Source organism: Sphingopyxis sp. OPL5 (assembly GCF_003797775.2).
GTDB lineage: Bacteria > Pseudomonadota > Alphaproteobacteria > Sphingomonadales > Sphingomonadaceae > Sphingopyxis.
Genome location: NZ_CP060725.1, coordinates 3,080,406 through 3,135,395, shown reverse-complemented (window position 1 = coordinate 3,135,395; position 54,990 = coordinate 3,080,406). Strand labels below are relative to the sequence as shown.

Below are 54,990 nucleotides of genomic sequence, written 5' to 3'. Positions count from 1 at the left end.
TCCGCCGCATGCTGTGGCGGATGCGCGCCCAGACCGAGGCGGCGCGCGCGCTGACCTATTATGCCGCCGCGCAGATCGATTTCGGCAAATTGGGCGACGAGGGCGCCGCGATGCGCGCCGAAATCCTGATCCCGCTGGTCAAGGCGCATGCCACCGACATCGGCTGCGAGGTCGCCAGCCTCGGCATCCAGGTCCATGGCGGCATGGGTTTCATCGAGGAAACCGGCGCCGCGCAGCATTATCGCGACGCCCGCATCGCCCCGATCTACGAAGGCACCAACGGCATTCAGGCTGCGGATCTGGTCGGACGCAAGCTCGGCATGGCGGGCGGCGACCTCGTCCGCGGACTGATCGACGACATCGCCCGTGGCGCGGCCGATTTCCCCGAATTGCAGCAACTCGTCGACGCGTGCCGCGCAGTCACCGACTGGATGGTCACCGCCCCCACCGGCGACCGGCTCGCGGGCAGCTATCCCTATCTCACCATGCTGTCGACCGCGACCTGCGGCTGGCTGATGGCGCTGCAGCACAAGGCGGCGAAAACCGCGCTCGAAGAGGGCCAGGGCGACGCCGCCTTCCTCGCAGCGAAAATCGCCTCGACGCGTTTCTACCTGCAACAGATCGTCCCCGCCGCCGTCGGCCTCGCCCCGTCGGCTCTCGCCGGCGACGCGGCGCTTCCTGCGCTGGGATAACACGCCCAAACCAGCCACCCTTCCCATGATTAACGCGATGATAACCATCGCGGCCTAGGCACATGGGGTAGTCGCTGGGAGACGTGCGCGCGTGCCGATTGGTGTCAACAGGATGATCGTCAGCTGGCGCACCCTCGGGCTCGCGCTGCTGCTCAGCATCGCGGTCGGCGTGTCGGGCATCGGCGAACTTCCCGACCGATTGATCGCGATGGTGACCAGCCGGGTCGGCGACCGCCCGGTTTCGGGCGATATCGTCATCGTCGCGCTCGACGATCGCACGCTGGGCCAGACCCCCGGCGGCAGTTTTTCGATGACCCAATATGGCGAGGTGATCAGCGCGATCGACAAGGCCGGCGCGAAGCGCATGTTCCTCGATTTCTATTTCGACCGCCGCGAATCGGACCCCGACTTCTCGCGGCTGACCGCCGCGGTGCGCAAGATGGGCGACCGCGCCGTACTCGCGGTCGCGACCAAGTCGATGCCCGGCACCGACCGCAGCCGCTCCATCTTTCCCAATCCGGCGTTCGGCGACAAGGCGCAGCTCGCCAGCATCGCGTGGGATTTCGAATATTGGCAGGTGTGGAACGTGCCGATCACCTATGTCGCCGACGGCCGCAAGCTGCCCAGCTTCGCGTCGCTGCTCGGCGGCAAAAGCTCGGCCGAACCGAAAAGCTTCCGCCTCGATTTTTCGTACAACACCAGCAGCATCCCGCAATATGGCGCCGCCGACCTGCTCGCCGGCCGCGTCGGTGCGGCGCAGCTCCGCGGCAAGGACGTCATTTTCGCGCCGACCGCCTCGACCTTTCAGGACGCCCATTATCTCCCCGGCCACGACCTTGTCCCCGGTGCCTATATCCATCTGATCGCGGGCGAGACGCTGAAGCGCGGCAATCCGGTCGACATCGGCTGGGCGCCGCCGCTGGCGTTCGTCGCCTTGCTCCTGCTCGCCGCGCTGCTGCCGCGCTTTCAACGCTGGTACGCCCCGGTCGCGCTCGCCGCGGTGGGGATCGCGATCGTCGGCAAGGTCCTGCTCACGACGCTGCTCATCACCACCTCGATCGGCGCCTCGCTGTTCCTGATCGCGGCGGTCAGCGCCAATGTCAGCCGCAAGCGCCGCCGCTTCTCCGCCCAGCGCGAAAACCCGGTGTCGGGCCTGCCCAATTTCGAAGCGCTGCGCACGCAGCCCGCCTTCGGCAGCGCGACGGTGATCGCCGCCAAGCTCGTCAATTTCGAGGATCTCGCCGCCTTCCTCCCCGGCGAGGGCAGCCAGCAGCTCGTCGATCAGGTCGCACGCCGCCTGACGCTCGCGTGCCACGGCACCCAGCTCCATCACGACCTCGACGGCACCTTCGCCTGGCTCGTCCCCTATTATCAGCACAGCCAGATCGAGGGACATCTCGCCGGCCTCGCCGCGCTGTTCAACGCCCCGCTGACGATCGGCGAGCTGCGCGTCGACGTCGCGATCGCCTTCGGGGTCAACGACGAGTTCGAGGGATCGAACGCCCAGCGCCTCGCCGCCGCGCTCGTCGCCGCCGAACGCGCGATCCGCACCCGCGCGCTGTGGACCAAATATTCGCCGCGCCAGAAGGAAGACGCCGGCTGGCAGCTCAGCTTCCACTCGCAGCTCGAGGACGCACTCACCGGCGGCGACATTTGGGTCGCCTTTCAGCCGCAATATGAGATCCGCACCCGCGAGCTTGTCGGGGTCGAGGCGCTCGCGCGCTGGACCCACCCGACGCGCGGGCCGATCCCGCCCGACGAATTCATCGTCCAGGCCGAAAAGAGCCAGGACATTTATCGCCTCACCCTGTTCGTGATGGACCAGGCGATCCGCTCGGCGGCGCAACTGCGCGACCGCGGGCTCCGGATCAACATGTCGGTCAATCTCTCGGCCACCCTCCTCGACCACGCCGACCTTGTCGGCACGATCCGCGTCATGCTGACCGCGCATCATTTGCCGCCCGAAATGCTGACGATCGAGATTACCGAAACCGCGCAGATCGAAAACAGCCGCCAGGCGCGCCAGACCCTTGCGCAACTGCGCCGCGCGGGCATCCGTCTGTCGATCGACGACTATGGCACCGGCCAGTCGAACCTCGAATATCTGACCGAAATCGAAGCCGACGAAATCAAGATCGACAAGCGCTTCGTGATGACGATGCGCGATTCGCAGCGCAACTTCGAAGTGGTTAAGTCCACGATCGACCTCGCGCACCGCCTCGGCGCCGTCGCGGTCGCCGAAGGCATCGAGGATGCCCCCACCATGGCGCTGCTCGAAGAGCTCGGCTGCGACGTTGGCCAGGGCTATCACCTTGGCAAGCCGCAACTATTTACCGAACTCACGACCTCGCTCGCGACCACCCCGCACAGCCGCTCCGCCTAATCGTTACCAAAATGGTACCAAAACTAGTTAAGACTCGATTTACCACGTCTCTTAGGGTATACGCTCTGTTAACTGCTCTGCTTGGGCAGTGCACGCGATGCATCTAGGAGACAGCACATGGGTTGGTTCTGGCGGTTCATGGGCGGCGGCGGCACCGGTAGCGGTGGTGGCCAAGCCTAATCCGAACGAAATAGAGAAAGGGCCTCGGCATCGCCGGGGCCTTTTTTCGTTTGGGGTGGTGGAAATCGACCGGGCGGGCGGAACGAGGCCTGGCAACGCTCGACCGATTGCGGTCCCGCCTCTTCTTCAAGCGACGGGCTGCGGACATCGGCCACCATCGTCACCCCGGGCTTGACCCGGGGCCTGCCTTGCCTTTTCCCGCGAGGATGACGCGGCGATCCTGCGCGACGAGCGGATCAAGCGAGGACTGCGATCCTCGAATATGACCTGGCGCAAGCTCGCCGAGGATTTCGGGTTCGAGCCTTTGCCGCTCTGAAGAAGAACGGCGGGTCCCGGATCAAGTCCGGGATGACGAGGTTACAACCGTCCGCGTCTTTCCCAATACAATCCTCCCTTCCCTCACCCCTTGATGAACAGCCGGTCGGCAAGCCGCCGCACAACGAGCGCCATCGGGACGAGCAAAGGGAACGCCATCAACAGCACGATCAGCACGATATAGGCGAAGTAGAAGGCGGTGGAGAGCGGCGGACGCCAGGCGTTCACCGCCGCGTCCTGCACCAGCAGCAGCAATATCCCCGCCAGCACCACCGGCGCGGCCGGCAGGTCGGGCATGGTTTGGGTCCCCGCAACGACCACGATCACCGCCGCGATCAGCAGGCCCGCCCGCACCGCACCGAGCATCGTCGCGGGCAGGGCCTCCCATGTCGCCACCAGCCGTTCGCGCAGCAACTGCGCCGCCGCCACGACCAGCAGCCCCGGGGCGATCGCCTGCACCCATCCGGGTGCATGGACCATCGCAAAGGCGCCGAACAGCCCCGCCGCCATGATCGGATAGCGCCCATTGTACAGGCCCCACAGCGCCGGATCGCGCTCTTCTTCGGACGGCAGAACCGCCCCGCTGAGCGGCAACAGCGCGACATTCGCCAGCGCGAGGGCGATGCCGATCGCCCAATGCGGCGGCAGCAGAGCGGCGAGCGCGAATACCACCAGCATCAGCGCGAGCGCGCCGGCCTGCCGCGCCGCCAGCGGGCCGCCATAGCGCGACGGGCGCGTAGGGCGGATGCGCCGCAATCCCCAGCGATACGCGGCAAACCCGATCAGCCCGGCCAGGAAAAAACCCCAGAAGGCGGCATTGCCGGCGGCGGCATCGAGGTCGATCCAGCTCGCCGCGATCGCCGCGATGGCGCCGAGCACCACAAGCCCGAACAACGATCCCAGCGAAATGCCGGGGTTGCGCATCCGCTCCCACGCCGCGACGATGTCGGCATCGAACCGGTATTCGCCCTCGGGATGCCGCCGTCGCAGCTCGTCGAGGAAAGCGGTGATCCGCCGCTTCGGGAAAAAGTCGCGCCACCAGCGGCCGCTCGGCGCCTGTTCGATATCGTCGATCACCTGCTTCGCATGGCCGGCGATGACGCCCTCGCCGATCTGCTGGAACCAATGCTCGGCCGCGGCGCGCTGCCCGACTTCACGGATCGCCCAGTCGGTCCCGACCCGCTGCGAACGCCGCACCCAGCCATAATGCCAGCTCGCCAGCCGCAAGAGATAAGAGGCGTCGGCGCCATGGTCGAGCGCGAGATGGGCGAGGCGATGCTCGGCATCCTCCGCCGCATCGACCGTCTCCAGCGCGGGTTCGGCCCACAGCGCACGCATCTCGCGGTCGAGGGTCCGCTCGCGCGCCTCGCCGCCCGCCACCAGTGCCGCCTCGATCGCCGCGAAGCGCGCCGCGACGGGATCCACCGCGGGCGCCGTCCACGGATTGATCCGTTCGGGCGACCGGATCGATAGCGCCGCCTCATCCACCGGATCGCCGGACAGCATCGTCCAGCCGCTCTCCGCCAGCCTGTCCTCCGACATCGCCGGGTCGTCCGGCGCATCCTCGGGTCCGTCGTCGCCTGCGTCTTCGATCGCGCCGTCGTCGATCCAGCGCGCTTGTCGCAGCGCGTCTTCCAGACGTCCGCGCAGCGCGATGAATTTCGCCGGTTCGGCCTCGACGTCGATCTCTTTCAGCTTCCCGGCATAGGCGCGCTTGATCGCCCGCTCGTCGCTCGTCGGATCGATCCCCAGGCTGCTCCACGGCGGCCGGCGGCGGCTCACAGGAACTGCTCTCCGTCCATGCCGTCGACCGCCTTGTCGAGTTCGGTCCGTGCCGCCTCGATCTCGCGCGGTTCCTGCCGCGCCAGCACCGCTTCGAATTGCGCGATCCATTCGCCGACCAGTTGCCGCTCATAGCCCAGCCGGTTTTCGAACAGCTGGTTGGCACGCGCCAGCGTCGCGGCGTTCGCGGCTTCCTCGCGCGGATGGATCTTCAGCGCCTCCAGCGCCTTGCGGCGCTTGGCGAAATCGGCCTCGCTCTCGCGATCCTCCTCGTCGCGGATGACGAGCTGGCGCCGCGTTCCAGTGCCCGGCACTTCGACGTCGATCTCGAGCAGCCCCGACACGTCATAGGTGAAGCGCACCGCGATGCCGATCTGTCCGCCATGCCCCTGCGGCAACGGCACGTCGAGTTGCCCCAGCTTGACGTTCTGCGCGACGAAGCGCGATTCGCCCTGATAGATACCAAAGGTCACGCTCTGCTGGTGCGCCTCCATCGGCGAATAGACCTCGCTGCGGCTCGCCGGGATCACCGTGTTGCGTTCGATGATCGGCGAGAACAGCCCGGTGGTCACCTTGCCGCCCGCATCGCGGTGCCCCGTATCGACCCCCAGCGTGAAAGGGCAGACGTCGGTCAGGCGGATCTCCTTGAGCGCCGCGTCGCGGCTCTTCAGCCCCGCCTGCACCGCCGCGCCCAGCGCGATCGCATGGTCGGGGTTGATCTGCGCATTGGGAAAGCGCCCGAACATCCGCGTCACCGCGCGGCGGACCAGCGGCATCCGCGTCGCGCCGCCGACCATCACGATCTCCGACAGGCCCTCGGCGCGGACATTGCCGTCGCGCAGCGCGCGCAGCACCGGGTCGCGCAATCGGTCGATCAACGGCTGCGCCCGCGCCTCGAACGCCTCGCCGGTAATCTCGCATTCGAACGCCTCGCCCCTCCACACGATCTGGAACGGCGCGCGGTCGGCGTCGCTCAGCGCGCGGCGGGTGCGTTCGGCGGCGGCACGCATCACCTCGTCGAGCATCGCGCTGTCGCCCGGCTTCGCCTTCAGCCCCTCGCCCAGCGCATCGCGCGCCAGCGCGACGATCGCCGCGTTGAAATCCTCGCCGCCCAGCCGGTTGTCGCCCGCCGAGGCGCGCACCTCGATCACCCCGTCGAAAATCTCGACCAGCGAGACGTCGAAGGTGCCGCCGCCAAGGTCGAAGACCAGAAACGGGCGCTCCTCCTCGAGCTCATGGATGCCATAGGCCAGCGCCGCCGCGGTCGGCTCGTTGATCAGCCGCTCGACCTTCAGCCCGGCGAGTTCGCCCGCGCGCCGCGTCGCCTTGCGCTGGCGGTCGTTGAAATAAGCGGGAACGGTGATGATCGCGCCGGTGACCGGTTCGCCCAGAAACGCCTCGGCATCGGCCTTGAGTGCGCCGAGCACCATCGCCGACAGCTCTTCGGGGCGGTAGCGGCGCTTGCCCAATCGCGCTTCCTCGGTCGTGCCCATCCGCCGCTTGAAGATCGTCGCGGTCGCCTCGGGATGCGTCGCCTGCCGCTCACGCGCCGCGAGGCCGACGAGCAGCGCGCCGTCGTCGCCGACGCTGACCGCAGAGGGGGTGAGCAGGTCGCCGAGCGCGTTGGGAATCAGTTCGGGCCCGCCGTCGCGCCACACCGCGACCGCGCTGTTCGTCGTCCCCAGATCGATCCCCACCAGCATAAGTGCCTGTCCCCCAACGCGCTTCCAGGGCACACCGCCTAAAGGCTGCGTGCCGCGATGAAAAGCCGCTCCCCCATATCTTGTGTCACCCGAAATAATTTTTGCCGGTGCGGCACTTTTGTCACGCCCGCGCCGGACCCGCGGAAAGCCGCGGCCCGACTCCGCGAAGCGTGCTTTGCCATCGACGAAACGAATCAAAATGGCGACGAGTCGAGTCCCTAATCTGTCATTTACTCTCTTGCGTCTCAGCGCCGACGTGGCACTATGGATGGTGGGTAGACCACGGGGGCACCCCAAGAAATAGTGTTTGGCTGGAAATGGCGGTTTTCCGTCGCTCATGAGACATGGGCACGGGAAAGAGCGTTTTGCGCCCAAAAATATGTGCCCCCGAGGACGGTTTAGATGCTAGGCTGGGGTTTCGTCCCGAGTCGAACAAGACAGGAACAGGCGCGCGATGCGCGCCGGTGTAATCGAGGGCGTGATACATGGATTTTCGGGAAACGGACCGGGTGGAGACGAGCGACGTGGCGACGATGGAATTGACGAAAAACGACACGCAGGCGGCCCCCGAATCAAAGGGCGATTCGCCCGCAACGGCAAAGCTCAACGACAGCGGCGAGGCGAAAGTCCACGCGCGCCGGTTCGAGGTCGTCACCGACCGCAGCCGCGACGCGCTGCTCACCGACTTCGGCAAGGAAACGCTCGAAGACCGCTATCTGCTTCCCGGCGAATCCTATCAGGATCTCTTCGCGCGCGTCGCGTCGGCCTATGCCGACGATCAGGACCACGCCCAGCGCCTCTACGACTATATCTCGAAGCTGTGGTTCATGCCCGCGACCCCCGTTCTCTCGAACGGCGGCACCGGCCGCGGCCTGCCGATCAGCTGCTATCTGAACTCGGTCCCCGACAGCCTCGAAGGCATTGTCGAGACGTGGAACGAAAATGTCTGGCTCGCCAGCCGCGGCGGCGGCATCGGCACCTATTGGGGCAGCGTGCGCGGCATCGGCGAACCGGTCGGCCTCAACGGCAAGACCAGCGGCATCATTCCCTTCGTCCGCGTGATGGACTCACTCACCCTCGCCATCTCGCAGGGCAGCCTGCGCCGCGGCTCGGCCGCCTGCTACCTCGACATCTCGCACCCCGAGATTGAGGAGTTCCTCGAAATCCGCAAACCCTCGGGCGACTTCAACCGCAAGGCGCTCAACCTCCACCACGGCGTGCTGATCACCGACGAGTTCATGGAGGCCGTCCGCGACGGCACCGAATTCAACCTGCGCAGCCCCAAGGACCAGAGCGTCCGCGGCGCCGTCGACGCGCGCAGCCTGTTCCAGAAGCTCGTCGAAACGCGCCTCGCGACCGGCGAACCCTACATCATCTTCATCGACCAGGTGAACCGCATGATGCCCAAGCATCACCGCGATCTCGGGCTCAAGGTCACCACCTCGAACCTGTGCAGCGAAATCACGCTGCCGACCGGCCGCGACCATCTCGGCAACGATCGCACCGCGGTCTGCTGCCTCTCGTCGCTCAACCTCGAAACCTGGGACGAGTGGAACGGCGACAAGATGTTCATCGAGGATGTCATGCGCATGCTCGACAACGTCCTGCAGGATTATATCGACCGCGCCCCGCCCGAAATGGCGCGCGCCAAATATAGCGCCAGCCGCGAACGTTCGGTCGGCCTCGGCGTCATGGGCTTCCACAGCTTCCTCCAGGCGCGCGGCCTGCCCTTCGAGGGCGCGATGGCGAAATCGTCGAACCTGCGCGTTTTCAAGCATATCCGCGCGCAGGTCGATCAGGCGTCGATGCTGCTCGCCAACGAGCGCGGCCCCTGCCCCGACGCCGCCGATCAGGGCGTGATGGAGCGCTTCAGCTGCAAGATGGCGATCGCGCCGACCGCGTCGATTTCGATCATCTGCGGCGGCACCAGCGCGTGCATCGAGCCGATCCCCGCGAACATCTACACCCACAAGACGCTGTCGGGCAGCTTCTCGATCCGCAACCCGCACCTCGAAAGCCTGCTCGTCGACAAGGCGAAGAACAGCGACAATGTGTGGAACTCGATCCTCGAAAAGGGCGGCAGCGTCCAGCACCTCGACTTCCTGACCCAGGACGAGAAGGACTGCTACAAGACCAGCTTCGAGATCGACCAGCGCTGGCTGCTCGAACTCGCCGCCGACCGCACCCCCTATATCGACCAGGCCGCGTCGCTGAACCTGTTCATCCCGGCCGACGTCGAGAAATGGGACCTGCTCATGCTCCACTATCGCGCGTGGGAACTCGGCATCAAATCGCTCTATTATCTCCGCTCGAAATCGGTGCAGCGCGCCGGCTTCGCGGGCGGGGTCGAGGCCGACAACACCGCCGAAGCGCCGGTGTATCAGCTGGAGAGCACCGATTATGACGAGTGCCTGGCCTGTCAGTAAAGCATAAAACCCCTCTCCCCTTGTCGGAGAGGGAGGGGCCCGTCGCCGCGTGAGCGGCGATGGGAGGGTGAGGGGGCGAGGCAAGCGTGCCGACCTCCCTTGGTGGACAACCGAAAGAGCGCGTAAGCTCCGCCGCGAAGCCACCGACGCAGAGAAGCGCATGTGGCGCGCCTTGCGGGAGGCTTTCCCTCTCGCAAAGTTCCGCCGCCAGCAAGCTCTCGGGCCCTATTTCGCCGATTTCGCATCGCACGCCGAACGGCTGGTGATCGAAATCGACGGGGGACAGCATGACGAAGCCCTCGCCTATGACGAAGCACGAACCCGCTTCATCACCGGCGAAGGCTACAAGGTGATCCGGTTTTGGAATGACGATGTGATGACGAATATCGAGGGAGTGCTGGCACAAATCGACGCCGCCCTGGCCCCCTCACCCTCCCAAGGCTGACGCCTTGGGCCCCTCCCTCTCCCACAAGGGGAGAGGGAATGAAGTTCGAACGCAAGGATAGACTGATGCCCCTTCTAGAAGCCCGCAAGACCTACAAGCCCTTCGAATATCCGTGGGCGTTCGATTTCTGGAAGCGCCAGCAGCAGATCCACTGGGTTCCCGAGGAAGTGCCGCTGGGCGAGGATTGCCGCGACTGGGCGCAGAAGATCAGCGACCATGAACGCAACCTGCTCACCCAGATCTTCCGCTTCTTCACCCAGGCCGATATCGAGGTGCAGGATTGCTACCACGACAAATATGGCCGCGTGTTCAAGCCGACCGAGATCAAGATGATGCTGACCGCGTTCAGCAACATGGAAACCGTGCACATCGCGGCGTACAGCCACCTGCTCGACACCATCGGCATGCCCGAGAGCGAATATGGCATGTTCCTCGAATATGACGAGATGCGCGCCAAGCATGATTATATGCAGCAGTTCGGGGTCGAGAATGACGAGGATATCGCGCGCACCCTCGCGATGTTCGGCGGCTTTACCGAGGGCCTGCAGCTCTTCGCCAGCTTCGCGATGCTGATGAACTTCCCGCGCTTCAACAAGATGAAGGGCATGGGCCAGATCGTCAGCTGGTCGATCCGCGACGAAAGCCTCCACTGCGAAGGCATCATCAAGCTGTTCCACACCTTCACCAAGGAACGCGGCTGCCTGACCAAGGCGGTGCGCGAAGACATCATCGACACCTGCCAGAAAACCGTGCGGCTCGAGGATGCGTTCATCGACCTGGCCTTCGAACAGGGCCAGGTCCCCGGCATGACGCCCAAGGAGATCAAGCGCTACATCCGCTACATCGCCGACTGGCGCCTGGGGCAGCTCGGCTTCCAGCCGATCTACATGATCGACGAACACCCCCTCCCCTGGCTCGCCCCGCTGCTCAACGGCGTCGAGCACGCCAACTTCTTCGAGACGCGCGCGACCGAGTACAGCAAGGGCGCGACCCGCGGCGAATGGAACAGCGTGTGGTCGAGCTTCGACAACCGCAAAAAGGCCAAGACCAGCGACGACGCCCCCGCGGTGAACGACGCCGGCGACGAGGGCGAAGACATGTTCGCCAAGGCCGGGATCGCCGCGGAGTGATAACCAAACCCCTCCCCTTCAGGGGAGGGGCAGCAAAGCTTGCCAGCTTGCTGGCTAGTCGCAGCGGGGTGGGCCAGGAACCTCAGGGCACAGGCCCCCGCCCAATAAACAGAACAAGGCAAAGACAATGACCGACAAGAAACCCAAGCTCCTCATCCTCAGCCAGCCGCAGCGCGCGACGCTCGAAGGCCTGTCGAACCGCCGCCCCCAACTCCCCACCGACCCGATCCGCGAAGAACTCGTCACGCTGGGACTGGTGGTCGCACAGGGCACCAAATGGGCGCTGACCCCGCAGGGCAAGAAGGTGCTGGCGGCGAGCTCGAACCGGCGGAATTCGGGCGGGTTTTCGGTTTAATGGTGGCATTCGAAGGCCGTTATCTAGACAGCGCAAGACTTTACGGAACAGAGCATCCATGACGCCGTACCATGCTATTGCCAGCGCCGCCGGAGTCGTCGCGCTGGCGCTCGCTGTGACCGCGCCCGCGTCAGCAACACCGGCCGCTACGCCCAAGGTCGAACGCGTAACCGACCGTTACGGCACGGTAAGGGACGTCCAAGTCCTGTCCCCATCGCCTGACGAGCCCGCTATACGCCCGCTTACTATCGCTGAACGCTACGCGCTGTGGTCCGGCGCCGGAAGGGAAAGCGTAGGCTCGACGCGCGTATCGATGCTCTGCCCGGTCTTGCCCAACGGGGCCGTCAGCTTCGATTGCACCGCCGAAGGTTTTGACGCCGATAGTCCCACGGCGGCGATCGCCAAAGATTTGCTCTATTACGCGCATCCATCCTTCACGCCGTTCGGAGCGATCGAAGCCAGTGTCGAAAACGGCCCCTGGCGCAGCGTCCGCTTCGACGTGGATATCGACCCCGCAACGCGCCCTGCGCTCGATCTCGACAACGGCGAGTTCGTCGATAGCGCCCTGCTCGGGCCGTTGTTCAGGATCACGGCGGGCGACTATCCAGCGCGCGCGATGCGCTATAATGCACAAGGGACGCTCTCCGTCGAATGCCAAGTGCAGACCGACTATTCGTTGATTTGCCGGACCACTAGCGCGAACCCGCCAGAATTCGCTGGCTATTTCTCTCGCTGGGCTGAGCACCGGAGCCGCGAAGTGCGCATGCCCGCAACGCTGCCTGACGGACGTCCAACCGTCGGCCTACGCACACGTTTCCCCGTACGGTTCCAAAATTGATCAAGCCTAGTTCACCGTAACCCCACCCGGCACCCCGCGCATGCCGGCTGCCGCGAACATCACCCCGCCGCGCACCGCCTCGGGCGTGTCCTCCAGCAGCGCGAGCTTCACCAACTCGCGCGTCACCTCGCTGTCGTCGTCGACCACCAGCCGCAGCGATTCCACCCCGACCCCGTCCTTCGCCAACACCACGTCGCGGACCAGCGCCAGCGGCCAGCGCGCGCTGCCGCCGCGGTACAGCGTCACGCCGTCGTGGCGGACATAGGCGTTCCGCCACCGCCACAGCCGCCGGAAATAGACGAAGCCCAATAGAGCAACCGCCATCAGCGCGGTCATCACGACATCGCCGAACACTATGTGCCGCACGACCTCGCCGACCGTGTCGCCGCGCGCCTGCATGGCGACCAGCGCGGCGAGCGCCAGCGCGCACAGCAATTGCCCCGCCGCCAGCGGTTTCGGCCGCAGCCGCGCGATCACGATCGTCATCCGGTCCCCAGTTCTCATCGCGGGCCTAGATAGGCACGCCCACGCGGCAGCGCCAGACGGCGGTCGCACGAACCCGACAAAGGACGGCGTGACGAAATAGGATCGGTCGCTGCCATTCGCGGCTTTCCTAATTTGTTCCGCCATGCTTCACCCGGTGCGATGACGCACGCGCCCGCCCGCCCTCTCGCCGCCCCATGGTCCAACGTCGGGCCGCTTAAGGGCACAAAGGGCACAATTTCGCTGCGCGCACCGGGGAATCTTGTGACCTTAAGCGCCATCGCGGCCCTTCTGTTCCTCCTCGCCGCCCCCGCCGCCGCGCAGACCGTCACCCCTGTCCCCGCGGCGATTCGCGCCGAATTCGACCTGCCGCCGCGTGCCTATGCCAAATATCTCGACGCCGGCGGCATCCCCGTCCTCGGCTCGGCCGCGGTCGGCGACGCCGCGCTGCAAAAGGCGCGCGCCAATGTCCTCACCCTGCTCGCGACGCGCCCCGGGGTCGCGGCGCGGCTGCGCTCGCAGCGCGTCCGCGTCGTCATCCTCGCGCGCGGTGAGACCGTCGGCGCCATCCCCGAATATCGCGCCGCCTTTCCCGACCGTTCGCTCGACAAACGCTTCTGGGGCGGCTTCGGCGCGACGCCGACGCTGCCGATCGTCGCGGGGACCGAGGCGAATTTGATCGACGGCCAGAATGACGAAAATGTCTTCGTCCATGAATTCGCGCATACGGTCGCCGAAATGGCGCTCGCCGCCGACCCCGCTTTCGCGAAGGGCCTGACCGCCGCCTGGACCCACGCCCGCAAGGCGCGGCTGTGGGCGAACACTTACGCGGGCAGCAGCCGCGACGAATATTGGGCCGAAGGGGTGCAGGCCTATTTCGACGTCAATCGCGAAGGCCCCCCGGGCGGCGACGGCGTCCACAACGACCGCAACACCCGCGCCGAACTGCGCGCCTACGACCCCCTGCTCTTCGCGCTGATCGACCGCATCTATGGCGGCGCGACCCTGCGCGATACCGCCGACTGAGCGATCGCTTGCATCCCATCGCCCGGACTGTATTATAAAAACAACACAGCAGGAAAACCGCCATGTCCCTCAGCTTGCTTCTCGCCGCCGCGCTCGCCGCCCCCGCTCCCCAGCCAATGCCGACCGGCGAGGCGCTCACCGCGCAGATCGCCAGCGAAGACGCGCAGCTGTTCCAGGCGGTGTTCGAAGGCTGCCGGCCGCAGGCGCTGACCGACCTGCTCTCCCCCGGTTACCGGATGATCCACGACAAGGACGGCCTCGCCATCCCCGACCGCGCCGCCTTCGTCGCGGGGCTCGAAAAGCAATGCGCCGCGCGGGAACCCGGCGGCACCAACGCGGGGTACAGGAACCGCCGCCTGCTCGTCCCCGGATCGCGCACCGTCCGCGCCATGGGCGACTGGGGCGCGCTCGAGGAAGCGAGCCATGTCTTCTTCGAATGGAATGCAAAGGCCGACCGCTGGGACATGGTCGGCGGCGCGCGCTACATGCATGTCTGGCAATGGATGCCCGCCGAGGGCCGTTTCCGCCTGACCGAAAGCCTCAGCTACGACCATGGCGCCGCGGCGCCCGCACCGGCTGCGCCGTCTAGCGCGCCATGAACGGGATCATCACCGCGTCGGCGAACACCCACAGCGACCAGAGGATCAGCCCGATATAGAGGATCGGCGACAGGAAGGCCGCGATACCGACGACCAGCGTGCCCGCGAGCAGCAGCACCATCGCGATGCCGCTGTTGTTGTAACCGAGGTAGAAACGGTGCGCCGCGACCCCGCCGAGGAAGAACCACAGCAGATACGCCACCAGGATCGATTTCTGGTCGCGCCGTTCGAAACGCACGTCCGAAAAGGCGTAAAGGTCGCCATTATATTCCGCCATCGCCATCCCCCTGCCGGTCCAAACGCCCCGTCCTCCTCCTCGCACAAATTGCTGATCGATCGGTAAACGGCGCGCGCTTGACAGCGGGACGGCGACGGGCGCACCCCGGATACGGGCGACCGCAGCGCTCGCCGGAGAGAGATCAACCGATGACCGTCCGCCACCGCACCGTCGCCGCCTTGCTCCCTGCGCTGCTCCTCCTCGCACCGCCGCCCGCCGCCGCGACCTCGGTGGTCGCGACCCCGCCGCACCGGACCGACCGCGCCTGCGCGATCGCCGCCGACGTGCTTGCCGGACTCGTCGCCAACGCCAGCCCGCGCCCCAACGCGCTGCTCGGCGTCAGCGTCACCACCGATGCGCTCGGCACGGCGACGTGGGAGGACAATGCCGCGCTCGCCGCCGAACTCGGCAGCCACGCGGGCCAGCCCGACCGCGTGCCGCTCCGCCTGCTCTCACTGCGCCGCCTCGACGACGGCGGCGACAAGACACGCGCGCTCTATGTCGCGACGGTCGAACGCGACCGCTGGGAACTCACCCGCTACACCGGCACCGACGGCCTGCTGATGCCCGTCTACGAACCCGATCCGCATTATGAACCAAGCCGCAACGCCTGGCTCGTCACCTTTCGCGGCAACCATGTCGCCACGCTGCGCGAGGCGGGCGAACTCTGGGCGATCGGCCGCGGCGATGGCGCGATCGACTGCCGCGGCGCGATCGACCCCGAAGCCCCGATCCCGGTCATCGTACCCCACAGCGACTGACCGCCTCACCGGCGCGACAAGCCGTCGCCGCGCGCCGCGAAATCCTGCTATGCCGGTGGCGGAAGGAGACAGCCCATGCAGGCCGTAACCGAAGACGACCGCCGCAAGGAAATCCGTGTGCTGCTGCACCAGATCGAGGCGCATCCCGAACGCGACTGGAGCGCCGCGCGCCGCCGCCTCGCAACGCTGAGCAAGCTCGTCACGGTCCCGTCGAAGCGACACTGACCCGCACGACGGGCAAAAGAAAGGCGGGGCGGCGGCCGAAACCGCGCACCCCGCCGATCCTGTTGCAAAGGCGCGCCGGCATCGCCGGCGCGTCGCTGGCTTATTCTTCGAGCCCGGCGAGCTTCGGACCGATCGTCTTGGCGACGTCGACGCGAACCGAGGCATTATGTTCGGCGACGGTCATCACGACCTTGCCGTCCTTGTCGAGCAGCACCGCTTCCTCGTTCGAGCCCTCGGGCGCGAGCTTGACGATCAGCGGGCGCGGATAGAGGCGGTTGCTCGCCCCGTTGCTGCCATCGACCACACCGCCGACGATGCCGCCGAGCAGGATGTTGCCGAACGCCGAACCGCCGAGCTTCGACTGGATCAGCACATAGGTCGGCTTATAACCCGGCAGCGTGATGTCCGCGCGCTGGTCATTCTTGCGCTTGAACTCAAGCTTGCACGGCGTCGTGCAGCTGTCGCCGCTGGTGAATTTGACGAGCGCCCCGCCCGGGTTCGTCTCGGTCGAATAATCGGTCTTGGTACCGTTCACTACCGTGGCGCAACCCCCGAGTCCGAAGGACAGGGCTGCTGCGACCGCCACAGAAATTTTCGCTTTCACTGGTATTCCCCCTTGTTGAAACCAACGTCGTGATGGATGCAAAAAATGCAACGGTAAAGCGTTTTCCTCGTGCGACGAACCGAGGGGTGGAGGCGCCCGCGAAAAGCGCGGAAAAGCGTGTAGTGAACGCGTGATTAACCGGTACGACGGGCCCTCGCACCGGCAATTGCGGCCCCCACCAGACCCTTCGTCGTGCCTTCGCGGCGCCCCGTCCGATTCGCCCGCAGCGCGCGCAACGCGCCGCCGGCACCGCCGTTTCGACGGCACGGCAAATCCATTTCGGGAGTTATATCATGCGTAAGGTCCTCATCATCTTGTCCGCCGGCACGGCGCTGTTCGCCGCTCCCGTGCTCGCGCAGGTCGCGGGCGTCGGCGGGCAAGTCGGGGTCGGCGGCCAGGTCGGCGTCGATACCGGCGCGACGCTCGGCACCGTCAGCGACCGTCTGTCGGCAACCGTCGATCGCGTCGACGGCACCGTGAACCGCACCGTCGACAGGACCAACCTCCGCGTCGCGACGCGCGAGCAGGTGCGCGCGGGCGCCGACATCCGCGATGGCCGCGGCAACAGCATCGGCACGGTGCAGAGCGTCGAGGGCGACACCGCGGTCGTCGTGCGCGGCGGCAAGCTCTACAATATCCCGCTGTCCGACATTTACCACGACGCGAGCGGCACCGCGAACGGCCTTGTGACCAGGCTGTCGTCCGGCGAGATCAAGGCCCGCGCGGTCGCGGGTGCCGAGGTCAAGGGCAACTGACCGGCGACGGCGACCCCTCGCATGCCGGGACGTCGCCACGCATCGGGAGCCGGGTGCGCACCCGGCTCCCTTTTGGCTTTCGCGATGTTACCGAGGCTTGGGTCGTCGCCTGAGTCAGATTTCGCAGGCGAGCACCGCTATCCACGGATAGCTTTTGCTCCCGTCCTTGCGCGGAAGCAGTCGTCCATTGCCATCGAGCGATAGCTTCTTGCGGTCCACATTGTGGATGATGTTACCGCCGATGGTAATGGCATGGGTCGTCGTCACCTCGATGACGATATCTCCGTGCGACGGATAGAAGCTGTCGGCCTGATAGATCATCTTGGCTTGGTCGTAATCATAGGTTTTGGCATATTCCCGGCCGCCACAGATGATGTCGCCGACCTTCGGCGTATAGGCCGCGGGTTTCATCGCTCGATATCCATAACCGGCGTTGGCCCCCGCGCTCGCCTTCATCGCGGCGTCGATATAGTGGCAATGGGCCTGGCTATATTTGAACTTCGTGCCCGCCCCCGCCTTGCGGATGCAGAAAGAAACAAAGGCCGACGACCAGGCCGGCCGGATGCCGCCTTGGACCGTCCGGCCCGTCAGATTGTTGATGTTGATGCTCTTCCAATACTCTTCGACGAATAGATAATAGTCCTTCGCGATTCCCGGATCATCTGTACCCTGGGTTTCGCGTCCCGCACCGTTGTCCCAACGGGCATATTCTGCGAGACAAATCTGAGCAAGTTTATCGGTAAATATAGTCATGGCAACGCTCCCCCAAAAATCTATGGCGTCGCGACTCAGTATTTTTTCACCGATCGGAAGAATGAGCGAAAAAGGTTAGAAAGCCAAATCAATATTGTTCAATCGACCGGCGGCACATCCGCGGCCGTCCCCGGAAAGGCGCGGCCCGCGCTGACCGCGATCTCGCCGCCTTCGCGTACCGGGATCACGCTGCGCCCGAACCACACATAGCGCGCCGTCGGTGCGTCGAGGTCGTGGTCGTAGCGCGCCGCCACCGCCGCGCGATCATATCCCATCCACCCCAGGGTCGCCGGAAAGATCTGGCTCGCCGACCGCCCGCCCCCGGGCGCCGCGGCATAGTCCGCCGCCAGCCGGTCGGGCACGAAGGCCAATAGCGGCACGCGAAACTCGTCGGCGACCGGCGCCCGGCTGCAATGCGGCAAGGCCCCGGGGGCCAGGTTCTGGCCATGGTCCGACGTATAGACGATCGCCACCGCCTCGCGGTCGACCCCGGCGAGCAGCGTATCGAAGAAACCCCGTTTCGACCAGGCCAGCGCCGTGTCATATTGACGCGCGACCGGCGCGTCGGCGGGGATCGTGCCTGCGGGATAATGGTCGCGATACTGGAAATGGACACCGCGCAGCACCACAAAGGCAAAGCTTTTCCCCGGCGATTTCATCTGCACGTTCAGCGTCCGGGCGATCCGCAGGTCGGTGTCCATGCCCCCCGCCATCGACCGGAAATCGTCGATCAGCGCGCGCTCGGGCGGCAGCAGCAAATTCTGCGGCGCCCCCGCGGTCTGCCCGTCGATCAGGATCGTGCGATACCCGGCGCGCTTCGCATAGCCCCAGATCGACGGCGTCGCCCGCAGGTCGCTGTCCTTTCCGACATGCCGCACGTCGACCCCCGACCGCAACGCGACCTGCGCCGGCGCGCTGCAATGCCCCAGCGCCGCCGCCACCCCGAAGTCCCGATGCGCCACACCGTGTAGCGACGGAGCGATCAACCGCGCGAAGGGTGCCGCCGCGACGCTTTCGTCGATCAACCAGACGATGTGCCGCGGCGCATCGCCGGTATCGGGCACCAGCGTCACCGCTTCGCGCACCGGCGGCGGCGCCGCGCTCGCGAGCTCCCATGCCAGCCCGTACAGATTGCGCTCGGCGCCTTCGGGCCAGCGGTCGAGCGGGCGGATCAGCAATCCGGGCAACAGGAACAAGGCGGCGCCGGCCCAGGCGAAGATCCGGCCGGCGGGCAGCCGTCCGGATCGCAGCAGCATGGACCGCGCGCCCGCGAACAAGGCGACCGCCGCCGCCGCCTGCACGGCCGCCAGCATGAACGCCCCGCCGAATGCACCCGCGGCATTGCCCGCCTGCCGCGCCTCGGCCGCCATCCACGCGAGCGTGCCCGCGCCCATCAATTCGCTGACCAGCCCGCTATAGCCATGGTTGACGAGGATCGAGACCCCGGCGAGACCGAGCAGCAGCATCGCCCAGCGCCGCGGCAGCCAGGCCAGCGCCGCGAGCAAACCGGTCGCCTGCGCCGCGAGGACTGCAAAGGCGCCGACGGCATTGCGCGGGTCGCCCGCCGCGAGCCGATAGACGACGTCGTGGGTGAGCTGGTACCGGTTGGCAACGGCATAGCCGGCCGCAAACAACAGCAGCCCGGCGGCGACCCGCCATGCCCCGATTGCTGCGCCCTGCGGTCGTCGCTGTTTCGCCCAATTCGCCATACGCGCGCCGAATTAGGGCAAACTCGTTGAAAAATAGCAAAAAGATGTGCCGCTTCCGCAAGCTGGCCTGCCCGCCCCCGTTGCGATAGGATAGGCCGGCGCGACGACGATGGGGAGGCCGACACGATGGACGGTGCAACCGACAGCGAAGACGCGGGCGAGCGGCTGTACGCCGCCGCGGTCGCCCATGCCCAAAGCCGCGGTTTCCGCCTCGGCGACGGCGCCGATCATTATTTTCGCCAACGCTCCGGTGACGCCGCGCGGCAACTGGCGGGCGCGGCGAACGACGAAGGCTTCGACTTGGCCATCGCCAACACGCGCGCGCTGATCGATGCGATGATCGCCGCGCGCCCTGCGGCCTATGCCGACGATCCCGACCGGCTCGCCTCGGACATCATCGGCGAAGTCACCCTCGGCGAGGCCCTCGCACGCCTCTGCCCGATCTGGCCTTTCTGCTGATGGCCTTCGACGAGCGCATCGGCGCCGCCTTCGGCGCGGCGAGCGACACGGTGAAGCAATTGCTGGCTCTCGCGACGGCGTCGATCGGCGGCGCGATCGCCTTGTTCGACGACGGCGCCAAAGCGGGCATCGACTTCGGCCCCGCCGACCTCTGGGTCCGAATCGGGCTGATGCTGCTGGCGTTCAGCGTGCTGGGCGGGCTGATGGCGCTCGGCGCGATCGCCGGACAACTGGGCAGCGACAAGGTCGATACCCCCAACAGCTATGCCCCCGGACTCCGCCTGTTCTACGGACTCCAACTGCTCGCCTACGGTCTCGGCGTCGTCGCGCTCGTGGTCCACGCGGTCGGCTAGCAACGAAAACGGCCCACTCCGCGCGTCGGCGGGATGGGCCGGTTTCGATGCCGTGGCGGCGCGCGGTCCGCGCCGCCAACCCGCTCTTGCTTATTCGGCCTCCTCGAACAGGTCGACCGCATTGGCGGCGGTCGCCGACAGGCGGATCGTGTCGCCTTCGACCGACGCGACGAGCCCGGCGGGCAGATAATGATGCTTGCCGCCCTCGCCGTCTTCGGCCTGCGGGCTGTCGGCCTTGGTCAGCTTGATGCGCTCGCCGTCAAGATGGTCGACGGTGCCGACATGGACACCGTCGGCGCCGACGACAGTCATATTTTCCTTGATCGCGCTATGGTCATGCTCTGCCATGGGGAGTCTCCTTGCCGCTCGCGGGGGCTGTTCCGGGCGAGTCCTGCGCATCATACGCCCGATCCTGGCATTCGATCCACCGGCTTCGACGATCCGCCCCAAAGCCGCGTTCGCCTTTCATTCGGGCGCGAAGCGGCTAAGCTCGGCGCATGCGTTTCCCGGCCCTCTTCATCGCCCTCGCGCTCTTCGCCGCGCCCCCGCCGCCGCCTGCTCGCCCGCCCCCGGCTACCGGGTGCCGACCAATATGGAACTCGTCGGACAGGCCGACCTGATCCTGCTGGCGACGGTGAGTCCCGGCGATTTCGAACCCGACGGCCCGCCGACCCAGCAAATCCTGCTGCAACCCGTCGCGGTGCTCAAGGGGACGATCCCCGACGGGCCGCTGGCGCTGTCGGCGATGATCGCGACCGATGCCGAAGCGATGCTCAGCAACCCCTATGAGCTGAACGAGGCGCATCCGCAAAGCTACACCGGATCGTGCACCCGCTACGCCTTCCCCAGCGGATCGCGCGTGCTTTTCTTCCTCACCAAAGAGGACGGCCATTGGCGCGAAGCCGGCGGCCCGTTCAGCCGCTGGGCCGAGGACGTACTCATCGACGATGCGCCCTGGCTGCGGCTCGTGCGCTTCTATCTCAAGGTCCAGGCGCTGCCCGAGGCCGAGCGCGACGCGGCGCTGATCGAACGCCGCGCTTTTTGGGGGGCGCTGGGCGACGATCCGGTCGCGCAACTGATGGCGCTCGATATCGATCGCCAGCTCGCGGGTCCGAACCCGCCGCTGCGCGGAGAACTGCCGCCGGCGCCCGAAGACTGAACCGTCAGCACCACGGCCGCCGCGCCCCTTCCCACCGCCTCGCCAGCCCCTCGCCGACAAGCACATCGCCGACACTCGCGCCGCCGCGCGTCACGATGCGTAGCTTGCGCCCGTAACGATCACCGTCGCGCCCGGCACTTTCGAGGCTGAAGGACCCGGCGTTCAGCCACGCCTGCAGCCGCCGGGTCGCCGCCTTGCCCAGTGCCGCCTCTTCCGCGCAGCGCGCCGGATGCGTTTCGGGCGTATCGATGTCGGCGATACGATATTTCTCGCCCGCGAACCAGAAGGTGTCGCCGTCGACGACACAGTCGCGCCCGCCCCCGCTATGACAGAAACCGAACCGCGCGGCATGGCGGCCGCCCGGCATCACCGGCGCTGCCCGAACTGCAAGGCCGTCGGCCTTGGCGCCATCGGCGAGAGCGGGCGAGAATTGCAGCGCCGCCAGCGTTCCCAGAAAGCCCAGCGCCATGACCGGCGTGATCCACCGGATCGCGCCGACCCCGCGTGTCGGGCGGATGGGTTTGCGATACCGCCGCTGGCGGCGATGGGTCGAAAGAAAGTCGGGTCCGGCCATGCCGCGACCCTGCCATCACCCGCTTACCAAAATCCCGACAGGCCCGCTCCGCTATGGCGGCGACCGCCGTCAGATTGCGCCGCAGCGGTGCCGGATGGGACGAAAACAGGCGTCAGGGCGCGCCGCGCGGCTCATCGTCCTCGATGCCGCCTTCGCCGAGCTCGCCATCCTCGTCGTCGTCGCTGCGTTCGCCGCGATAGGCGCCCATGTCGATGCGGCCCGAGCGTTCCATCTGGCGCATATGGTCGACCAGATCCTGCATGTCGTCGCTGTCGCCCGGCCCCTTCGCCTTGACGCTGTCGCCCAGCGGCCGCGCGCGGCGCGCCGCCTCGGCGACGGTCTGCGCCTGCGCTTCCTCATCCTCCTGCTCGCGGTTGACCACTTCGGGGGCTTGGTCTTCGCGGGGTTCGTCGATCATGGCCGGCTCCTTGATGGGGATGACCGATCAACGCACCGCGCGCGCCCTCCGTTCCTCAGGCCGCGTCGGCCAGCACTTTGCGCTCGATCACCCGGATAAAGACCTCGGGGTCCTGCGCGCCGGGCACCAGCATCCGTCCGCCGAGGATGAAGGCGGGCACGCCGGTGATATTCTGGTCGGCCCAATAGGCCTCTTCGGTGCGCACCATCTCGCCGAACTCGTCGCCGCCGAGGATCGCTGCGGCGCGCGCGCGATCGAGCCCGACCGACGCCGCAACATCGGCAAGCACCGCATGATCGCTCACATCGCGGTTGTCGGTGAAATGCGCCTTGAACAGCGCGAGCTTGAGCGCGGTCTGCACCCCCGTCGGCTCGGACTGCTCGGGGTCCTCGCGCGACCCCGCCCAGGTCAGCAACCGGTGGGCGTCGAAACTGTTGCGCATCCGGAAACCCGGCCCGCGGTTGAAGGCGAAACCGAGGTCGGCCGCGACCCCCGCCATCTTGCCGCTGTTGGCGCGGCTCTGTTCGGCGCTGACGCCATATTTGCGCATCACATGGGCGGCGGCATCCTCGCCCTCGGGCGGCATGTCGGGGTTGAGCTCGAAGGGATGCCATTGCACCCGAAATTCCAGCCGCCCGGCGAAATGCGCCATCACAGTCTCGAACTTCAGCCAGCCGATGATGCACCAGGGGCACATCACGTCTGACACGATATCGACGCTGAGACGCGGAAGCGGGGCTTGGGTCATGACGGGGCCTTTCACTGGCCCAGCCTAGCCCCCCGAATTTCCGGACGCCACCCCCGATCGGAACCGCCTAAAAGACGATGCGGCGATCGCTACCCGACCGGCGATCGACGCCCGAACGACGTTCGGGTCCGCGATAATCGGGGTCCTGCGCCTGGCGCCGATCCTCGGCACGGCGTCCCGGGCCGCCACGCTTGTTCTGTTGGGTTTCCATCTGGTCCCTCCTTTACCGCCCACGGCAAGAAGGGGACCATCGCAGAAAGGCGATGAAAAATGGTTAATCCGGTTCAGCCGAGCGGATCGGCCGGCGCCGGCGCCGGGCGCGACAACACCCACCAGCTGCCGACCATCAACAGCACCGACAGCGCCTCGATGATCATCCCCTGCACGATTCCGAAATTGGTCGGATCGCCCAGCGCGACCCCGATCAGCCTGCCGGTGAGCGCGGTGCCATATAGCGCCGCCGGCACCAGCAACGCCCGCACCCACCCCGGCATCAGCGCGCCGAGCGCCGCCGATCCCGCCGACACGAGGAAGAAGGACGACAGGTCGGCGCGCAAGGTGTTGATCGCGACGCCGCTGATCGTGAAGCCGAAGGTTTCCGAATAGCTCGCCGGATCGATCACCCCGCGTGCGCCGATCATGAAAAAAAACACCGCCCACAACAGGACGGCGCCGCGCAAGACCCAGTTGACCATTTTCTTCTCCCTGTTTGGCCGCCAAGCTGCGGCATCGGGAGCGAATGTGCAATCTATTCCGCCGCGAACGTCGCTTCGATCCAGCCGCCGCCCAGCACGCGCGACGCGTCTCCGGCATCGTAAAGCACCGCCGCCTGTCCCGGTGCGACGCCATATTCGGGTTCGGCGAAGATCAGCCGCTCGCCTTCGACCCGCGCCGCCACCGGCCGCGCCATGCTGCGCACCTTCGCCAGCACATCGCGCCCGTCGACATCGCCGAGCCAGTTCGCCTCGCCCAGCCGCGCGCCCGCCACCGCCAGCGCGCGCCGCGGCCCGACCACGACCTGCTTAGCCGGCGCATCGAGGCGCACGACATACAGCGGCTCGGCCTGCCCACCGATCTCGATCCCGCGCCGCTGCCCGACCGTATAATGAATGAGGCCCTTGTGCGCGCCCAGCACGGTGCCGTCGACATGGACGATCTCGCCCTGGTCGTCGGCCTCGGGGCGCAGCTTGCGGACCAGCGTCGCATAGTCGCCGTCGGGGACGAAGCAGATGTCCTGGCTGTCGGGCTTGCCCGCGACGCCGAGGCCCAGCTCGCGCGCGATCTCGCGCACGACGCTCTTCTCGAGTCCGCCGAGCGGAAAGCGCAAAAAGTCGAGCTGGTCCTGCGTCGTCGCGAACAGGAAATAGCTCTGGTCGCGCGCCGGATCGACCGCGCGGTGCAATTCGGCACCCGCGGGACCCATCACCCGCCGCACATAATGGCCGGTCGCGAGGCAGTCGGCGCCCAATTCCTTCGCCAGCGCGAACAGGTCGGTGAACTTCACCCCCATGTTGCACCGCACGCACGGGATCGGCGTCCGCCCCGCCAGATATTCATCGGCGAACTGGTCGATCACCGTATCGCGAAAGCGGCTTTCATGGTCATAGACATGATGCGCGAAGCCCAGCCGGTCGGCGACCGCCCGCGCGTCGCGAATATCCTGCCCCGCGCAGCACGCTCCGACGCGCTTCGCCTTGGCGCCATAGTCATAGAGTTGCAGCGTCACCCCGATCACCTCGGCGCCCGATCGCGCTGCGAGCGCCGCGACGACGCTCGAATCGACTCCGCCCGACATCGCGACGACGATTCGCCGATCCTTCAGCGGCTCGGCGAGCTGGAAGTCGGCCCGGGCGAGCCCGGCGGGGGAAGAAATCAGCGTGGCCATGATCGCCGCCATCTAGGGACGATGCGCCGAAAATACCAGCTTTTCCGCGCCACCTGTCAAGATATTGACGCGGGTTAAGCTTCGCTAACGAGGGATGAAACGGGCATTTACGGGACCTTAGGCGGTCGGAGGTAGACCGGCCTCATGAACCTCGCCCCGTCCGACCTTCCGCGCCTTGCCGGTGCGGCCAGCCTGTCGAAGCCCGGCTTCGATATCATCCTGGCCGTCTCCGCCGCGCGTCAGGCGATGCTGCCGACCACCGGTCTGCTGCATGAGCGGACGGCACGCGACGGTCGCGCCGACCTCTCGTCGGCGCGGCGGGCGATGCTGTGTGGAACGATGGCGGGATCATGGGCGTTCGGGCCGCGGCCGGCACGCTTTTTCGACCTGTCGGAAGAAGTGACCGTTCTGCCGGAAACTGTGAACAGCCTGTTTACCAGAGGATTTCAGCCGATGTTGAACTCCTCCACAGTAGACATGCTCGCGTCGGATGCCCCCCTGTCCGACGGCGAAAAAATGGAATGACAATGATCGAAAATCAGAAAATCCGTCCGGCTCAAGTCATTGGCCCCCTCGGGGAGCCCCTGACGATCGATTCGCTGCCGCCGCCGAACACGACTCGCTGGGTCGTGCGTCGCAAGGCCGAGGTCGTCGCGGCCGTTAACGGCGGCCTGCTGACCGTCGACGAGGTGTGCGAACGCTATTCGCTGACGCTCGAGGAATTCGCGAGCTGGCAGCGCTCGATCGATCGCAGCGGCATGCCGGGCCTGCGCGTCACGCGAATCCAGCACTATCGCGACCTCTATGAGCGCCAGCAGCGCTTCTGATCGCGCGAGCAAAAAAAAGGGAAAAGGGCGCCCGCGGGGCGCCCTTTTTTTGTCCGTCGATGACGGGCGGATGATCTCAGGCGAGGTTGAGCTCGACCTCGATATTGCCCGCGATCGCCTTCGAATAGGGGCAGACCTTGTGCGCGGCTTCGATCAGTTCGCGCGCCACTTCGCGGTCGATCCCGGGAACGGCGACGTCCAGCCGCGCGCGCAGTTCAAAACCGCCACCACGGTGGAGCAGGTCGATCGTCGCATCGACCGAGGGGGTTTCGGGCAACGCGATCTTGCGCTGGCCGGCGACCAGTCCGACCGCGCCGAGGAAGCACGCCGACCAGGCGGCGGCGAACAGATTCTCGGCCGCCGGGTGCGGTTCGGGCAGCTCGATCTCGAAGCTGCCATCGGCGCTGCGTGCATAGCCTTCGGCGCCGCCGACGGTGTGGGTGGATCCGCTGAACAGGATTTTATCGGTCATGGTGGTTTCCTTTTCGAAGAGAGGCATCTATTTGCATCGTGTCCGATTAGATCGGATACGATGCAAATAGATGCCTCGATATCCGATGTCAACCCCCTTCCGATTTAATCGCATACGATCTATATAGGCGCACGCACCCACCGTGGAGACTGCCATGACCGCCACCGAAAAATTCCCCGCCAAAGCAGCGGGACTTGCTGATTTCCTGTGCTTCGCCGTCTATTCGGCGAACCTCGCCTTCGGCCGCGCCTATAAACCGATCCTCGACGAACTGGGGCTGACCTACACCCAATATATCGCGCTCGTCGCACTCGGCGACGGCGACGAGCAGACCGTCGGCGCGCTCGGCGAGAAATTATTTCTCGAATCGAACACGCTCACGCCGCTGCTCAAGAAGCTCGAGTCGGCGGGATATATCCGCCGCCGCCGCGACCCAGAGGACGAACGTCAGGTCCGGCTCAGCCTCACCGCCGCCGGCCGCACGCTGGTCGACCGGGACCCCGGCTCCGCCGCGCTGTTCGCCGCCACCGGCCTCGGCGACGATTTCCGCGCCGTGCAGCAATCGGTGATCAGGCTCCGCGACAATCTGGTCCGCGCGACCCGCGCGGAGGCAAAGGAGTGAACGAGCGGGCAGATCGACGCATGTGATCCGGGACGTCGCGCGACCGGTGTGGATAAAGCCCCCACAACGCGCGGTATCGGGGAAACGACAGACGCCGCCGACGCCGCACGGTGGCCCCGTCTCCTGAATCGCCGTGAGACGAGCGGGTTCAGAAGACGGGGTTGCCGACACTACGCAGGCCTCGTCGCCGGGTTGCGCGCGCGGCGCTCCGTCCACCTGAAGGTGAGATCGCACCATCGCGCCTTTTGGCCGGCGCCGGGACGATCCGTATCGCCAACCCCACGCCTGGTTCGTCCCATGCTGGCGGAGCCCTTCCTCAAATTGCGACGGAAATCCATGCGATTCCCGCTATTTGACATTTTCTTTGCAACCCTCTCGTTCACCCGGCGTTAAGCCCCCAAGTCAACCACGGGAGTCACCGACTATGCGTAAGATCCTCATTACCCTCGCCGCCACCTCGGCCCTCGCGCTCGGCGCCTGCCAGAGCCCGGCCGCCGACAAGGTCGAAGACCAGGCCGAAGCCAAGGCCGACGCGATCGACGCCCAAGCCGACGCGATGCCCGAAGGCGCCGCGAAGGAAGCGACCGAAGCCAAGGCCGACGCGGTCGAAGCGGCGGGCGAAGAAAAGGCGAACGCCATGGACGACAACGGCGAAATCGCCCCGTCGGAAGTGCCCGGCGCGACGCCCGAAAAGAAATAACAGGGCTGCCTCCCCTAAAGGGCAGGGTGAAGGGCGCCGGATCGATTCCGGCGCCCTTTGTCGTGTGCGCGATTTTTTCGGACAATGTCCGGACCTGTGACGCGCGTCACCGCGCCGTGCCTCCGCGCCGGCTAAACGGGTCATGTGGACGGGGGCACCGCCCGACCGGCCACCGCTACACCCTCCCGCCGCCGTCTTGCGACCCGCGGCGGCGGGAGGGACTAGCCTCCATCACGTCACCGCCGCCCGCGCCCGATATTCCGCCCGGTCCCACGCGCCCGTCGCGATGACATCGACCAGCGCCTCGCCGGCGCGCCACACCGCCTCATGGCTCAGCGTCAGCGGCGTCAGCCCGAATCGCGCGACGTCGGGCGCACGGAAATCGCCGACTATATCGCGCGCGATCAGCGCCTGGACGATGGCATGGGCCTCGGGATGGCGGAAACTGATATGGCTGCCGCGCGCTGCGGGGTCGCGCGGCGTGACGCATTCGAGCCCCGCCCGCGTCCCCGCCGCGAGCAGAATATCGAACAGCGCCGCCGACTTCGCCTCGACCGCCGTCAGATCGGCGCCCTGCCACAGCCGCAGCCCGGCCTCGAGCGCGCCCATCGCCAGCATCGGCGGCGTTCCGGTCAGCCAGCGCTCGATCCCGTCGGCGGGCACATAACCGTCGGCGAAACCAAAGGGCGCGGCATGCCCCATCCATCCCGACAGCGGATTGGCCAGTTCCGCCTGCCAGCGCGCCGTGACGAACAGGAACGCCGGCGCCCCCGGCCCGCCGTTCAGATATTTATAGCCGCAACCGACCGCCAGATCGGCACCCGCGCCGTTCAGGTCGACCGCCACCGCCCCGGCGCTGTGGCTGAGATCCCACAACATCAGCGCCCCCGCCGCCTGCGCCCGCGCGGTCCACGCCGCCATGTCGAAGCGCGCGCCGCTCTTGTAATGGACGTGGGTGAGCAGCAGCAGCGCGGTGTCGTCGCCCAGCGCCTCTGCCACCCCGTCGCGCGGCACGACGCGCAATTCGGCGCCCGCGACGCAGCCGACCGCGCCCGCCGCGATATGCAGGTCGGTCGGGAAATTGCCCGCCTCGCTCACCACCACCCGCCGTTTCGGATCGCGGCGCCCCGCTTCGCGCAGGCCCGCGACGATCAGCTTGAACAGGTTCACGCTCGTCGAATCGCACGCGATCACCTCGTCGGTCGCGGCGCCGATCAGCGGCGCGATCAGCCCGCCGATCCGCGCCGGCGCGTCGATCCACCCCTCGTTCCAGCTGCGGATCAGCCGCTCGCCCCATTGCCGCGTCACCATGTCGGCGCTCGCCGCGACGCTGTCCGCCGGCAGCATGCCCAGCGAATTGCCGTCGAGATAGATCAGCCCTTCGGGCGCCGCGAAGCGCGCGCGCAGCGGCGCCAGCGCATCGCCCGCGTCCATCGCCCGCGCCTCGTCCAGCGTCGTCATGGCGCCGCCATCCCCAGCGCCTGCAGGATCGCCGCGCGCTGCTTGCCCCAGCTGACGCTGTCGGGCGCGATCAGTTCGACATGCCCTTCGCCCGGGGTCACCGCCATCGTCACCGTCCGCCCGCGCTTCGCCATCGCCGCGATATAGGCCGCCCCGGTCGCGGGCGGGGTGATCGGGTCGCGGTCGTTGTTGAACTGCATCTCCACCGCGTCGCCCACCGGCATTTCGGGCGGCGAGGTCCGCACATACTCCCCCCGCGCCATCGCCGCCGGCGCCTCGGCCCCGCACCCATGGCCGCGGCTCGCCGCGCCCGCGCGCAGGTCGGGCAGTCCGCCCTGGCTGATCGCGACGTCGATTCGGATCGGGTCGGCCCCGCGCAGCGCATCGTCCGCCGCCAACCCCGGCCGCCGCGCCAGCCACAGCGCCAGGTGCCCGCCCGCGCTATGCCCGATCGCGATCCGCGGCGCGTCGGTCTTCAGCCGATATTTCGCCCCCGCGCGCGCGAACAGATCCGCCGCCGCGCCGACATCCTGATAGGTCCCCGGATAGCCGCCGCCGCGATCAACGCCGCGATATTCGATGTTCCACACCCCGACGCCGTGCAACCGCAGGTCGTCGGCGATCCAGTTCATGATGTCGCGCTCCGCGACCGCGGTCTGCCAGCACCCGCCATGGAGCATGATCACCGCCGGAAACGGCCCCTCCCCCGTCGGCACCCAGACATCGACGACCTGCAACGCGTCCGTGCCATAGGACAAGCTCGCGTCGGGCTTCGGCTGCGGCCGGTTCAGCAAATCGCCCCACCCCATGATCGGTTTCTGCATCGCCGCGCCCTCTTCCGTCGCCGCGGGCGCCGAGCAGCCGACCAGCGCCGCCGTCAGCATCGCCATCGCGGTCATCCGCATCGTCACCCCCTTAACCCGCGAGCTGCGCGAACACATCCTGCACCCCCTGCGCCGCACCGTCGGAGCGCAGCGCCGCCAGCGCCGCCGCGACGTCGAGCCGATAGTCGGCGACCCCCGCGCTCTCGCCCTTCCACGTCGCGCCCAGCGATTTGACCAGATGCCGCGCCGCGCCATTCTCCGACAGCACATGCAGGTCGAGCGCCTCCAGCCCCTCCGCGCGGCAATCGATCAGCAGCGCCGCGGTCAGCATCCGCCCCAGCCCCTGCCCCTGGAACGCGTCGGCCACCGCGACCGAATATTCGCCCACCGGCCCGTCGTGGCGGTCGCGCACCGCATGCACCGCGCCGATCGCCGGCTCGCCCGCGCACTCGGTACAGATCGCGCCCCAGCCGATATGGTCGTGCCCGTCGACATCGACCAGCCGCTCGATCACCGGCTCGGGCAACACCGCCGCCGGCGAGAAAAACCGCAGATAGCGCGACTCCGCCGACAGCGTCGCGATCCCGGCGCGCAGTAACGGCGCGTCGTCGGGGGTGATCGTGCGCAGGCACACCGCGGTGCCGTCGTTCAGCCGGCTGTGCACGACGATGTCGGTCAGTGCCTGCCGCTGTCCCTGTGCCATCGCCGTCTCCGCTGCCGCGCCTGTCTGCCAACCTAGGCCGCGCCGCCCCCGCTGGCAATCGCCGCCCCGTTCCCCCGCCCCGCACGCCGAAACGGAAAAAACGCTTTCCTATTTTATTCCTATATGGTTCGTTATGCGAATCACACGAACCGAAAGCGAGTCTCACCGATGACACAGGAAATCCTCCCGCCGCTCCCCGCCGATCCCGCCGCCATGTTCGACGACGAAGACTTGCCCGAAGAGCTCGCCTTCACCCCCGTCGCGCGTCACGGCAAACCCTGGACCGGCATCAACGCCCAGAAACAGCGGATCTTCATCGCCCGGCTCGCCGCGACCGGCGCGGTCAGCATGGCCGCGAAGGCGATCGGCCACAGCAGTTCGGCGCTCTACCAGCTGCGCAAGCGCGACGGCGCCGACAGCTTTGCCGCGGCGTGGGACCGCGCGGTCGATACGGGCGCGCGCCGCGTCGCCGACCTGCTCATGGAATATGCCATCTATGGCGTCCCCGAAACGCTGTCGAAGGAGGGCCGCGTCATCCTCGAACGCCGTCGTCCCAACATCCGCGCGATGCAGCATATCGCCGCGAGCCGCTTTCCCGAGGGTTTCGGCGCCAACCTCAACCCCGTCGACGGCCCCGACACCGCGGTCCCGCACAGCATCCGCCGCCTGCGCGACAAGTGGCGCGCCGAGTGGGAGGCCGAGCGTCAGGCGCGGATCCAGGAAAACAACGGCAACCAGAACCGGCAGGAGACCGACCTCGACGATCGCCTGCGCACCATCCGCACCGCCTATCAGCGCCGCATTTCGCACGACCCGGTCAAGCGCGCCGCGTGGGACATGCTCACCGGCCCCGGCACCGATTGGGACGCGGTGCAAAAGGCCGACGCCTTCCTCCACCCGCAAAAGCATGAGTGGCACATGCACCACCCCGACATGATCGTCCCGCTCGCCGCCGGCGCGGGCAATATCGACTGGGAGGCGGAGGAAGGCGGCGACCTGTCGCACGTCGAATGGCACCCGCCCGCCGAAGACCCCGACGGCAGCAAGGGCCAGACCGACGAAATCTGGTTCGGCCACTATGGCGACCATATCGTCGAGGGCGCCTATGGCGAAAGCAACCTTCTCGACGGCACGATCACCCGCGGCGACATGCGCCCCGTCGCCCACACGGTCCGCGAACGCGCCGAGGCCTGGCAGGCCGCGCGCCCGCCCGTGCTCGACCGCCCCTATGGCATTCCGAAAGCGGACCATATGCGGGGCGGCACCACCCTCAAGGACCGCGACGCCACCCGCCGCCGGGTCGAGCGCGACATCCGGCAGCTCGAACGCGAATATGCCGCCGCCTACAGCGACGAAAGCTGGGCCGCATGGAAGGCGGGCGAGGTCGGCGGCGGACCCCCGGCCGAAGGCGGCGACGCATGAGCCTCGAACAGGAGCTGCACGAAGGGCGCCCCCACCCGGACCGCCCGGCCCGCTTCGGCCGCAATGTCGCGATCGAATGGATCCAGCCGCCCGAACCCGCGGGCGGCTGGACCGACCTCGCGCACATCGAGCCCCAGCCGGTCCAGACCTGCTACTCGGTCGGCCGCCTCGTCCACGACGACGATTGCGTGAAGATCCTCGCCGGATCGGCGATGATCGTCGGCGACGACCAGCACGTGATGCTCAGCGGGGTGATCGAGATTCCGGCGCGGTGCGTGGTGCGGATTGTGCGGTTGGTGGAGGTATCCCCTGAAGTTTCGTAGCTGAACGAAGCTTCGGCGAACGCAGCTCCGAACAAGACCTCTGACAACTGTTGTCGTTGAGTTTGGTTCTGGAAACGAAATCGACATCGACATCGCAGATCATCTATTGAACGCGAATTGGTTGAAAAAAAATTGGACAGCCGCGGACAAGCATGAAACGATTATAAATCGCGATTCGACGCTTGATGGTGGGGGCCATGAGCAGATCTAAAATCCGAAAATTGCCAGAGGCCGAAATGCTATCAAACGAGCGTACTGCTCTGTTTGGTAAGGACGGAGTGCCCAAATCTTCCTTCGCGCTGTGCTTTTCTGGTGGAGGAATCCGCAGCGGGACTTTCTGCCTTGGGGTGTTGCAGGGCTTGGCACGCAAGGGCCGAATCAAGGATTTTCACTACCTCTCCACCGTTTCGGGCGGCGGATATGCGGGTAGTTGGTTATCGCGCTGGCGCGGCGAGCCCGGGTTCGACTGGGAAGAACTCAAAAGCAGCGGCGGCAACGGTGGGGGCGGGCAGGTCGAACCGATCCACCCGATCCGCCGCTTGCGCAGCTTCAGCAATTACATGTCGCCATCGTGGGGCGTGTCGCTTGATACGCTGACGGTGTTCACGATTTTCGTACGCAATTTGATATTCAACCTATTAGTCTGGATTCCTCTGCTGTTGGCCGTTGCGACGGTTCCGTATGTGCTGATCGGATTATGGGGCGCCTTCGCACAGGTCCCGGGGCTGGAATCTTGGCGGCCGGCGTTAAGCCTCACGTGGATTGCGCTAGGCGTTCCGGCGCTGCTGGGCACAGGTTGGGTGATGTTATCGCTGGCAGTACTGGGCGGATTCAACGTCACAGAAGGAACGCGCGAGAAAATTTCCCGCTATGCGGCCGTCGCACTGATCGCGGCAGTCAGCTGGATATTTGTGTTTGGGGTGCTGATCTATTTACCGCGACTTGTGCTTGCTATCGTTTCCGGAAATGACTTCGCGCACTGGCTCAGGGATATCGGCTTGCACGCAAAACAGGCCGATTCTGCGAATCTGGGCGCGGCAGGTATTGGTGGCGGACTGCTCGCCGCGCTGGTGGGAATGATCGGCTTCTGGAGCCGCAATGGTGCGCGGATCAGGCGCGAAGCGCAAAGCGCGTTTGACAGGCTTGGCGCCCAACTATTCAACTTGACGGGCGCGGCGGCGGTGCTGGCTATTCTCGTGGCGGCCGCCATTGCGGTCAATACCCTGTTCGGTCGGATTGCCACCTGGAGGGAATTGCCGGCTCCCCGGTCGATCGACTGGGTCGAAGCGTTTGATCATGCGCTCTGGCTCGATAACGGATCATCGCCGTCGCAACTACTAATTTCGCTCGCGGTCCTTGCCGCCTTCCTCGGCATCGCGGTCGTCATTTCATTCTTCGTCGGCGCCAACCGGTTTTCGCTCCACGCAATGTATGGTAACCGCCTGACCCGTGCCTACCTCGGCACCGCGCGCAGCGTACGCAATCCTGATCCTTTCACCGATCTCGATCCCGCCGACGACGTCGCACTCGCGCAGTTGTTCCCTAGCCAAAAAATGCCGGATAGCGATCGACCTGTCCTGTTTCACGTCGTCAATATGACGCTCAACCTGACGCGCAGCTCGCCTGACCGGCGCGACTGGCAGGAACGCAAGGCGGCGTCCTTCACAGCGACCGCACTGCACTGCGGCTCGGCCTGCACCGGCTATGCCGACACCGAAGACTATGGCGGCAAAGCAGGCACGGAGCCAGACAAGCAGGGCGGGCTCACGCTGGGCCGCGCGATGACCATCTCAGGCGCGGCGGCGACCCCCAATATGGGCTATCACAGCGCTCCGTTTGTCACGATGGTGATGACCTTCTTCAACGTGCGGCTGGGCTGGTGGCTGCCACATCCCGATGCGCCCGAAGATCAGGCGCGCGAGGAAGAGCCGAAGGGTCGGCTGCTGCATGTCGTCAAGGAAGCACTGGGTTTGGCCGATGACAAATCGTGGCTATACCTGTCCGATGGTGGCCACTTTGACAATCTCGGGCTTTACGAGATGGTGCGGCGACGGTGCCATCGGATCGTGGTGATCGACGGGACCTGCGACGGCGAATTCAGATATTCGGACCTGCACAACGCAATTCGCAAGGCGCAGGTCGATTTCGGGGTACGGATCGACCTGCCGCCGACGCTGCCGGGTCAACCGGGGCCGGGCCAGAACCAGCGAGTGGTCGTGGGGCGGATCGGCTATTCGGCGCTCAACGAGGGACTCGTCGATGGCGAGATCTACTGCGTGAAGCCGATCCTGAACGGCGACGAACCGCCCGCGCTGACCCATTACGCGCAGACCAGCCGGCGTGGCGGGCAGACCTTTCCGCACCACAGCACGCTCGACCAGTTCTTCAACGAGACGCAGTTCGAAAGCTATCGCCTGCTCGGCGACGTGTCCGCTGAGGACCTGTGCGACGCGATGGACAGCTATGGCCGGGGCGCGATGCCGACGCCGGTCGAGATCGAAGACCTTGAAGCCACCGTGGCAAAGGTCCAGGCCGCCTATCCGCTCTCGCGCGGCGAACAGTTGGTGTCGCGCACGGCGGGAACTCACCCCGACGAATACTCGATGGCGATCGAGGCCACGCCCCCACCCCCCGCCGCGCGCGGCTGGAACGGCTTGGTCGCCGCTGTCGAAGCGATGAGCACCGCCAAGCTGATCACGAGCACCGTCGTGACCGCCGGTCTTGTCAGCGCGGGTTTGACGGTCGGCGACGAAGCGGCACGCAAGTTGCGCGATGCGCTCCAGATCGCGCCCGCCAAGGTCAGCATCGATCCGGTCGAGTTGAAGCTGTCGAAGGAAGCGCAGGATCTCGCCGCCGACGGCATTAAGATTGGCCTCGCCCCCGAGGCGCTCGTCAAGCTAAATGATATCACCGATCGGCTGACCGTGGAAGTGACACGGCTTTCGAAGATGACGCCTGGAGCCGGGGGCGAGACCGGTCCCAACTTGGAACTCGAGGCGCAAATCGTGCGGCTCAAGGCGCTGATCGACGAGTTTCCTAGGCCCGTCGGCGGCGGCAATGGTACGATCTTTGTGCCCGACCACAGGGAAGCCCTCAATGCTCTCACCACAGCGGTGACCGAAGCGAAGAACATGAGCAACGACGACTACAAGAAATTGCTCGGCCAAATTGCGATGCTCAAGGCCTCGATCGCCACGGAAATCCGGGCCGCGAGTCCAAAGCAGAATCCGAGTTCGCGATGATCCGGTATCGCAGATATACCGCCCTGATGACCTCGGCCACAGCGCTTGCGCTCGCAGGTTGTACCAGCGTCCCGCCGCTGCGCGCCGCCTGGTATCAAGCTAGCGAAGCAAAAGGCAGAAGCGTCGAGACCGGGCCCTTTGTCATCGCGGTACAGAATTACGGTCCCGACACATTGGAAATTCATGGCATTGCGCTCAACCGACCGGGTAAGAAGGACGGGATCCACAGCATCGCGGATTTCAAGGGAGTTCCGGATGGTACCCCAGTCAAGCTGGTTCACAAAGGAGTTCTCACGGTCGAGCTGGCGAAGGACGACGTGCCCCCCTGCACTCTGCCGGTGGCCGTGTATATATGGTCCGGACCAAGAAAGAAATTTCACGAGATCGCTTTGGGCGGCCTGCCGACTTTCCTTACCAACAACTTGATGAAATGCCGCGCCGATGCTTGGCGCGCCGGGATCGCGACCCGCACGAAAGAGACAGCCGAGTCCGCTATGCAAACACCCGTTCCACCGAACTAAGCGCCTGCTGCGACCTGACTACTCCTCCCCCATCCGCAGCGCCGCGATAAACGCCTCCTGTGGGATGTTCACATTCCCATATTCCCGCATCCGCTTTTTACCCTCTTTCTGCTTTTCCAGCAGCTTTTTCTTGCGGGTCGCGTCGCCGCCATAGCATTTGGCGGTCACGTCCTTGCGCAGCGCGGCGATGGTTTCGCGGGCGATCACCTTGCCGCCGATCGCGGCCTGGATCGGGATCTTGAACATGTGGCGCGGGATCAGGTCCTTCAGCCGCTCGCACATGCCGCGGCCGCGCGTTTCGGCGGTGCCGCGGTGGACGATCATGCTCAGCGCGTCGACCGGCTCGTTGTTGACGAGGATGCTCATCTTGACGAGGTCGCCGGGGCGGTGGCCGATCTGGTGATAGTCGAAGCTGGCGTAACCGCGGCTGATGCTCTTCAGCCGGTCATAGAAATCGAACACCACCTCGTTGAGCGGCAGTTCATAGGTGATTTGCGCGCGGCCGCCGACATAGGTCAAATTCTTCTGCACCCCGCGGCGGTCCTGGCACAGCTTCAGGATCGGGCCGAGATAGTCGTCGGGCACGTAAATCACCGCCTCGATCCACGGTTCCTCGATCTCGTCGATGCGGTTCGGGTCGGGCATGTCGGCGGGGTTGTGGAGCTCGATCTCCTTCGCCGCCTCATTCTTGGTATGGCCGAGCTTCAATTTGTACACCACCGACGGCGCGGTGGTGATCAGGTCGAGGTCGTACTCGCGGGTCAGCCGCTCCTGGATGATCTCGAGGTGCAACAGGCCGAGGAAACCGCAGCGAAAGCCGAAGCCCAAGGCCGCGCTGCTCTCCATCTCGAAACTGAAGCTCGCGTCGTTGAGCCGCAGCTTCTGGATGCTCTCGCGGAGCTTCTCGAAGTCGTTGGCGTCGGTCGGGAACATGCCGCAGAACACGACGGGCTGGACTTCCTTGAACCCCGGCAGCGCCTGCGCCGCGGGTTTCTTGGCGTCGGTCACGGTGTCGCCGACGCGCGCCTGCGCGACGTCCTTGATCTGCGCGGTGATGAAGCCGATCTCGCCGGGGCCGAGTTCGGTCAGCTGCTCGATCTTGGGCGTGAAACAGCCGACGCGGTCGATCAGATGGGTGGTGCCCGCCTGCATGAACTTGATCTGCTGGCCTTTTTTCAGCACGCCATCGATCACGCGGATCAGGATGACGACGCCGAGATAGGGGTCGTACCAGCTGTCGACGAGCATCGCGACGAGCGGCGCATTGGCATCGCCCTTCGGCGGCGGGATGCGCGTGACGATCGCCTCCAGCGCTTCCTCGATGCCGATGCCGGCCTTCGCGCTGGCCAGCACCGCGTCGTCGGCGGGCAGCCCGATGATGTCCTCGATCTCGGCCTTCACCTTGTCGACGTCGGCCGCGGGCAGGTCGATCTTGTTGATCACCGGCACGATTTCATGGTCGTGCTCGATCGACTGATAGACATTCGCCAGCGTCTGCGCCTCGACCCCCTGCGCCGCGTCGACGACCAGCAGCGCGCCCTCGCACGCCGCCAGGCTGCGCGACACTTCATAGGCGAAGTCGACATGGCCGGGCGTGTCCATCAGGTTGAGCTCATAGGTCTCACCATCATGCGCCTTGTACGACAGGCGCACCGTCTGCGCCTTGATGGTGATCCCGCGCTCCTTCTCGATGTCCATGTTATCAAGGACTTGCGCCGACATCTCACGCGCGGTCAGCCCGCCGGTGAACTGGATCAACCGGTCGGCGAGCGTCGACTTGCCATGGTCGATGTGCGCGATGATCGAGAAATTACGGATATGCGAAAGAGAAGTTGTCATGCCGCGCCGTTAGCAGCGGAAAGCCGCGCTGTCAGCAGCCGAAGCTACAACCCCAGCCAGCGCGTGCAATCATCGCGCACCCGTGCGTCGCGATCGTACAATCCGCGTTCGAGCACCGCCGCGCGGGCGTTGCCTTCTTCAACCGCCGCCAGCGCCGCGATGGCGTTGGCGCGGACGCGCGGCACCGGGTGCACCTTCGCGAACTGCTCGGCGATGTCCTTGCCATTGTCGGTCAGGTGCACGGCGCAGCGGAGCAGCATCTCGGCCTGGGTCAGCGTCGGGCGGCGCGCAATCGTCCCGCTTTCCAGGTCGACGATATATTGGTCGCGCCAGGGGATATGCTCGCCTTCCTCCATGATGTTGAGGCTGACCGAGAGGTTTGTCGGTGGGAGCTGGCTGTGGATATCGCGGTGAGCGCGGTACAGCATCATCCTGCCTTCGCTCAAGCTGCTGCGCTCGACGAAGCGGAGGTTCAGCGGCTCGCCTAGGCAGCCGTCGACCGCTTCGGGGTCATAGTCATAATAGTCGCTGATGTAGCCGGGTCCCCAATAGCCGGTGGTGAGGAAGCTGAAATTATGGTCGTGCGGCAGGCCATAGGCGAAGACCGCCGCGCCGCTGGCGGTGTAGGCGGCATCGGTCGCGGCGGGCCAGAGATTGGCGCGGAGGAAATGGCCGCGCGGGCTACGGTGGAGCAGAAAGACCTGCGCCGAATAGCGGCTGAGTTCGAGCTGGCCGGCGAAGCTCGCCTTGAGTTCGGCGATGACGCGGTCGGCGAGGAAGTCGCGGTTGCGCGCGAGCCCGGCGAGGAGGTGGGCAGCATGGGCGAGACTCGCTTCGTCGCTGAGGTCGACGCCCGTTTCGTCGAGCCGGGCGGTGACGTCTTCAAGGTCGAGTACTCCGCCGGCGGGTGGGTCGATCAGGCGAGGCATGGGTCGGAAACCTTTGGCATGAAGAGCGCCAGTGTCGCCACGGCGGCGCGGCGGACTTCGGGGTGCGGGTCGCTGGTCGCCATGTCAGCGAGCCGCGGCCGCGCGGTCGCCGGGTCGAGCGCGACGAGATCGCGCATCGCGCTCCAGCGGGCGGCGAAATCTTCGGCGAGCGTGGCTTCGACGAACAGTGGGGCGGCGTCGCGGCGGTCCATTTCACGGAGCAGGGCGAGCGCCATGGCGCGGAAGCTGCTGTCGCGGCGGGAGGCGGAGAGGTGGGTTAGGCGGCGGCTGACCAGTTCGTAGGTGCGCATCGGCAGCGGCGACGGCGGCTGCACCGCGAGTTCGAGGAGCAGGACGTCGCCGGTCGCGCCGGCGATGGTGAAGCTGGTGCGCGCGGTGTCGAGATCGAGCATGTCGCCGGCGACGAGCGCGCGCGGCGGGTCGCTGCGACAGGGCGACGCAGCGGCGGCGGTGAAGGCGCCGCCCTCCTCGGCGGCCGAGAGCGGGACATGGTGGAGCGTCAGCCGCGCGCCGCCCGCGGCCAGCACGCGGATCGCGGCGCGGCCGGGCACGAAGAGCGCGGTCGTCGGAGCCGCCGCCGCCTCGAATGGCAGCAATTGCAGCGACAGGCGGATCGCGCCGCATTCGGCAAGCATCAGACCGCCCGGTCCGCCGCCCCCGCCGACGATGCGCAGCGGCGGCCGGGCAAACGGATCGGCGGCGAGCAGGGCAAGCGCCTCGGCCAGCCGTACCCCGAGCCAGCGCGGGTCGGCGAGCCATGGGCGGAGGCGCACGATGGCCTGGTCGGGTTCGGCATCGCTCGCGGCGGCGAGCGCCGTGAGCAGGCCGGCGGGCGCCGTATCGGCCGCCCGCCATCCCGCGGCGAGATCGCTCGCGGTGGCACGGATCGCAGCGGTGCGCAGGGTATCGGCGCGCGGATAATGATCGTGACGGGACGGGACGGGCATGGCGCGGTCACCGAATGCGGGCGCGGCATTGAAGCGCGCGCCCGCGGCCCGGTCAGTCGTAGATGATCAGCACGACGGTGACCGACACCTCGAAGACCGATGGCCCCGAAGACGCGGTCGGCGCCGCGAGCGAGCCGAACAGCCCGACCGCGGTGTCGAGCAACGGTATGGCGTCGATGTCGATGGATGGCAGGTTCATAGCTTCGCTCCCCAGTCAATGGCGGCGCGGATCGGCCGCCGACGGATGGTGCGAAGCAGGCGGAGCCGACGCCAGTTAACTTATCGTAATATGGGAGTAAGGCCGTTCGTCGAAGCGCGGTTGCCGCCACCGGCACGGCGCCTAGGATGGCCGCGACAGCCACCGGGAGACGCTCCATGCGCCACGCCATCACCGTCCTTTCCACCCTGCTGCTCGCCGCCGCGCCGGTTGCGGCCGAAACCTTGCTGATCGGCAACAAGGGCGAGGATACGCTGAGCCTCGTCGCGCTCGACACCGGCGCCGAACTGGCGCGCCTGCCGACCGGCAAGATGCCGCACGAGATCGCCATCTCTCCCGACGGCAAGCAGGCCGCGGTGGTCGCCTATGGCGCGACGACGATCGACGTGTTCGATGTCGCGGGGCGCAAGAAGTTGCGGACGATCGACCTCAGCCCGAACCAGCGGCCACACGGGCTGGTGTGGCTGTCCGACGGGCGGCTGGTCGCGACGGCGGAGGCGAGCCAGTCGGTCGCGGTGGTCGCGCCCGACGGCGCGGTGACCTCGATTGCCACAGGGCAACAGGGCACGCACATGATCGTCGTCGCGCCCGACAATCGCACGGCTTACACCGCCAATATCGCGTCGGGCACGGTCAGCATACTCGATTTGAAGGACGCGAAAAAGCTGCGCGACCTGCCCGTCGGCGGCAAACCCGAGGGGCTGGCGCTGGCGAAGGGCGGGCGCGAATTGTGGGTCGGCGACCTCGAAGCGCCGCGGGTGTCGGTGTGGGATGTCGCGACGGGCGAGAAGATCGTCGAATTACCCGTGGATCCGGTCGCGATACGCGTGCTCGCCAGCCCCGACGGCAGACTGATCGCGACGAGCAATATCGGCGCGGGAACGATCAGCCTGTTCGACGCCGAAACGCGCGCGCCGCTCAAGACGATCAAGGTATCGGGCGAGCAGGAAAAGGGACAGGTGACCCTGTTGTTCAGCGCCGATTCGAAGCGGCTTTACGCGGCCGAGACGGGGCACGACATGATCGCGGAAATCGACGTCGCGAGCGGCGAAGTGCTGCGCCGGATCGCGGCGGGCAAAAATGGCGACGGGCTGGCGATCGCGCCATAGCCAAGGGCCGCTGTTCTGGACATAGAAGCCGCCGAAAGCCCTCTCCCCTTGAGGGGAGAGGATAGCGCAGCTTGCTCCGTCAGGAGCTAGTGAAGCTTGGAGAGGGGAACGCAGCCAAACCCCTCTCTACTTAGGCTAGCCAGCAAGCTGGCAAGCCTGCGTACCTCTCCCCTGAAGGGGAGAGAGCAATATGGCCACAACCCGTCGTCAGCGGCCAACCCGATATCTAATAGTCGAGCCAGAGCGACAAGCCTGGCGGCGGGGTCTTCGGCCGGGCGTCAATGGCGTGCCGCACCGCGTCGGCCCGGGCGCGAGCGAGGATCGCGACGGGTGCGTCCGCCGGATGGAAGATATGATCGGCCTCGCCCAGCAGACGTGCGGCGCGCAGGGTCAGGTCGTCGGGGTTCGGGCTGGTCAGCACGATCGTTTCGAGGCGGCTTGACGGGAGGGTCGTGTCGCTGGCGAGCCAGGTTTCAACCCCGTCCACCGCATCGGCCGCGAGCGGATCGAGCACACCGCCCTGCGCCAGCGCCGCGTCGATCGCCCGGCGGCGGTCGGCGGCGGCCGGCCAGCGCGCCTTCATCGCATCGCGCGCGGCGTACAGCGCCGACGCCAGCGCGCCCAGGCGCGCGGGCAACAGGGCCTCGATTCGCTGGCGTACCGCCTTCGCGAGCCCCGCCGACGCACCGCCCGTCCCGATCGCGATCGTCACCGGCGCGCGATCGACGATCGCGGGGGTGGTGAAATCGCACAGATCGGGGCGGTCGACGACATTGACGAGCAGGCCGCGCGCGCGCAGCGCTTCGGCGGCGACGCGGGCTTCGGCATCGTCGGCGAGCGCGACGAAAGCGATCGTCGCGCCGGCCTCCCACACCGGCACGATCCGCCCGCCCGCGCGGACAATCAACCGCGCCTTGGCATCGGCAGCCTCCCCTTCCCCGACCAGCACGACCGTGCGGCCGCGCAGGTTGAGGAAGATGGGAAGCTGCTCCACGGCCTCAGTCGATCCAGTCGGGCACGCGTTCGGCGGCCATGATCGTGCCCGCCGCGATACGGTCGGCGACGACGGCATAGCGGTCGCCGTCGACGAGTACCTCGGGAACGAGGCTGCGGCTGTTGTAGGTCGACGCCATCGTCGCGCCATAGGCACCCGCGGTGCGGAACACCGCGAGGTCGCCCGGCTCGACCTTGTCGGTCTCGCGGTCGCGCGCGAAGGTGTCGCCGGTCTCGCACACCGGTCCGACGATCGACGCGGTCATCCTTTCGCCCGACGGCTTCACCGCAACGAAGTCATGGTAAGCATCATAGAGCGCGGGGCGCGCGAGATCGTTCATCGCGGCATCGACGATCACGAACGGATTGGCGGCGCCGGGCTTGACCCACAGCACCTCGGTCAGCAGCACCCCGGTGTTGCCCGCGATCACCCGGCCAGGTTCGAACATCAGCGTGACGTCCCAGTCGCGGGTCACGCGCGCGACCATCGCCCCATATTCGGCGGGGCTCGGCGGATTGTCCTCGGCCTTGTACGGCACGCCGAGACCGCCGCCGAGATCGACATGGGTGATGCTGTGGCCGGCGGCGCGCAGTTCGGCGACGAGCTGGCCGACGCGTTCGAAGGCGGCTTCGAGCGGGTCGAGGCTGGTGAGCTGGCTGCCGATATGGACGGCGATCCCGCGCATGTTGAGCCCCGGCAGCGCCGACAGCCGCGCGAAGATTTCGGGTGCGACGTCGATGCCGACGCCGAACTTGTTCTCCGCCTTGCCGGTCGAAATCTTGGCATGAGTGCCCGCATCGACATCCGGATTGACGCGCAGCACCGCCGGCGCGGTCATTTCCTTGGCAAGCGCGATTTCGGCGAGCGCGACACCCTCGGGCTCATGTTCGATGTTGAACTGGCCGATACCGCGGTCGAGGCCCTGCGCCAGTTCGGCGCGCGTCTTGCCGACGCCCGAGAAGACGATGTCCTCGGCCGCCATGCCCGCCGCGAGCGCGCGTTCGAGTTCGCCGCCCGACACGACGTCGGCGCCATAGCCCTGCCGCGCGAGCACGCGCAGCACGCCGAGGTTGGGGTTGCACTTGATCGCGAAGGCGAGGTGCTTCCTGGGCACATCCTTCAGCCCGTCACGAAACGCCTGCGCATGGCGCTCCAGCGTGGCGCGCGAATAGACATAGACGGGGGTGCCGATTTCCTCGGCAATGCGCGGCAGCGGAATATCTTCGGCGTGCATCACGCCGTCACGAAGGTCAAAATGGTTCATTGGAGAAAGTCCTGAAACTCAGCCCGGAGGGGGCAAATCAAAATCGTCGGGTTCGCGCTGTTCCGACCGTTTGAGAAGTTCGTCGCTGCGCGCGGGCCGGGCCTGCGCGTCAGGCGTCGTGAGTTCCTCCGTGGTTGGTTGTTTCTTGGCACCGACGGGCAGCGGCGGCGGGGCCTGGCCAGCGACGGGCTTCAGGTCCGCCTGCTTGCCGCAGGCGCCGAGCGCCGCGACGCAAACGGCACCGGCCGCGAGCAGTGCGAGGGCTTTCGCCGTTGCCATATCCTAATCCTCCAGCGCGGCGCGTGCCGCTGCGATGGCCTGCCTTACCCGTTCGGGTGCCGTGCCGCCATAGCTGGTGCGGCTGGCGACCGATGCCTCGACGGTCAGCGCCGCCAGCGCCGCGGGCGTCACCGCGGCATGGATGGCGGCGGCGTCTTCGGCGGGCAGCGCCGACAGCTCAACGCCGAGTTCCTCGGATCGTTTCACGCAGGCGCCGACGATATGATGCGCCTCGCGGAACGGCACCCCCGCCTCGCGCACCAGCCAGTCGGCGAGGTCGGTCGCGGTCGAGAAGCCCGACGCCGCGAGCGCGCGCATGCGGTCGGTGCGGAAGGTCAGGGTCTCGACCATGCCGGTCATCGCCGCGAGCGACAGCGCGAGCGCGTCGAACGCGCCGAAGACGGTTTCCTTGTCGTCCTGCAGATCCTTCGAATAGGTGAGCGGCAGGCCCTTCACGATCACGGCGAGGCGCTGGAACGCCCCGAGCAGCAAGCCGGCCCGCCCGCGCACCAGTTCGGCGGCATCGGGGTTGCGCTTTTGCGGCATGATCGAGCTGCCGGTCGACCAGGCGTCGGGCAGGCTGATGAAGCCGAAGGGCTGGCTCGCCCAGATGACGATTTCCTCGGCGAGCCGCGACAGATGAATCGCGGCGATCGAGGCCGAGGCGCAAAACTCCAGTGCGAAGTCGCGGTCGGACACCGCGTCGATGCTGTTCGCCATCGGGCGGTCGAAACCGAGCGCAGCGGCGGTCGCAGCGCGATCGAGCGGGAAGCTGGTGCCCGCAAGCGCGGCGGCGCCAAGCGGCGATTCGTTGAGCCGCTTCGCCGCATCGGCGAAGCGCGACCGGTCGCGACCGAACATCTCGACATAGGCGAGCAGATGATGGCCAAGCGTCACCGGCTGCGCGACCTGCAGGTGGGTGAAGCCCGGCATGATGCTGGCGGCATGTTCGTCGGCGCGTGCGAGGAGCGCGGTCTGGATCGCCTTCAACCCGTCGTCGATGCGCGCGCAGGCGGTGCGCGTCCAAAGACGGAAGTCGGTCGCGACCTGATCGTTGCGCGAACGCGCGGTATGGAGCCGCCCGGCGGCCTCGCCGACGATCTCCTTCAGCCGCGATTCGACAGTCATGTGAATATCTTCGAGCGCGAGGTCGACGGGCACGCCGTTCGCCGCGAACTCCTCCGCGATCTGCGCGAGGCCGGCGTCGATCTTCGCCGCATCGTCGGCCGCGATGATCCCGGCCGCGCCGATCATCGCCGCATGCGCGCGGCTGGCCGCGATATCTTCTTCCCACAGGCGCTTATCGACGGGGATCGACGCGTTTATCTCTTGCATGATCGCCGCGGGAGCGGCACCGAAGCGGCCGCCCCACATGCTGTTGCTGTTCGGAGATTCCGCCATCCGCCGCGTCCCAAGCCTTGTCCCTGCAATCCTCGCCGTGTTTCTGGCCGGATCGATCGCGGGCTGCGATAGGGAAAAGGCTGCGGGGGAGCAAGCGGGAGCGGGCCAAGCAAATGTTTCGGGCGCGCAAGCGAAGGGTGCGGGCGTCGAACGCTTCGTCCACCAGGTGATGCGCGAGAACAAGGGCAAGGCCGCCCCCGCCGCGACCTTCGTCGGCCCCGACGATGCGCCGACGACGCTCGCGGCGTTCCGCGGCAAGCCGTTGCTCGTCAATCTGTGGGCGACCTGGTGCGCGCCGTGTGTCGCCGAAATGCCGACGCTCGACAAGCTCGCCGCCGCGCAGGCCGACAAGCTCACGGTGATCGCGGTCGCACAGGATCTGCAGGGCGCCAAGGTCGTCGATCCGTGGTTCCAGACCGCGGGGCTGACGACGCTCCAGCCCTATCTCGACCCCGAAAACGGCCTGCTCCTCGCCTATAACAGCGCGCTGCCGACGACGATCCTTTACGATGCCGAGGGGCGCGAGGTCTGGCGCATCATCGGCGCGATCGACTGGCAGGGTACCGAGGCAAAGGCGCTGCTCGCCGAGGCCGGGGCCTAGGCGACCGCCGAGTCCGCCAGATCGACCAGCGCCCTACCCAGCGCGGTCAGGTCGGCCGATTTTCGGACCCCCGCGAAGCAGCTCGCCGACAGGCAATATTCGGCGCCGCGCTGCGGGATGACCGCCGCGAGCGTGCAGATGCCGATATGGGTATAGCCGTCGTCGACCGCGAAGCCGGTCCCGCTCGCAACCCGCACCTGCTCACGATAATCGGCGAAGGCGATCGCCTTTTCCCAGCGCACTGCGGCAAAGCGCCGTGCGACCTCCTCGTCGCCCGGCGCCTGCGCCGCCGCGATCGCGCGCCCGACGGCGCCGCCGCCGAGCGGCTGGCGCTGGCCCTGCGCGAGGTGGATGCGCAGCACCGCCTTGCTCTCGGCGTGCGCGACGAGTTGCAACCGGTCGCGCGACGCGACCTGCCACAGGCCGGTGGTCACTTCATGCGCCTGCGCGAAGCGCGCCATCAGCGGGCGCAGCCGGTCGATCATTCGCCGCGCATCGCCGTCGCGGAGCAGCCCCGCCCGCGCCCAGCCATCGGACAGACGATAGCGCTTGCCCGGCTGGTCGCGCACCACAGCACCTTCGGCGACCAATGTTCCGAGCAGGTTGAAACAGGAGGAGGCGCCGAGTCCGAGCGAGCGACCGATGTCCGACAGCGTGAGCGGATCGCTGTCGGCGAGCAGCCGCAGCACCGCGAACGCCTGAGACACCGACCGAACTTCACCTGCCACACGCGCCTCTTTTCACAAATATGAAATCACTATTCTTTATATTGAATATTCCGGAAAGCTCAACTAGCCGATCCTCAGCCAATCAAGGGAGAGTCGCATGGGTATGCTGGACGGCAAGGTGGTCGCGGTGACGGGCGCGGGACGCGGCGTCGGGCGCGAAATCGCGCTGCTCTGCGCGAAGGAAGGCGCATCGGTCGTCGTCAACGACCTCGGCGGCAGCGCCGAGGGCGAAGGCGCCGACCTGAGCCCCGCGCAGGAAACCGTCAACGACATCAAGGCCGCCGGCGGCAAGGCGCTGGCCAACGGCGCCAGCGTCTCGGACCCCAAGGGCGCGGCGAGCATCATCGAGGATGCGGTGCAGGCGTTCGGTCGCATCGACGCGGTGGTCAACAACGCCGGCATCCTGCGCGACCGCATCTGGCACAAGATGAGCCACGAGGATTGGAATGCCGTCATCGACGTTCACCTCAACGGCTGTTTCAACGTGTCGAAGGCCGCGACGCCCTATTTTCGCGACCAGCAGTCGGGCAGTTTTATCCACTTCACCTCGACCAGCGGGCTGATCGGCAATTTCGGCCAGGCCAATTATTCGGCGGCGAAGCTGGGCATCGTCGGGCTGTCGCAATCGATCGCGCTCGACATGGCGCGCGCCGGGGTGCGCTCGAACTGCATCGCGCCCTTTGCGTGGAGCCGGCTGATCGCGACGATCCCCGCGACCAATGAAGCCGAAGCGCTGCGTATCGAGCGCATGAAGACGATGACCGCCGACAAGATCGCCCCGCTCGTCGCCTTCCTCGCCAGCGACGCGTCACAGGAGGTGTCGAACCAGGTCTTCGGCGTGCGCAAGAACGAGATTTTCCTCTTCTCCAAGCCGCGCCCGATCCGCTCGATGCAGAAGAATGAGGGCTGGACGCCGCAGGCGATCGCCGACGAAATGCTGCCGGCGTTCCGCGGCAGCTTCGCCGACCCGGCCGAGCGTTCGGGAGACGTCTTCGGCTACGACCCGATCTGATGACGATCGACCCCGACAAGCTGCTGTCGATGCCGCCGATCGTCACGCGGCAGACGCTGACCAAGCGCGATACGATCCTCTACGCGCTCGGCGTCGGGGCGAGTGAACTCGACTTCCTGTTCGAGGAACGGCTGAAGGCGCTGCCGACGATGGCGGTGACGCTGGGTTATCCCGGCTTCATCTGGCGCGATCCGGCGCTCGGGGCGAACTGGCAAAAGGTGCTGCACGGCGAACAGTCGACGATCCTGCACGCGCCGCTTCCGGTCGAGGGCGAGATTGTCGGCTCGACGCGGATCGAGGCCTTGTTCGACAAGGGCGCCGACAAGGGCGCGCTGGCGCTGGTGGCGCGCGAGATCCACGACGGCGCGGGCACGCATCTGGCGACGTCGCGCGCGGTGACCTTCCTGCGCGGCGACGGCGGCTTTGGCGGATCGAGCGAGGGTGCGCCGGTGCCGCACCAGGTGCCCGACCGCGCCCCCGACAGCGTCTTGACGCTGACAACCGCGGCGAACCAAGCGCAAATCTATCGGCTGTCGGGCGACCTCAATCCGCTGCACATCGATAGCGACGTCGCGACGGGTGCGGGGTTCGACGGACCGATCCTGCATGGCCTTGCCACCTATGGCGTAATTGGCCGCGCGCTGCTCGCGGCGCGCTGCGGCAACGAACCCGCGCGCCTCAAGCGCCTCGACGGCCGCTTTTCGTCGCCGGTCTACCCCGGCGAAACGATCGAGACCTCGATCTGGGACGAGGAAGGTGGCAAGCTCGCCTTCCGCGCCCGCGTCGTCGAGCGCGACAAGATCATCTTCACCAACGGCTATGCGGAGACGGCATGAGCGAGTTCGGAATCCTGTCGTTCGGCGCCTATGTGCCGATCACCCGGCTGCAGCGCAGCGCGATCCACGCGACGAACGGCTGGTTCGCCGGCGGCCTGCGCGGGCTCGCCAAGGGTGAAAAGGCCGTCGCCAACTGGGACGAGGACAGCGTCACCATGGCGCTCGAAGCCGCACGCGATGCGCTGGACGGCATCGATCGGACCAAGGTCGAGCGCGTTGTCATCGCCTCGACCACCCTGCCCTTCGCCGACCGCCAGAATGCGGGGATCGTCAAGGAAGCGCTGAACCTGCCCGATGCGGTCGGCGCGCTGGACGTCGCGGGATCGCAGCGCGCGGCGACATCCGCGCTGCTCGCCGCGCTCGGCGGCAGCGAAACGACGCTGGTGACCGCCGCCGAAATCACCACCCCCAAACCCGCATCGGAGCGCGAGATGACCAGCGGCGACGCGGCGGCGGCGGTGCTCGTCGGCACCGGGGAACCGCTCGCCAAGCTGGTCGCCAGCCACAGCGTCACGGTCGATTTCGTCGATCATTTCCGCGAGGCGGGCGAAGCGCACGACTATGACTGGGAAGCGCGCTGGGTCCGCGACGAGGGATTCGCCAGGATCATGACCCCGGCGATCGCCGCTTTGCTGACCAAGGCGGGCGTGAAGGGCGACGCGATCGACCATTTCCTGGTGCCCGTCGCGGTCAAGGGCGTGCCCGAAATGCTCGCGAAAAAGGCCGGGGTTGCAGATAGCACGGTCGCCGACGCCCTCACCGCGACGCTCGGCCATGCCGGCGCCGCGCATGCGCTGGTGATGCTAAGCGCGGCGCTCGAAACCGCCAAGGCCGGCGAGCGCATCCTGCTCGCGAGTTTCGGGCAGGGCTGCGACCTGCTGCTGTTCGAGGTCACCGACAAGATCGGTTCGATCAAACCGCGGCTCGGTGTCTCGGGCTGGCTCGCGCGGCGCAACGAGTCGACGAACTACGCCAAATATCTGTTCCATCGCGGACTGCTTCAGCTCGACCGCGGTGCGCGCGCCGAGCATGACAGCAAGACCGCGCTGACCGCCTTGTGGCGCAACCGCAAGGCGGTGCTTGGGCTTGTCGGCGGGCGCTGTACCAAGACCGGGACGGTGCAATTCCCGAAGAGCGAGGTCAGCGTCAACGCCAACGACCATGCGGTCGGCACGCAGGAGGATTATCCGCTGGCCGAAGTGCCCGCCAAGGTGATGACCTGGACCGCCGACGCGCTCACCTACTCGCCCGACCCGCCGAGCTATTATGGCAATATCGACTTTGTCGGCGGCGGGCGCATGATGACCGAGTTCACCGATTTTGCGGGCGGCGCACTCGACGTCGGCGCCGATTTGCGGATGATGTTCCGCATCAAGGCGTTTGACGAGAACCGCGGGTTCCGCCGCTATTTCTGGAAGGCCGCGCCGGCGTTTTGATCCTTCTCCCCTTGAGGGAGAAGGATAGGGAGCCTTATCGCGAAGCGATGAGGCGGACTTGGATGAGGGGTTGTGAGCGAAGCTCGCGCGGTCCTTTGGACCGCAACCCCTCACCCAGCTACGACTAGCGAGCAAGCTCGCAAGTCTTCGCAACCCTCTCCCTCAAGGGGAGAGGGGGTTAGTTGGAGGTTTATTTATGGCCAAGGGTATCCGCGACAAGGTCGCCATTTTGGGCATGGGCTGCGCCAAGTTCGGCGAACGCTGGGACAAGGACGAAGACCAGCTCATGCTCGAAGCCTATGAAGAGGCGATGGCCGACGCCGGGATCGAGGCGAGCCAGATCGACGCCGCCTGGCTCGGCGCCGCGTTCGACGCGCAGAATATCGGGCCGAGCGGCATCCCGCTCGCGGTCGCGCTGCGCCTGCCCGACATCGGCGTTACCAAGGTCGAAAATTATTGCGCCAGCGGCACCGAAAGCTTTCGCGGCGCGGTCTATGCCGTCGCCTCGGGCGCGTGCGATATCGCGCTCGCGATGGGCGCCGAAAAGCTCAAGGACACCGGCTATGGCGGGCTGCCCGTCCGCACCCGCGGCACGACGCACGACATGGTCGGCATCACCGGCTCGGCGCCGGGCAATTTCGCCCAGCTCGCCAGCGCCTATCGCGGTGTCCATGGCGTCGGCAAGGACGACCTCAAGCGCGCGATGGCGCATGTCTCGGTCAAGAGCCATGCCAATGGCGCAAAGAACCCCAAGGCGCATCTGCAGAAAGCGGTGACGATGGAGCAGGTGCTGAACGCGCCGATGATCGCCGAACCGCTCGGCCTGTTCGACTGCTGCGGGGTCAGCGACGGCGCCGCCTGCGCGATCGTCACCACCCCCGAAATCGCCCGCGCACTCGGCAAGACCGACATCGTGACGGTGAAGGCGCTGCAGCTCGCGACCTCGAACGGGTGGGAGATGCAGGCGCAGGGCTGGAACGGCAGCTATTTCCACACCACGCGCGTCGCCGCGACCAAGGCCTATGACGAGGCGGGGATCACCGATCCGCGGTCGCAGCTCAGCCTGATCGAGGTTCATGACTGTTTCTCGGTCACCGAACTGGTGACGATGGAGGATCTGCACATCTCGAAGGAAGGCCAGGGCTGGCGCGACGTGCTCGACGGCTTCTACGATAGCGACGGCGCGATCCCGTGCCAGATCGACGGCGGGCTCAAATGTTTCGGCCACCCGATCGGCGCCTCGGGGCTGCGGATGATTTACGAAAATTACCTGCAGATTTTGGGGCGCGCGGGCGAGCGGCAGCGGCAGGATAGTCCGGTGTTTGCGCTCAGCCATAATCTGGGCGGCATGCCGAACCAGAATGTGTCGTCGATCGCGATCATCGGGCGAGCCGATGCCTGAGCTAATGCCGCTCCCCGGCGAAAGCCGGGACCCATGCGGCACCGGGCAGCCGTGGCTCCATGACGCTCTGGGCCCCGGCTTTCGTCGGGGAGCGGTGATGCATGTATAACCTCCTTCCCAATCTCTCGGTCATAGAGGCGTCGTCTTTCGTCGCCTCGCCGACGGCGGGCCTTTATCTCGCACAGATGGGGGCGGAAGTGATCCGCGTCGACCAGATCGGCGGCGGCCCCGATTTCCGCCGCTGGCCGGTCACCGAGAACAACGACTCCCTTTATTGGGAGAATCTCAACCGCGCGAAAAAGTCGGTCGCGCTCGACCTCGGCCGGCCCGAGGGGCGCGAACTGTTGCAGGCGCTGGTCCGCGCGACGGGCCAGTTCGTCACCAACTTCCCCGTCGGCGGCTTCCTGTCGCACGAGCTACTGGCGGAAGGCCGCCCCGACCTGGTCACCGTCCGCGTGATGGGCTGGGCCGACGGTTCGCCCGCGCTCGACTATACGGTCAACAATTCGGTCGGTTATCCGATGCTCACCGGTAATGGTCCCGAACCGGTCAATCATGTGCTGCCCGCCTGGGATCTGCTCACCGGCGCCTATGCCGCCTTCGCACTGATGGCGGCGATCCAGCGGCGCGCCGCGACCGGCGAAGGCGGCGAGGTGCGGCTGCCGCTCTCCGACATCGCGATCGGCACCGTCGCCAATCTCGGCGGCATCGCCGAGGTGATGTACGGCGGGGCGAACCGCCCGCGGCTCGGCAACGCCGTCTATGGCCTGTTCGGCCGCGACTTCGTGACGCGCGACGGGGAGCGGACGATGATCGTCGTCGTCACCCCGCGGCAATGGGCGAATTTGATCGCCGCATTGGATCTCGGCGACGCGGTCGCCGCGATCGAAACGGCGCGCGGCGTGTCCTTCGCCAAGGACGACGGGCTGCGTTTCGACCATCGCGACGCGCTCTATCCGTTGTTCGAGGCCGCCATCGCCGCGCGCGATCATGTCGACCTCGCCGCCGCCTTCGACGCGGGCGGGATCGTCCATTCGCCCTATCGCACGATGCTCGACGCCGCGAACGATCCCGCGCTCGTCGCGGACAACCCAATCTTCGGTGCGGCGGCCAACCCCAGCGGCTTTGCCTATCCCGCCGCGGGCGCCTTTGCGACTATTCCGCAGGCCGAACGCGTACCGCCCGCTGCGGCCCCGCGCAACGGCCAGCATAGCGAAGAAATCCTCGCAGAGCGCCTGTCGCTGCCGTCGGGCGAGATCGCGCGGCTGATCGACGCCGGTATCGTAGGTGTGATTTAGCATGCATCCCCACTCTTTCGTCACCCCGGGCTTGACCCGGGGTCCCGCTTTTTGGTGAGGATGATTGTCCATCGGGCAGCGGGCCCCCGGATCAAGTCCGGGGTGACGATGAAATTACCGCCCGACAGACTTTGACCGCCGTCCAATTCGGAGACTGACATGACCCTTCGCCGCGCCGCCATCGTCGCCCCCATCCGTACCCCCGTCGGCAAATTCGGCGGCGCGCTGTCGAGCCTGACCGCGGGCGACCTCGGCGCCGTCATCCTGAAGGCGCTGGTCGAACGCACCAAGATCGATCCGGCACGCGTCGACGACGTCGTCTTTTCGCAAGGCTATGGTAATGGCGAGGCGCCGTGCATCGGTCACTGGTCGTGGCTCGCCGCGGGCCTGCCGATCGAGGTGCCGGGCTATCAGCTCGACCGCCGTTGCGGATCGGGACTGCAAGCGATCGTCAACGCCGCGATGATGGTCCAGACCGGCATGTCCGACGTCGTCATCGCGGGCGGGGTCGAATCGATGTCGAACGTCGAACATTACAGCACCGACATCCGCAAGGGCGTGCGCGCGGGCAATCTGACGCTCCACGACCGGCTGACGCGCGGGCGCGTGATGTCGCAGCCGGTCGAGCGCTTCGGCGTCATCAGCGGCATGATCGAGACCGCCGAGAACCTCGCCAAGGATTATGGCATCAGCCGCGAAGCATGCGACGCCTATGCGGTGCGCAGCCACCAGAACGCGGCGGCGGCATGGAAAAAGGGCCTGTTCGACGACGAACTCGTGCCCGTCTCGGTGCCGCAGAAAAAGGGCGATCCGGTCATCTTCGACCATGACGAAGGCTACCGCGCCGATGCGACACTCGAAAGCCTCGGCAAGCTCCGCCCGCTCGAAGGCGGTGTCGTCACCGCGGGCAATGCGAGCCAGCAGAATGATGCGGCGGCGGCCTGCCTCGTCGTCGCCGAGGACAAGCTCGAGGAACTCGGCCTCGAACCCATCGCCTTCTATCACAGCTCGGCGGCGGCGGGCTGCGATCCCAGCCGCATGGGCATCGGCCCGGTTCCCGCGGTCGAACGGCTTTTCGCACGCAACGGCCTTGGCTGGAACGACATCGACCTGGTCGAGCTCAACGAGGCCTTTGCGCCGCAGGTGCTCGCCTGCCTCAAGGGTTGGGGCTGGTCGGAGGACGACAGCCGTATGGCGATGCTCAACGTCAACGGATCGGGGATCTCGCTCGGCCATCCGATCGGCGCGACCGGCGGGCGCATTCTCGCCAACCTGACCCGCGAACTGCATCGGCGCGGCGGACGCTACGGTCTGGAGACGATGTGCATCGGCGGCGGCCAAGGCATCGCCGCGATTTTCGAGGCAGCATGATGCAGGATTATTCGGACATCCGCGAAGAGGTCGCCAAGCTCTGCGCTCAGTTTCCCGGCCCCTATTGGCAGGCGAAAGACAAGGTCCGCGCCTATCCGAGCGAATTCGTCGCGGCGCTCGGCGAGGCGGGTTATCTCGCAGCGCTGATCCCCGAGGAATATGGCGGCGCGGGGCTACCGCTTTCGGCAGCCGCCGCGATCCTTGAGGAGATCCAGCGCCAGGGATGCAACGGCGGTGCGGTGCACGCGCAAATGTATGTGATGGGCACCGTGCTGCGCCACGGGTCGGAGGAGCAGAAGGCGCGTTACCTTCCGCGCGTCGCGACGGGCGAATTGCGGCTGCAGGCGTTCGGGGTCACCGAACCGACGAGCGGCACCGACACGCTGAGCCTCAAGACCGTCGCGAAGAAGGACGGCGACGACTATATCGTCAACGGCCAGAAGCTGTGGACCAGCCGCGCCGAGCATAGCGACCTGATGATCCTGCTCGCGCGCACCACCCCGCGCGAAGAGGCGGCAAGCCGCACCGAGGGCCTGTCGGTCTTCCTCGTCGACATGAAGGAAGCGCTCGCCGCGGGCACGCTGTCGATCCGTCCGATCGACACGATGATGAACCATGCGACGACCGAAATCTTCTTCGACAATATGCGCATCCCCGCCGCGAACCTGATCGGCGAAGAGGGCAAGGGGTTCCGCTACATCCTGTCGGGCATGAACGCCGAACGGCTGCTGATCGCCGCCGAATGCATCGGCGATGCCAAGTGGTTCATCGACAAGGCGAGTTCATACGCGAAGGAGCGCGTGCTCTTCGGCCGCCCGATCGGCCAGAACCAGGGTGTGCAATTCCCGATTGCGCGCGCCTATGCGCAGATGCGCGCCGCCGAACTGCTCGTCCACGACGGCATCGCCAAATATGAAGCGGGCGACAATGCCGGGGCCGAGGCGAATATGGCCAAGATGCTGGCCGCCGAGGCAAGCTGGGCGGCGGGCGAGGCCTGCATCCAGACGCACGGCGGCTTCGGCTTTGCCGCCGAATATGACATCGAACGCAAGTTCCGCGAAACGCGGCTCTATCAGGTTGCGCCGATCAGCACGAACATGATCCTGTCGTACGTGGCGGAACATGTGTTGGGGCTGCCGCGGAGCTATTGAA

Annotated in this window: 59 protein-coding genes (1 of these 59 cut by a window edge); 32 read left to right on the top strand and 27 right to left on the bottom strand. The window is 66.6% G+C overall.

What is annotated here, in order from left to right:
- Positions 1–692: the 3' portion of an acyl-CoA dehydrogenase gene (locus EEB18_RS15115; protein WP_187142113.1), read on the top strand. The gene continues 1,042 nt to the left of window position 1, outside the view; 692 of the gene's 1,734 nt are visible here — the last part of the coding sequence; its start codon lies off the left edge, out of view; the stop codon is at positions 690–692.
- A 91-nt stretch (positions 693–783) separates the two neighbouring features.
- Positions 784–3,075: an EAL domain-containing protein gene (locus EEB18_RS15110; protein ID WP_187142114.1), complete on the top strand. Its 2,292-nt coding sequence runs from the start codon at positions 784–786 to the stop codon at positions 3,073–3,075.
- A 579-nt stretch (positions 3,076–3,654) separates the two neighbouring features.
- Here EEB18_RS15110 and EEB18_RS15105 read toward each other — a convergent pair.
- On the bottom strand, positions 3,655–5,352 hold the full coding sequence (locus tag EEB18_RS15105; RefSeq protein WP_187142115.1) for a hypothetical protein: 1,698 nt from the start codon (positions 5,350–5,352) through the stop codon (positions 3,655–3,657).
- Positions 5,349–7,055, bottom strand: coding sequence for an Hsp70 family protein (locus tag EEB18_RS15100; RefSeq protein WP_187142116.1), 1,707 nt, complete (start codon positions 7,053–7,055; stop codon positions 5,349–5,351). The genes EEB18_RS15105 and EEB18_RS15100 overlap by 4 nt, the downstream gene beginning before the upstream one ends.
- A gap of 485 nt (positions 7,056–7,540) precedes the next feature.
- On the opposite strand from EEB18_RS15100, the gene EEB18_RS15095 reads away from it, so the two are divergent.
- The 5 genes from EEB18_RS15095 to EEB18_RS15075 all read left to right on the top strand — a co-directional run bounded on the left by EEB18_RS15095 (position 7,541) and on the right by EEB18_RS15075 (position 12,249).
- Complete coding sequence (locus EEB18_RS15095) at positions 7,541–9,481, top strand: ribonucleoside-diphosphate reductase subunit alpha (RefSeq protein WP_056346153.1); 1,941 nt, start codon at positions 7,541–7,543, stop codon at positions 9,479–9,481.
- A 160-nt stretch (positions 9,482–9,641) separates the two neighbouring features.
- Positions 9,642–9,926 (top strand): endonuclease domain-containing protein, encoded by a 285-nt coding sequence (locus EEB18_RS15090; protein WP_316248973.1) that lies wholly within the window; start codon positions 9,642–9,644, stop codon positions 9,924–9,926.
- 65 nt (positions 9,927–9,991) lie between these two features.
- Complete coding sequence (locus tag EEB18_RS15085; RefSeq protein ID WP_187142117.1) at positions 9,992–11,056, top strand: ribonucleotide-diphosphate reductase subunit beta; 1,065 nt, start codon at positions 9,992–9,994, stop codon at positions 11,054–11,056.
- 127 nt (positions 11,057–11,183) lie between these two features.
- On the top strand, positions 11,184–11,411 hold the full coding sequence (locus tag EEB18_RS15080) for a hypothetical protein (protein WP_187142118.1): 228 nt from the start codon (positions 11,184–11,186) through the stop codon (positions 11,409–11,411).
- Between the two features lie 58 nt (positions 11,412–11,469).
- A complete protein-coding gene (locus tag EEB18_RS15075) occupies positions 11,470–12,249 on the top strand; it encodes a hypothetical protein (protein WP_187142119.1) in 780 nt (259 codons plus the stop codon).
- 6 nt (positions 12,250–12,255) lie between these two features.
- On the opposite strand, the gene EEB18_RS15070 is transcribed toward EEB18_RS15075, so the two are convergent.
- Positions 12,256–12,753, bottom strand: a complete 498-nt coding sequence (locus tag EEB18_RS15070) for a hypothetical protein (protein ID WP_262407946.1) — start codon at positions 12,751–12,753, stop codon at positions 12,256–12,258.
- A 243-nt stretch (positions 12,754–12,996) separates the two neighbouring features.
- Here EEB18_RS15070 and EEB18_RS15065 point away from each other — a divergent pair, with 243 nt between their 5' ends.
- Complete coding sequence (locus EEB18_RS15065) at positions 12,997–13,758, top strand: hypothetical protein (RefSeq protein ID WP_187142434.1); 762 nt, start codon at positions 12,997–12,999, stop codon at positions 13,756–13,758.
- Positions 13,759–13,820: 62 nt separating this feature from the next.
- Positions 13,821–14,357: a DUF4440 domain-containing protein gene (locus EEB18_RS15060; RefSeq protein WP_187142433.1), complete on the top strand. Its 537-nt coding sequence runs from the start codon at positions 13,821–13,823 to the stop codon at positions 14,355–14,357.
- Here EEB18_RS15060 and EEB18_RS15055 read toward each other — a convergent pair.
- Entirely contained in the window at positions 14,344–14,634 is a 291-nt protein-coding gene (locus EEB18_RS15055; protein WP_222943105.1) for a TM2 domain-containing protein, read from the bottom strand. The genes EEB18_RS15060 and EEB18_RS15055 overlap by 14 nt on opposite strands.
- Before the next feature lie 149 nt (positions 14,635–14,783).
- Here EEB18_RS15055 and EEB18_RS15050 point away from each other — a divergent pair, with 149 nt between their 5' ends.
- Positions 14,784–15,395, top strand: a complete 612-nt coding sequence (locus EEB18_RS15050; protein WP_187142431.1) for a hypothetical protein — start codon at positions 14,784–14,786, stop codon at positions 15,393–15,395.
- A 75-nt stretch (positions 15,396–15,470) separates the two neighbouring features.
- Positions 15,471–15,620 (top strand): hypothetical protein, encoded by a 150-nt coding sequence (locus EEB18_RS15045; protein ID WP_187142430.1) that lies wholly within the window; start codon positions 15,471–15,473, stop codon positions 15,618–15,620.
- Between the two features lie 100 nt (positions 15,621–15,720).
- Here the strand turns inward: EEB18_RS15045 and EEB18_RS15040 are convergent, their stop codons facing one another.
- Positions 15,721–16,224 (bottom strand): translation initiation factor 2, encoded by a 504-nt coding sequence (locus EEB18_RS15040; RefSeq protein WP_156377628.1) that lies wholly within the window; start codon positions 16,222–16,224, stop codon positions 15,721–15,723.
- Between the two features lie 293 nt (positions 16,225–16,517).
- Between EEB18_RS15040 and EEB18_RS15035 the strand changes: the two genes are divergently transcribed.
- On the top strand, positions 16,518–16,979 hold the full coding sequence (locus EEB18_RS15035) for a hypothetical protein (RefSeq protein WP_187142429.1): 462 nt from the start codon (positions 16,518–16,520) through the stop codon (positions 16,977–16,979).
- A gap of 114 nt (positions 16,980–17,093) precedes the next feature.
- On the opposite strand, the gene EEB18_RS15030 is transcribed toward EEB18_RS15035, so the two are convergent.
- Together EEB18_RS15030 and EEB18_RS15025 are read right to left on the bottom strand one after the other, a co-directional pair.
- The gene (locus tag EEB18_RS15030; RefSeq protein ID WP_187142428.1) at positions 17,094–17,732 is read right to left on the bottom strand and encodes a DUF2272 domain-containing protein; all 639 of its coding nucleotides are present in this window, start codon (positions 17,730–17,732) and stop codon (positions 17,094–17,096) included.
- 98 nt (positions 17,733–17,830) lie between these two features.
- A complete protein-coding gene (locus EEB18_RS15025; RefSeq protein WP_187142427.1) occupies positions 17,831–19,441 on the bottom strand; it encodes a sulfatase-like hydrolase/transferase in 1,611 nt (536 codons plus the stop codon).
- A 126-nt stretch (positions 19,442–19,567) separates the two neighbouring features.
- Here EEB18_RS15025 and EEB18_RS15020 point away from each other — a divergent pair, with 126 nt between their 5' ends.
- On the top strand, positions 19,568–19,900 hold the full coding sequence (locus tag EEB18_RS15020; RefSeq protein ID WP_187142426.1) for a hypothetical protein: 333 nt from the start codon (positions 19,568–19,570) through the stop codon (positions 19,898–19,900).
- The gene (locus EEB18_RS15015) at positions 19,900–20,253 is read left to right on the top strand and encodes a hypothetical protein (protein ID WP_187142425.1); all 354 of its coding nucleotides are present in this window, start codon (positions 19,900–19,902) and stop codon (positions 20,251–20,253) included. The genes EEB18_RS15020 and EEB18_RS15015 overlap by 1 nt, the downstream gene beginning before the upstream one ends.
- Before the next feature lie 90 nt (positions 20,254–20,343).
- Here the strand turns inward: EEB18_RS15015 and EEB18_RS15010 are convergent, their stop codons facing one another.
- Positions 20,344–20,601 carry a DUF2171 domain-containing protein gene (locus tag EEB18_RS15010; RefSeq protein ID WP_187142424.1) on the bottom strand — a complete coding sequence of 86 codons (258 nt, stop codon included), beginning with the start codon at positions 20,599–20,601 and terminating at the stop codon, positions 20,344–20,346.
- A gap of 244 nt (positions 20,602–20,845) precedes the next feature.
- Between EEB18_RS15010 and EEB18_RS15005 the strand changes: the two genes are divergently transcribed.
- Positions 20,846–21,412: a hypothetical protein gene (locus tag EEB18_RS15005; RefSeq protein ID WP_187669011.1), complete on the top strand. Its 567-nt coding sequence runs from the start codon at positions 20,846–20,848 to the stop codon at positions 21,410–21,412.
- 4 nt (positions 21,413–21,416) lie between these two features.
- On the opposite strand, the gene EEB18_RS15000 is transcribed toward EEB18_RS15005, so the two are convergent.
- The 6 genes from EEB18_RS15000 to mnmA all read right to left on the bottom strand — a co-directional run bounded on the left by EEB18_RS15000 (position 21,417) and on the right by mnmA (position 25,049).
- A complete protein-coding gene (locus EEB18_RS15000) occupies positions 21,417–21,986 on the bottom strand; it encodes a thermonuclease family protein (RefSeq protein ID WP_262407945.1) in 570 nt (189 codons plus the stop codon).
- Positions 21,987–22,098: 112 nt separating this feature from the next.
- Positions 22,099–22,404, bottom strand: a complete 306-nt coding sequence (locus EEB18_RS14995) for a hypothetical protein (protein ID WP_187142396.1) — start codon at positions 22,402–22,404, stop codon at positions 22,099–22,101.
- Positions 22,405–22,459: 55 nt separating this feature from the next.
- The gene (locus EEB18_RS14990; RefSeq protein WP_187142395.1) at positions 22,460–23,152 is read right to left on the bottom strand and encodes a DsbA family oxidoreductase; all 693 of its coding nucleotides are present in this window, start codon (positions 23,150–23,152) and stop codon (positions 22,460–22,462) included.
- Positions 23,153–23,219: 67 nt separating this feature from the next.
- Positions 23,220–23,363 carry a hypothetical protein gene (locus EEB18_RS14985; protein WP_187142394.1) on the bottom strand — a complete coding sequence of 48 codons (144 nt, stop codon included), beginning with the start codon at positions 23,361–23,363 and terminating at the stop codon, positions 23,220–23,222.
- A 73-nt stretch (positions 23,364–23,436) separates the two neighbouring features.
- Entirely contained in the window at positions 23,437–23,847 is a 411-nt protein-coding gene (locus EEB18_RS14980; RefSeq protein ID WP_187142393.1) for a hypothetical protein, read from the bottom strand.
- Between the two features lie 53 nt (positions 23,848–23,900).
- On the bottom strand, positions 23,901–25,049 hold the full coding sequence (gene mnmA, locus EEB18_RS14975; protein WP_262407944.1) for a tRNA 2-thiouridine(34) synthase MnmA: 1,149 nt from the start codon (positions 25,047–25,049) through the stop codon (positions 23,901–23,903).
- 132 nt (positions 25,050–25,181) lie between these two features.
- On the opposite strand from mnmA, the gene EEB18_RS14970 reads away from it, so the two are divergent.
- Both EEB18_RS14970 and EEB18_RS14965 read left to right on the top strand, forming a co-directional pair.
- Positions 25,182–25,562, top strand: coding sequence for a hypothetical protein (locus tag EEB18_RS14970; protein ID WP_187142391.1), 381 nt, complete (start codon positions 25,182–25,184; stop codon positions 25,560–25,562).
- Positions 25,563–25,564: 2 nt separating this feature from the next.
- The gene (locus EEB18_RS14965) at positions 25,565–25,864 is read left to right on the top strand and encodes a DUF1153 domain-containing protein (RefSeq protein ID WP_056346126.1); all 300 of its coding nucleotides are present in this window, start codon (positions 25,565–25,567) and stop codon (positions 25,862–25,864) included.
- Between the two features lie 76 nt (positions 25,865–25,940).
- Here the strand turns inward: EEB18_RS14965 and EEB18_RS14960 are convergent, their stop codons facing one another.
- Positions 25,941–26,336 (bottom strand): Ohr family peroxiredoxin, encoded by a 396-nt coding sequence (locus EEB18_RS14960; RefSeq protein WP_187142390.1) that lies wholly within the window; start codon positions 26,334–26,336, stop codon positions 25,941–25,943.
- A 154-nt stretch (positions 26,337–26,490) separates the two neighbouring features.
- Between EEB18_RS14960 and EEB18_RS14955 the strand changes: the two genes are divergently transcribed.
- The gene (locus EEB18_RS14955; protein ID WP_187142389.1) at positions 26,491–26,958 is read left to right on the top strand and encodes a MarR family winged helix-turn-helix transcriptional regulator; all 468 of its coding nucleotides are present in this window, start codon (positions 26,491–26,493) and stop codon (positions 26,956–26,958) included.
- 424 nt (positions 26,959–27,382) lie between these two features.
- Positions 27,383–27,658: a hypothetical protein gene (locus tag EEB18_RS14950; RefSeq protein ID WP_056346123.1), complete on the top strand. Its 276-nt coding sequence runs from the start codon at positions 27,383–27,385 to the stop codon at positions 27,656–27,658.
- A 231-nt stretch (positions 27,659–27,889) separates the two neighbouring features.
- Here EEB18_RS14950 and EEB18_RS14945 read toward each other — a convergent pair whose 3' ends face one another.
- From EEB18_RS14945 to EEB18_RS14935, 3 genes are read right to left on the bottom strand one after another with little or no spacing between them, the layout of a single operon-like run.
- The gene (locus EEB18_RS14945; RefSeq protein ID WP_187142388.1) at positions 27,890–29,119 is read right to left on the bottom strand and encodes a kynureninase; all 1,230 of its coding nucleotides are present in this window, start codon (positions 29,117–29,119) and stop codon (positions 27,890–27,892) included.
- On the bottom strand, positions 29,116–30,024 hold the full coding sequence (locus tag EEB18_RS14940; RefSeq protein ID WP_262407943.1) for an alpha/beta hydrolase family protein: 909 nt from the start codon (positions 30,022–30,024) through the stop codon (positions 29,116–29,118). Before EEB18_RS14940 ends, EEB18_RS14945 begins: the two co-directional genes overlap by 4 nt.
- Positions 30,025–30,034: 10 nt before the next feature.
- Positions 30,035–30,646 carry a GNAT family N-acetyltransferase gene (locus EEB18_RS14935; RefSeq protein ID WP_056346121.1) on the bottom strand — a complete coding sequence of 204 codons (612 nt, stop codon included), beginning with the start codon at positions 30,644–30,646 and terminating at the stop codon, positions 30,035–30,037.
- Between the two features lie 168 nt (positions 30,647–30,814).
- On the opposite strand from EEB18_RS14935, the gene EEB18_RS14930 reads away from it, so the two are divergent.
- From EEB18_RS14930 to EEB18_RS14915, 4 genes are all read left to right on the top strand, one after another.
- The gene (locus EEB18_RS14930) at positions 30,815–32,068 is read left to right on the top strand and encodes a hypothetical protein (protein ID WP_187140648.1); all 1,254 of its coding nucleotides are present in this window, start codon (positions 30,815–30,817) and stop codon (positions 32,066–32,068) included.
- On the top strand, positions 32,065–32,391 hold the full coding sequence (locus EEB18_RS14925; protein WP_187140647.1) for a hypothetical protein: 327 nt from the start codon (positions 32,065–32,067) through the stop codon (positions 32,389–32,391). Before EEB18_RS14930 ends, EEB18_RS14925 begins: the two co-directional genes overlap by 4 nt.
- Positions 32,392–32,588: 197 nt before the next feature.
- Positions 32,589–35,633, top strand: coding sequence for a patatin-like phospholipase family protein (locus EEB18_RS14920; protein ID WP_187140646.1), 3,045 nt, complete (start codon positions 32,589–32,591; stop codon positions 35,631–35,633).
- A gap of 26 nt (positions 35,634–35,659) precedes the next feature.
- Complete coding sequence (locus EEB18_RS14915) at positions 35,660–36,154, top strand: hypothetical protein (RefSeq protein ID WP_187669010.1); 495 nt, start codon at positions 35,660–35,662, stop codon at positions 36,152–36,154.
- 18 nt (positions 36,155–36,172) lie between these two features.
- Here EEB18_RS14915 and lepA read toward each other — a convergent pair whose 3' ends face one another.
- The 4 genes from lepA to EEB18_RS14895 are packed head-to-tail and all read right to left on the bottom strand — an operon-like array spanning position 36,173 to position 40,089.
- Positions 36,173–37,993, bottom strand: coding sequence for a translation elongation factor 4 (gene lepA, locus EEB18_RS14910; protein ID WP_187140644.1), 1,821 nt, complete (start codon positions 37,991–37,993; stop codon positions 36,173–36,175).
- Positions 37,994–38,037: 44 nt separating this feature from the next.
- Entirely contained in the window at positions 38,038–38,922 is an 885-nt protein-coding gene (locus tag EEB18_RS14905; RefSeq protein ID WP_187140643.1) for a transposase, read from the bottom strand.
- Entirely contained in the window at positions 38,910–39,890 is a 981-nt protein-coding gene (locus EEB18_RS14900; protein ID WP_187140642.1) for a HEAT repeat domain-containing protein, read from the bottom strand. The genes EEB18_RS14905 and EEB18_RS14900 overlap by 13 nt, the downstream gene beginning before the upstream one ends.
- A gap of 52 nt (positions 39,891–39,942) precedes the next feature.
- Complete coding sequence (locus EEB18_RS14895) at positions 39,943–40,089, bottom strand: hypothetical protein (RefSeq protein ID WP_156377623.1); 147 nt, start codon at positions 40,087–40,089, stop codon at positions 39,943–39,945.
- A 176-nt stretch (positions 40,090–40,265) separates the two neighbouring features.
- On the opposite strand from EEB18_RS14895, the gene EEB18_RS14890 reads away from it, so the two are divergent.
- The gene (locus tag EEB18_RS14890) at positions 40,266–41,216 is read left to right on the top strand and encodes a beta-propeller fold lactonase family protein (protein WP_187140641.1); all 951 of its coding nucleotides are present in this window, start codon (positions 40,266–40,268) and stop codon (positions 41,214–41,216) included.
- A 226-nt stretch (positions 41,217–41,442) separates the two neighbouring features.
- On the opposite strand, the gene EEB18_RS14885 is transcribed toward EEB18_RS14890, so the two are convergent.
- The 4 genes from EEB18_RS14885 to argH are packed head-to-tail and all read right to left on the bottom strand — an operon-like array spanning position 41,443 to position 45,127.
- The gene (locus EEB18_RS14885; RefSeq protein ID WP_187140640.1) at positions 41,443–42,210 is read right to left on the bottom strand and encodes a bifunctional precorrin-2 dehydrogenase/sirohydrochlorin ferrochelatase; all 768 of its coding nucleotides are present in this window, start codon (positions 42,208–42,210) and stop codon (positions 41,443–41,445) included.
- A gap of 4 nt (positions 42,211–42,214) precedes the next feature.
- Positions 42,215–43,474, bottom strand: coding sequence for a diaminopimelate decarboxylase (lysA, locus tag EEB18_RS14880; protein ID WP_187140639.1), 1,260 nt, complete (start codon positions 43,472–43,474; stop codon positions 42,215–42,217).
- An 18-nt stretch (positions 43,475–43,492) separates the two neighbouring features.
- Positions 43,493–43,753, bottom strand: coding sequence for a hypothetical protein (locus EEB18_RS14875; RefSeq protein WP_187140638.1), 261 nt, complete (start codon positions 43,751–43,753; stop codon positions 43,493–43,495).
- Between the two features lie 3 nt (positions 43,754–43,756).
- Positions 43,757–45,127 (bottom strand): argininosuccinate lyase, encoded by a 1,371-nt coding sequence (gene argH, locus EEB18_RS14870; RefSeq protein WP_187140655.1) that lies wholly within the window; start codon positions 45,125–45,127, stop codon positions 43,757–43,759.
- 196 nt (positions 45,128–45,323) lie between these two features.
- Here argH and EEB18_RS14865 point away from each other — a divergent pair, with 196 nt between their 5' ends.
- Complete coding sequence (locus tag EEB18_RS14865; RefSeq protein WP_262407941.1) at positions 45,324–45,755, top strand: TlpA family protein disulfide reductase; 432 nt, start codon at positions 45,324–45,326, stop codon at positions 45,753–45,755.
- Here the strand turns inward: EEB18_RS14865 and EEB18_RS14860 are convergent.
- Positions 45,752–46,462: an IclR family transcriptional regulator gene (locus tag EEB18_RS14860; RefSeq protein WP_187669009.1), complete on the bottom strand. Its 711-nt coding sequence runs from the start codon at positions 46,460–46,462 to the stop codon at positions 45,752–45,754. The two genes, EEB18_RS14865 and EEB18_RS14860, sit on opposite strands and share 4 nt — an antisense overlap.
- Positions 46,463–46,580: 118 nt before the next feature.
- Between EEB18_RS14860 and EEB18_RS14855 the strand changes: the two genes are divergently transcribed.
- The 7 genes from EEB18_RS14855 (at position 46,581) to EEB18_RS14825 (ending at position 54,989) form a co-directional block, all read left to right on the top strand.
- Entirely contained in the window at positions 46,581–47,495 is a 915-nt protein-coding gene (locus EEB18_RS14855) for an SDR family NAD(P)-dependent oxidoreductase (protein ID WP_410468107.1), read from the top strand.
- Positions 47,495–48,331, top strand: a complete 837-nt coding sequence (locus tag EEB18_RS14850) for a MaoC/PaaZ C-terminal domain-containing protein (RefSeq protein ID WP_187140635.1) — start codon at positions 47,495–47,497, stop codon at positions 48,329–48,331. The genes EEB18_RS14855 and EEB18_RS14850 overlap by 1 nt, the downstream gene beginning before the upstream one ends.
- The gene (locus EEB18_RS14845; protein ID WP_187140634.1) at positions 48,328–49,767 is read left to right on the top strand and encodes a 3-oxoacyl-[acyl-carrier-protein] synthase III C-terminal domain-containing protein; all 1,440 of its coding nucleotides are present in this window, start codon (positions 48,328–48,330) and stop codon (positions 49,765–49,767) included. The genes EEB18_RS14850 and EEB18_RS14845 overlap by 4 nt, the downstream gene beginning before the upstream one ends.
- A 196-nt stretch (positions 49,768–49,963) precedes the next feature.
- Positions 49,964–51,169, top strand: a complete 1,206-nt coding sequence (locus EEB18_RS14840) for an acetyl-CoA acetyltransferase (RefSeq protein WP_187140633.1) — start codon at positions 49,964–49,966, stop codon at positions 51,167–51,169.
- 101 nt (positions 51,170–51,270) lie between these two features.
- Complete coding sequence (locus tag EEB18_RS14835) at positions 51,271–52,467, top strand: CoA transferase (protein ID WP_187140632.1); 1,197 nt, start codon at positions 51,271–51,273, stop codon at positions 52,465–52,467.
- A 159-nt stretch (positions 52,468–52,626) separates the two neighbouring features.
- Positions 52,627–53,838, top strand: a complete 1,212-nt coding sequence (locus tag EEB18_RS14830; RefSeq protein WP_187140631.1) for an acetyl-CoA C-acetyltransferase — start codon at positions 52,627–52,629, stop codon at positions 53,836–53,838.
- Positions 53,838–54,989 (top strand): acyl-CoA dehydrogenase family protein, encoded by a 1,152-nt coding sequence (locus EEB18_RS14825; protein ID WP_222943189.1) that lies wholly within the window; start codon positions 53,838–53,840, stop codon positions 54,987–54,989. Before EEB18_RS14830 ends, EEB18_RS14825 begins: the two co-directional genes overlap by 1 nt.
- The last annotated feature ends 1 nt before the right edge of the window (position 54,990 follow it).

Coding starts and splice junctions, on each gene's coding strand:
- EEB18_RS15100 (WP_187142116.1), bottom strand. CDS start 7,055: ATGCTGGTGGGGATCGATCTGGGGACGACGAACAGCGCGGTCGCGGTG.
- EEB18_RS15095 (WP_056346153.1), top strand. CDS start 7,541: ATGGATTTTCGGGAAACGGACCGGGTGGAGACGAGCGACGTGGCGACG.
- EEB18_RS15090 (WP_316248973.1), top strand. CDS start 9,642: ATGTGGCGCGCCTTGCGGGAGGCTTTCCCTCTCGCAAAGTTCCGCCGC.
- EEB18_RS15085 (WP_187142117.1), top strand. CDS start 9,992: ATGCCCCTTCTAGAAGCCCGCAAGACCTACAAGCCCTTCGAATATCCG.
- EEB18_RS15080 (WP_187142118.1), top strand. CDS start 11,184: ATGACCGACAAGAAACCCAAGCTCCTCATCCTCAGCCAGCCGCAGCGC.
- EEB18_RS15075 (WP_187142119.1), top strand. CDS start 11,470: ATGACGCCGTACCATGCTATTGCCAGCGCCGCCGGAGTCGTCGCGCTG.
- EEB18_RS15070 (WP_262407946.1), bottom strand. CDS start 12,753: ATGAGAACTGGGGACCGGATGACGATCGTGATCGCGCGGCTGCGGCCG.
- EEB18_RS15060 (WP_187142433.1), top strand. CDS start 13,821: ATGTCCCTCAGCTTGCTTCTCGCCGCCGCGCTCGCCGCCCCCGCTCCC.
- EEB18_RS15055 (WP_222943105.1), bottom strand. CDS start 14,634: ATGGCGGAATATAATGGCGACCTTTACGCCTTTTCGGACGTGCGTTTC.
- EEB18_RS15050 (WP_187142431.1), top strand. CDS start 14,784: ATGACCGTCCGCCACCGCACCGTCGCCGCCTTGCTCCCTGCGCTGCTC.
- EEB18_RS15045 (WP_187142430.1), top strand. CDS start 15,471: ATGCAGGCCGTAACCGAAGACGACCGCCGCAAGGAAATCCGTGTGCTG.
- EEB18_RS15035 (WP_187142429.1), top strand. CDS start 16,518: ATGCGTAAGGTCCTCATCATCTTGTCCGCCGGCACGGCGCTGTTCGCC.
- EEB18_RS15030 (WP_187142428.1), bottom strand. CDS start 17,732: ATGACTATATTTACCGATAAACTTGCTCAGATTTGTCTCGCAGAATAT.
- EEB18_RS15025 (WP_187142427.1), bottom strand. CDS start 19,441: ATGGCGAATTGGGCGAAACAGCGACGACCGCAGGGCGCAGCAATCGGG.
- EEB18_RS15020 (WP_187142426.1), top strand. CDS start 19,568: ATGGACGGTGCAACCGACAGCGAAGACGCGGGCGAGCGGCTGTACGCC.
- EEB18_RS15015 (WP_187142425.1), top strand. CDS start 19,900: ATGGCCTTCGACGAGCGCATCGGCGCCGCCTTCGGCGCGGCGAGCGAC.
- EEB18_RS15010 (WP_187142424.1), bottom strand. CDS start 20,601: ATGGCAGAGCATGACCATAGCGCGATCAAGGAAAATATGACTGTCGTC.
- EEB18_RS15005 (WP_187669011.1), top strand. CDS start 20,846: ATGGAACTCGTCGGACAGGCCGACCTGATCCTGCTGGCGACGGTGAGT.
- EEB18_RS15000 (WP_262407945.1), bottom strand. CDS start 21,986: ATGGCCGGACCCGACTTTCTTTCGACCCATCGCCGCCAGCGGCGGTAT.
- EEB18_RS14995 (WP_187142396.1), bottom strand. CDS start 22,404: ATGATCGACGAACCCCGCGAAGACCAAGCCCCCGAAGTGGTCAACCGC.
- EEB18_RS14990 (WP_187142395.1), bottom strand. CDS start 23,152: ATGACCCAAGCCCCGCTTCCGCGTCTCAGCGTCGATATCGTGTCAGAC.
- EEB18_RS14985 (WP_187142394.1), bottom strand. CDS start 23,363: ATGGAAACCCAACAGAACAAGCGTGGCGGCCCGGGACGCCGTGCCGAG.
- EEB18_RS14980 (WP_187142393.1), bottom strand. CDS start 23,847: ATGGTCAACTGGGTCTTGCGCGGCGCCGTCCTGTTGTGGGCGGTGTTT.
- mnmA (WP_262407944.1), bottom strand. CDS start 25,049: ATGGCGGCGATCATGGCCACGCTGATTTCTTCCCCCGCCGGGCTCGCC.
- EEB18_RS14970 (WP_187142391.1), top strand. CDS start 25,182: ATGAACCTCGCCCCGTCCGACCTTCCGCGCCTTGCCGGTGCGGCCAGC.
- EEB18_RS14965 (WP_056346126.1), top strand. CDS start 25,565: ATGATCGAAAATCAGAAAATCCGTCCGGCTCAAGTCATTGGCCCCCTC.
- EEB18_RS14960 (WP_187142390.1), bottom strand. CDS start 26,336: ATGACCGATAAAATCCTGTTCAGCGGATCCACCCACACCGTCGGCGGC.
- EEB18_RS14955 (WP_187142389.1), top strand. CDS start 26,491: ATGACCGCCACCGAAAAATTCCCCGCCAAAGCAGCGGGACTTGCTGAT.
- EEB18_RS14950 (WP_056346123.1), top strand. CDS start 27,383: ATGCGTAAGATCCTCATTACCCTCGCCGCCACCTCGGCCCTCGCGCTC.
- EEB18_RS14945 (WP_187142388.1), bottom strand. CDS start 29,119: ATGACGACGCTGGACGAGGCGCGGGCGATGGACGCGGGCGATGCGCTG.
- EEB18_RS14940 (WP_262407943.1), bottom strand. CDS start 30,024: ATGCGGATGACCGCGATGGCGATGCTGACGGCGGCGCTGGTCGGCTGC.
- EEB18_RS14935 (WP_056346121.1), bottom strand. CDS start 30,646: ATGGCACAGGGACAGCGGCAGGCACTGACCGACATCGTCGTGCACAGC.
- EEB18_RS14930 (WP_187140648.1), top strand. CDS start 30,815: ATGACACAGGAAATCCTCCCGCCGCTCCCCGCCGATCCCGCCGCCATG.
- EEB18_RS14925 (WP_187140647.1), top strand. CDS start 32,065: ATGAGCCTCGAACAGGAGCTGCACGAAGGGCGCCCCCACCCGGACCGC.
- EEB18_RS14920 (WP_187140646.1), top strand. CDS start 32,589: ATGAGCAGATCTAAAATCCGAAAATTGCCAGAGGCCGAAATGCTATCA.
- EEB18_RS14915 (WP_187669010.1), top strand. CDS start 35,660: ATGACCTCGGCCACAGCGCTTGCGCTCGCAGGTTGTACCAGCGTCCCG.
- lepA (WP_187140644.1), bottom strand. CDS start 37,993: ATGACAACTTCTCTTTCGCATATCCGTAATTTCTCGATCATCGCGCAC.
- EEB18_RS14905 (WP_187140643.1), bottom strand. CDS start 38,922: ATGCCTCGCCTGATCGACCCACCCGCCGGCGGAGTACTCGACCTTGAA.
- EEB18_RS14900 (WP_187140642.1), bottom strand. CDS start 39,890: ATGCCCGTCCCGTCCCGTCACGATCATTATCCGCGCGCCGATACCCTG.
- EEB18_RS14895 (WP_156377623.1), bottom strand. CDS start 40,089: ATGAACCTGCCATCCATCGACATCGACGCCATACCGTTGCTCGACACC.
- EEB18_RS14890 (WP_187140641.1), top strand. CDS start 40,266: ATGCGCCACGCCATCACCGTCCTTTCCACCCTGCTGCTCGCCGCCGCG.
- lysA (WP_187140639.1), bottom strand. CDS start 43,474: ATGAACCATTTTGACCTTCGTGACGGCGTGATGCACGCCGAAGATATT.
- EEB18_RS14875 (WP_187140638.1), bottom strand. CDS start 43,753: ATGGCAACGGCGAAAGCCCTCGCACTGCTCGCGGCCGGTGCCGTTTGC.
- argH (WP_187140655.1), bottom strand. CDS start 45,127: ATGTGGGGCGGCCGCTTCGGTGCCGCTCCCGCGGCGATCATGCAAGAG.
- EEB18_RS14865 (WP_262407941.1), top strand. CDS start 45,324: ATGCGCGAGAACAAGGGCAAGGCCGCCCCCGCCGCGACCTTCGTCGGC.
- EEB18_RS14855 (WP_410468107.1), top strand. CDS start 46,581: ATGGGTATGCTGGACGGCAAGGTGGTCGCGGTGACGGGCGCGGGACGC.
- EEB18_RS14850 (WP_187140635.1), top strand. CDS start 47,495: ATGACGATCGACCCCGACAAGCTGCTGTCGATGCCGCCGATCGTCACG.
- EEB18_RS14845 (WP_187140634.1), top strand. CDS start 48,328: ATGAGCGAGTTCGGAATCCTGTCGTTCGGCGCCTATGTGCCGATCACC.
- EEB18_RS14840 (WP_187140633.1), top strand. CDS start 49,964: ATGGCCAAGGGTATCCGCGACAAGGTCGCCATTTTGGGCATGGGCTGC.
- EEB18_RS14835 (WP_187140632.1), top strand. CDS start 51,271: ATGTATAACCTCCTTCCCAATCTCTCGGTCATAGAGGCGTCGTCTTTC.
- EEB18_RS14830 (WP_187140631.1), top strand. CDS start 52,627: ATGACCCTTCGCCGCGCCGCCATCGTCGCCCCCATCCGTACCCCCGTC.
- EEB18_RS14825 (WP_222943189.1), top strand. CDS start 53,838: ATGCAGGATTATTCGGACATCCGCGAAGAGGTCGCCAAGCTCTGCGCT.